Origin of the sequence: Vibrio sinaloensis (genome assembly GCF_000808535.1) — a bacterium.
GTDB lineage: Bacteria > Pseudomonadota > Gammaproteobacteria > Enterobacterales > Vibrionaceae > Vibrio > Vibrio sinaloensis_D.
This window is the reverse complement of the sequence record NZ_JWLV01000045.1, coordinates 230,687-288,357: the sequence shown is the minus strand read 5'-3', so window position 1 is coordinate 288,357 and position 57,671 is coordinate 230,687. Positions and strand designations below refer to the sequence as shown.

Below are 57,671 nucleotides of genomic sequence, written 5' to 3'. Positions count from 1 at the left end.
TCGTCTCGTTCATCCAGTTCATTTGGGTTGTATTTGATGCGCAAATCGATGTTCCCTTTCGTATCGGTATCCTTAACTAAGAAGACCCGAGATTTCCGCACTTCGTCACCGATAGTGATTTGGCGCTCGACGTGTTCGACGAGATGCTCTCCTGCGGTAAGCGAGCTCAATCCTAAGCGTGGTAAATCATCGTCGATGCCATAGCGAGCAAAAATATCCTGACCACGAGCCATGATTTCTGAGTAGGTTTGAATGCCATTAGCCTCTTGCGGTTGTTCTGTGCCAAGGCTGTCAAAACTCACGAGTGAGCTGATAAGTGCAGTGAGTAAAATCGGTGTATTTGCTAGTGCACGCATAGATGTTTCGTTCCCAAGCCATCGACTCTCACCCCTATGAAAATGCGATGGTTTACTAATCACAGATCCGCCTTGTTCTGTGTCGCTGTATTCATGCCCCACGCCAAATACGTGGGCTTGGCAAAGATTTTATCGTCGAACACCGCGCGCTAATAATCAGGTTTGGAGGACGTGATCCTACCGAATTGGTGTTGGCGTGATGGATCTCGCTGATTGGGCAAAAACCAAAAAAGCCTGCGTTTTCACGCAGGCCATGGAGGACAGTAGGACAGGTTAGACGAGAGTGTTATAGATACACTTTGTAGTTAAACCATACGCGATTCTCGTTGATGTCGACGTGTTTACTGCTCGATTCCATGCTGCCAGAGGTGTTTTCAAACTTAACTTGACCCCAACGGGTTTTATCCGAGCTCAGTGGGGTTGCTGCCATTAAAGTCGTTTTCACCGTGGTCGAGTCGATGTCACCGCTCAAGTATGTCACCTCTGGGTATAACGCTAAGAAAGTACCATCTTGGCCGGTTTTCCATACCGCGTATGCTGCGCCCATTCCACCAACTAGGCTATCGTCAGTGACGTTAAACGCACTCATTGATTGGTCAGAATAAGTCCCGGTTAGAGCGCCAACACGTGCAAAAAACGTTAGTGAGTCAATTGGGGTGCGGAAAATTGAAATGGCACCGAGTGCGGCCGTGGTTGCCGTGTCATTATCGACAACATCAAGCGAGACAGCGACACGTGGCGAGACCGAGTTACCAGTATTGAATACATGGAAGTACTGGAAGCGACTATCACTGTACTCGCCTTCTTTGTTCATTGTTCCTTCTAGCGAGAACATCGACTCCATACCATTTTCGTATTGGTAAGAGATAGACCCAGAGGCTTTAACGTCGCCATTATTGCTTGCACCGACATAAAAAGTTGAGTAGGCGCGAGTCATATCTGATGCGTCAAGTGCTTCGCTGTTTGCATTGTCTGCAGCGTGAGCGCCTGCAACTAGCGTAGTGCCGATAAGAGTGGTTAAAAGTGCTTTTTTAAAATGGTTCATAGTGTAGATTCCACAAGTTGTTTTGATTGGGTATGTGGAGATTTTATGAGGGTATTTGAAAGCGAGTTAATCGCATATGATGGATGAAATCCTACAAAGTGAGCGTAATAGCGTAGTTATGATGATTAATCAGAGACGTTTCCTCGAAAGGTGAATAAATCAGAGTACGGTATGAAATAGAAACAGCCTTGGCGAGAACCAAGGCCGTGGCATTAAGGACGCTCAGGGCATCGACGCAGCGGCAAGTGATTATTTATCGAACGCGACCTTCGTTTTACAGGGTGTAAGTAGATCGGAAACAAGTTTGGCTATCGCCAGAATAATCAATACATAGACCAGCATCATCAGCGGCATTTCGATAGTATAGTAAGGCGTGAGGTTCAACGCGCTGGAGGATAGTACCAACAGCAAGTTAACCCCGAGCACGCGAAAAATCCCCAATCGCACAGTATCGAACACCTTCCAAATAGCCACAATGTTAATGAAGTAAAACGCGAGCAGCTGCCACAACTCAGTGAAGGATGGCATGATGAGTGAATACTGCAGTAAGTAGAATCCGCCCAAGCCAACAGCACCAAAGAACGCATCTCTAATCGCACTGGTGGGTAGCGGGGGAAGATTGGTGGCAAAGATGCCGGCAATCATTGGGAATATAAAGCCGCCAGGTACAGGAAGGTAGACCCACGCCAATATGCAGGCCAGAAAGGTACTGGTCCCTTGCAGCACTTTTCTCCAATCGTCTTTAAGATGCTGCTTTAGGCTGCGTTGTCTTAACGAAGGTTTATGACTTGAATAACGCTGGGCCATATTAAGTAAGGCTGCAGGTAGCAGAGGCTCAGTCGGCGGCGTTTTCCACGTCGATACAAGATTATGCTCAATGTCTGCGAGGTAATTGGCCAACTCACTAGGTCTATGGTTGAGGCTATCAATAATGTGCACAATCACATCGACTTCTCTCACTCTTTCTAACCACTGGTGCTGATAATACTGCAAGTCGTAGCTGCCATGATTCGGCAGCTCGAGCAAGTGATGAAGTTGACTGACACTGTGCTGAATATGCGCAATGGTCTCGCTACTTAGCCTGCCATTATGATAGTGATTGAGCGCTTGCTGTAATTTGGCATGTAACTGCCAATAACGACGTGAAAATACCGTCTCAGTGCTAACCGGCCAAATTAGCCGATATATGAAGGTAAATACACCAATTCCCAGTAAGGTTTCTTGTAACCTTAGGATGATGTAGTCAAAGGTATTTAAGCTGTCGAAGCCTCCCATACAGCAGATGATGGTACAGACGGTGTAGCCTTGAACAAAGATATAGCCGCGCTTTTCATCGCTCGCCATAAACAAGCTGGCGGCAAGCAGCAAAGCATAGAACACGACAAATAAAACTGGGTCTTGAGAAAAATAGCTAATCAAAAACAGTGCGTAACCCGCGCCCATCAAAGCGCCGAGCACTCGATTCTGTCCTTTTTGCAAAGAGTGTGCGAACGTTTCGTTCAGTGCCAGAACAGCGGCGGTGATGCCGGCCCAGTAGGGTTTATCCCACTCAAACCAGATGGCAAGACAAAGGGCAATGACGATCGCCAACGCCGCTTTAAGCGCTTCTTTTGTCGACTGATTGAGCATTATGACCCCTTATTGCTTAATGATTTTTATCGATGCCGTCATGCCAACACGTAACTGCAAGTTTTTGGGTTTTTCTTTTAATGTCACCTTAACGGGAATGCGCTGAGCCAGTCGAATCCACTGAAAATTCGGGTTCACATTTGGTAGCAGTTCACTGCCTGTTATGCCGTCTTGCTTGGCGATGCCGTAGCCAATGCTGCTCACTTCTGCTGCTAAAGGTTTGTCTGGGTCGATAAGCAAGGTCACGAATGCTTTGTCATTGGGATCCACGCCTTCTAGGTCGGTTTCTTTGAAATAGCCCTCTACCCAGAAACTATTGGCATCAATCAGCGCAACAACCGGACTGTTGGCGACAACCTGAGAGCCCACCCGCAAATGAAAATTACTAATGAACCCATCGGTTGATGCGTAGACTTTGGTGTAATCAAGGTTGAGTTTGGCCTCTTCAACCATGGCTTTTGTTAGGTTTAAGTTAGCTCTAGCCGAGTCGACCGCGTTGTTCAAGTTGTTGAGCGTGAGCGTCGCAACAGAGCCTGGAGTCCGGCTTTGTAGCGCGAGCGCACGCTTTTCTTCATTGAGCGCTTTATCGAGGGCGGCTTGGGCTTGTTGTTGAGATGCAATGGCTTTGTGATATGCCGCTTGGTACAAGCTGTCATCGATTTCAAACAGCAGATCGCCTTTTGTGACCCGACTGTTGTCTGAGATATGAATGGCGGTCACTTGGCCAGTGACACGAGGTGTAATCGAAACGATATAGGCACTGACGCGACCATCGCGTGTCCACGGATTTTGCGTGAATATCGAATAAAAGTTGGCGATCACGGCTCCAGCCCCCAGTACTAGGATCAGAGTCACCAAATAGCGCTTAACCATTTTCTTCCCCTTATTAAACAATCGAAATAACTTGGCTGATCACGCCAGTAAAAATCACAAACAGACATATCTCCGCCAGAGTCGGGTGAGAAATGTATTGATAGAGCCCAGTTTTGACGGACATATTGGTGGTTAGCAGGGTAAGCCCGTACGCAAGGGCTGCAACTAATAGCAGTGGCGTGAAATAGACTTCACCCCAAGCGATTTCGTGAGGGATAGCGTGCATAAATGATCTCTGTATAGCGTCTTTTCCGAGAGATTAACTGCGCTTGGTGTAATTCAACACTCGCATATGTAGGGTCGTATCCATCAACCCATAAGAGATTGGTGACTTCGGTGTAATCAATAAATAAAGAGATGCTCAGAGCGGCTCAATAAACATTAATGTCGCACTTATTATCTGAAATCGGGATTGATGATTCGAATATGTAGGGTTTGGTCCTTCATATGCGATTGGTTCGCGGCAAAAAAAACATCAATACTAAGCCCATCAACACGACACAGACTCAAATTATTTCTCGCGAATGAAGGTAATTAGTAATGACTAAGCAAACCAAACTTTTTAAAGGTATCGCCTCTGCGCTTGCGCTTACAGCAAGTGTGTCTGCTTGGGCGGTGGAAGACCAAGACTTTAGCTCAATGCAAATGCAAGGTGTTGAGCAAGTTGAAGTGAAAGTGGATCTAGAAGGGGCGGCACAACGCCTATCTCAAGCGGTTCAGTTTCCAACCATTTCAAATCAAGACCGCAGTGATTTTGATGAAGAGGCGTTTAACAACTATCACGACTTCTTAGTTGAATCTTACCCTCTAGTACATAAAACACTGAAGCGTGAACTAGTTGGCGACCCGCGCCCATTTAGCTTAATTTACACCTGGGAAGGCAAAGACCCATCACTGCCACCGGCGGTATTTATGGCTCACCAAGATGTGGTGCCAATTGCAGAGGAATCTCGCGATCAATGGGAAGTCGAGCCGTTTTCCGGTGAGATCAAAGATGGCTACATTTGGGGACGTGGTTCTCTGGATGACAAAAACCAAATTCACGCCATCTTAGAAGCCACTGAAATGAAGATTAAAGAAGGCTTCCAACCAGAGCGCACCATTTTGTTTGTGTTTGGTCATGATGAAGAAGTTGGCGGACCGGAAGGGGCAAAACAGGCAGCGGATATTATTGAGCAGCGTTATGACAAAATTGCCTTTGTGATTGATGAATCAGCGCCGCTAATCCCAGGCGTGTTCCCGGGCATTCGTGACAATACGGCCCTAATTGGTATTGCTCAGAAAGGCTACGTGAGCTTGGAGATCGCAATCAATGGTATTGGCGGCCACTCTTCGCAGCCTGCTGGTGAGTCGAATATTGTTGCGCTAGCCAAAGCGGTAGAAAAAGTGGAAGCGGCGCAGTTCCCATACAAGATTCATGATGCGGTTCGCTACCAGTACCGCTTTATGGGGCCAGAGTTACCTGAAGACCAGCAACCAATGTACAAAGCGGTGGCCTATGGAGAGAACGATTCGATCAGCGATTTAGAGCAGAAGTTTATTGATGTGATGTCGCAAAACCAAGTGACGCGTGCCATGTTGCACACGACAACCGCAGTGACCATGTTCAATGCCGGTATCAAAGATAACGTACTGCCACCAGCCGCGACAGCGGTAGTGAACTTCCGCCCTATGCCTGGTGATACACCTGAAGTGATTATTGAACACGTGAAAAAAGCCATCGGCGATGAGCGCATCACAGTACGAGATATCTCAGCATCAACGCCAGCAACCAATGTGGCCGATCCAAACGGTGAAGGATACAAAATGCTAGAGAAAACCATTCGCCAAACCTGGGGTAATGACCTGATTGTATCGCCATTCTTTGTTATCGGTGGGTCAGACTCTAAGCACTTCCAAGCGCGTGATTTTGCACCGGATGTGTACACCATTACCGCTTTGCAACTAGAAAGTGTGAAAGAGTTTGAAGGTTTCCACGGTGTGAACGAACGAATTCTGGTTGATGAGTATGGTCGCTCGATTGGATTCTTCTACAAACTGATGGATAACCTAGAAAACCTTTAATCATAGCCTTACTGACCGTGGCGCAACGTGCTGCGGTCATCGTTTCCAGCATGACTGACATGCTCTATCGACTTTGGGGAACAAACGAATGAAAAACATATTGTTAATGCTAGCGCTGATCACGCCTTTGACTCATGCAGCAGACACTTTGTCATGGGACTCTCTTCGTCCGCAAAACACACAGCAGCAGAGTTTATCTCCAAGTGATAAAGCGTTGGTTACAGAGATTTATGTTTATGAAGTGGCTCAGCAAAGTCGCAAGCTAAGCCCAATGGAACACGATGGCTACATAAAGCGTATTGAGCTTGCAGAGAAACGCGGGTTGAACGTGAGAGAGGCACTTGATGAACTTGTGAGTGGTAAGCGTTATGCCAATGCCATTATTCCTGATTTGCAAGTGAATGACATGAAACTAGGCGGCTTCTTGGTGCCACTAGAGATGGAAGGCTTAGTCGGGACGCAATTTATTTTGGTACCAACGGCGGGCGCTTGTATCCATACACCACCGCCACCGGCGAACCAAACTATCTTGGTCGACTTCCCGGAAGGGTATCAGATGCAAAGTCTTTACACGCCAGTGTGGGTTGAAGGGGATATCAAAGCAGGAGGGGTATCCGCATCCGTTGCACTCTCAGATGGTAATCAGGATATTGAGATTGGTTATGTTATCGATGCCTCGGACATCGTGACCTTTCAGTAAGACGGTGTGGTGATGGGCGTCGTGATTAGTTTATAGCTCGAACGAGTGTAGGTGTTTGATTGTACTGGAGAGCGAAAGCCGAAAAGTGCTATCTTGTAGGCAATGGTCTACAGGAAGCAAGCACAATGAATTTCAGCCTCGAACAGTTGTTAGCCTTTGTCACCGTCTATGAGCACCTTTCTTTTAGCAAGGCCGCGGTAAAACTAAACAAGCATCGTACTACCATAGGTCAGGTTATCACTAACCTTGAAGACCAACTTGCGGTCACCTTGTTTGAACGAATTGGTCGCTCTGTTGAACCCACCGAAGACGGTCATCTTCTTTATCATTATGCTAAGCAAGCGATCGAGCAAGCGCGCGTGTTTGACAAGATCGCTCTCAGCCTATCCTACGGAGGGCTTGAACGCGTGGTGATTGCCTACCCAAGTTTTGTCCCTCACCAAGCGCTATTTTTGATTCGCCAACAGTTAGCGCAAGATTTTCCGACCATGCGCGTAGAGTTTCTTGTCCGCGATCGTGACGAAATAAAGCAAGGCATTGTTGATGGGACAATTCATTTTGGTCTGGTCAATATTCATGAAAGTACCGCAATTCATAGTTTTGACTCGACGTTCTTAGGCCATGTGGAGTTTCTACCCTATGTACAAACAGGTGGGCGATTGGCGCAAATGGACAAAACGTCGGTGGTGAGTGAGTTGCAAACTGAGCGGCAGTTTATGCTCAAATCACTGGTGGATGAAGGCTTGGCCGACAAATTTGTATTTTCAGCCAACAATGAGCAAGTCGATCAACTGGCATTGGTGATTAAAATGATCAAAGAAGGGCTTGGCTGGGCATGGTTGCCAAAAGCGCTTTCTGAGTCTCAGTTTGCGGTCGAAGGGGTTTCGCCACTTGAGCTTGAGTTGATGTTAGAGGGAATGAAGCTGCCGATCTCCTTATGGTGTCCGCACGCAAAAAACATCAAAGAGGTGAAAAGTTCGATTGTTAAGGCGGTCAACGACCATGTGCAGAAATACAAACCGCGTTAGCCTTTACCTGTTTATGTAAGATTGGCCTTACCGCAAGCGATTCGTCAAACCAAGGATGATTTATGAACTCTGAATCCACATCGTGGAAAACGCCGCAGAACTTCCTGTTGGTGGTTTCCATCGTTGTCCCTATCGCTTTCTCAAGCTGGATGGCGTTGCTAAACAACTTTGTGATCGAAAAAGCGAGCTTTGATGGCGCCGATATTGGCTTGTTGCAAAGTGTACGTGAAATCCCCGGTTTCCTTGCGTTTACCGCCGTGTTCGTCCTTCTTTTTATTCGTGAGCAGCGTTTTATTTTACTCTCGCTTGCGGCGCTCACTCTGGGCACCGCGATTACCGGATTCTTTCCTACGTTATTTGGTTTGCTGATGACGACCTTGCTCATGTCGATAGGATTCCATTACTTCGAAACCCTCAAGCAATCGCTGTCACTTCAGTGGTTATCGAAAGATGAAGCGCCGGAAATGTTGGGTAAATTTATATCGATAGGCGCGCTTGCCTCACTGTGTACTTATGGGGCTCTGTGGTTTTGCCTTGAAGTCTTTCATATGGACTTCAAATGGGTTTATTTAACGTTCGGCGGGGTCGGATTCTTGCTGGTGGTTTGGATGGCGTTTGCCTTTCCCGAGTTTCAGTCGAAAGTCCCTCAGAACAAAAAGCTGGTGTTGCGCAAGCGATATTGGCTTTACTACGCATTAACCTTTATGAGTGGTGCTCGTCGACAAATTTTCACCGTTTTCGCAGGGTTCTTGATGGTCGAAAAATTTGGCTATTCGGCTGCAGATATTACCTTGCTGTTTCTTATCAACTACCTGTTTAACTTCTTGTTTGCAAAAAGAATCGGTAAGTTCATTGGTCAAGTGGGCGAGCGAAAAGCGCTGATTTTTGAGTATGTTGGCTTAATTGGTGTGTTTGTTGGATACGCAATGGTTCAAACTGCAGAATGGGCGGCCGCGCTGTATGTTATCGACCATCTATTCTTTGCCTTAGCCCTTGCGATTAAAACCTATTTCCAAAAAATCGCCGACCCTGCTGACATGGCCTCTACGGCGGGGGTATCGTTTACCATTAACCATATTGCTGCGGTATTCATTCCAGTGTCGTTTGGATTTATTTGGTTAATCTCTCCCTCTGCCGTGTTTTATATCGGTGCTGGGATGGCGATGGTAAGTTTGTTGTTATCGCTCAATATCCCAAGAAAGCCTGAAGAGGGCAATGAAGTACGTATGCTTAAGTGGAGTTAAAACAATGATGAAAATTGGCGTTGTTGGGTTAGGTGATATCGCTCAGAAGGCATACCTTCCCATTATCACTCAACTGGCTGATGTTGAGCCTATATTTTGTACCCGAAGCTCAGACGCTTTGCAGGCATTGTCTCAACAATATCGAGTGGCGCAAACCTGTCATGACTATCGCGATTTACCTCGGCTCGGGGTCGATGCCGTAATGATTCATGCTGCCACGAGTGTGCATAAACAGATCGCGAGTTATTTTTTGCAGCTAGGTATCCCAACGTTTGTCGATAAGCCATTAGCGGACAATGCCGCAGATGTCATGGAACTGTATGACATCGCGAGCAAGCACAACGCGCCGCTTTATGTCGGTTTTAATCGTCGTTATATTCCTCTCTATAATCACTACTTGCCGGAAGTCGCTAATGGCCGATGTGGGGCATTAACCTCTCTTCGTTGGGAGAAGCATCGTCATAATCTATCTGGTGAGGTGAGGACGTTCGTATTTGATGATTTTATCCATCCACTTGATAGCGTTAACTTAGATGGTCGATCGGACATAAACGACGCCTATGTCACCCAACAATGGGTGGGTGAGCAGTTAGGTCGGCTAGATATTCAGTGGCAGGCCGGCGAAACGCTGCTCCATGCTTCAATGAATCGTCAGTTTGGTGTGACCACAGAAAGGGTCTCGGCAACCTACCAAAATAAGGCGCTACAATTTGATTCCTTTGTGGCTGGTCGCCAATGGGAAGAGGGGCAAGAGGTGGCGTTAGCATTGAAAGATTGGGCACCAATGCTAACGACAAAGGGGTTTTCGGCAATGATACAAGACTGGTTGTCGGTGATCAGGGCGGGGCAACTGGCGAGCCATATCGTCGAGCGCAACATTGCTACCCATCAACTTGCAGAGGCGCTTGTTGCTCGTTTGAACGCGTCGAAGCGATAAGGACACCCAAGCGTTCGCACCTAAAAAGTGAAGTCTCAGGCTTCACTTTTTTTAGTTGGATTACACTAATCTTTGCTGCAAGTACTCAATAAAAGTCTTTATCTGGCTTGGGATGTACTTCGATTGCGCGTATTGGGCGATGATTTTGCCTTGATAGTTGCCGCCTACGTGCCAGTCTCGCAAAACTTCTACCACTTGCCCAGAGTCGATATACGATTGAATGGCGAACTCTGGAAAGACCGAAATACCTACCCCACGCAACACAGCTTCACGGCGAATTTCGCTGTGGTTCACAACAAATGAGCCGTTAACGTTAATCGATACACGCTTGTTATTGTTAGTAAATTCCCAAACTCGGTCACGAGGATTCTCACCTAAGCACAAACAGTTATGGCTTGAAATGTCTTCTGGGTGAATCGGCATCCCATATTCTTCGATATAGGCTGGACTTGCGCACAAAACCAATCGACATTGACCTAAAGGTTTGGCGATCAACCCTTCGGTTGGTTTGTTGGTGATCATGATGATGATGTCCACTTCATCGCCAATCGGATCAATGTAGTGGTCGGCGACTTTCAGCTGCAACGACACGTTGGGGTAGTCGTCGATAAAGTCGAGGATCATCGGCATAAGAACTTGACGAGACAATGCTTTTGGCGCTGCAACACGTAGGCTACCTGAAACATCGGTTTTATCGACCTGCGCCGCAGAAACCGCCATTTTGGCTGAGTTCATCATGTCACTACACAGGCTATAAACCTCTTGCCCGGTTGAGCTAAGACGCATCTGGCGAGTGGTGCGCTCTAGCAGTTTTTCTTCCAACGCGCTCTCTAGCCTAGTGACCGAACGGCTCACGGATGACGGGGATACACCAAGTTTTTTGGCGGTCTTTGAGAAGCTGCCCGACTCCACAACATTAACGAAGATTGCCATCTCTGAAAGCAGCGGAATAAGCTTATTTGTGTCCATGGCGCAATTATCCTTTGCATTATGGCTATATTGTTTCGCTCAAGTTACTTATAGATACTAATTAAGTCAATTGACAACAACTAAAAATAATAAAGGACGTGAAACATGAAGAAGATCAGAAGTATCGAGGATGTTCAGGCAGTTGCTGACGTTTCGAAGCATATTTTGACCTTATTCAGTGGGGGGCTAGATAGCTCATATGTATTAGAACTACTTAAAAATAGTCACGCAAAAGTCACGGCTGTCGCGGTCGACTTGGGTGATGGTATCGAAGAATCGAACCTAAAGCTCATCACCGATCACTACGGCTTCGATCTAAAGATCATCGATGCAAAGCAGGAGTTCGTTGAACACAGCTTAGTGTCCGCTATTCAGGCTCAATCCATGTACCTAGGGGATTACCCTGTTAGCTCGTCACTCTCACGCCCAATTATCGTCAAAAAAGCGGTGGAGTTGGCGGAAATTCTTGGCTGTGATGCGATTATTCATACCGCCAACCAGTCACAAAATAGTTTACGCCGCCTTAATGGCGCGATTGAGCGCTCGGGCTTTGATGGGTTTTATGGCTCTCCTTATGAGTATTCCGCGCTTACAAGAGAAGAGAAAGCCAAAGCGCTTTTCCATTCAGGTTTAGTTGGCTTTAAAAGCCGCAATGTGAGCGGTGACTCCAACCTTTGGTGTCGTGAGTTTGAATCCGGCGTTCTTGACAACCCAGAACAATTCACCGTTTCAGAATCTTTGTTTACCTGGTCGCGTTGGCAGCCAGAAAAACATTTAGAAAACGATCAAATTAAGATTGGTTTTCGTCAAGGCTACCCTGTCACCTTGAACGATCAGCCAATTAATTTACTTGAGTTAATTACCTTCATTAACAACCACGTTGGCGCGTACGAGATTGGCCGATATGTAGGGTTCGACCATCTCGATCAGGACGAAAAGGTACTAGAGGTGCGCGAAGCACCCGCCGCAACACTCCTGATGAAGGCTTACAAGCTGCTGGAAACAGCAGCTTTACCTACCGATGTTCTCAAAGCAAAAGCGATGCATAACGACATGTGGACACAAGAAGCGGTTGAAGGTCGCTTTGGCAGCATGATGCAAAATGCCAGCTATGCGTTCATCGCCCACACTGCGGAATTCATTTCTGGCAGTGTTCTATTCAATCTCACCAGAGGAAGTGCTCTGGCGACGAGTATCGTGGCGGAAAACCCAAGGTATCTGTGTGATCGTGACCGTTGGGAAGTGGAAGTGGCTCATGAACGAAGCCAGCGCTCCTTGCCGTTGGATACTCAACCGCAAAAAGCCCATCAAGCCGTGTAGTAGAGAGGTGCAATTTATGGAGAGCGTTAAACAGGTCGCGAGTCGTAACGTTTCAGTGATTACGCAAATATTGGCGCAAAATCAGTATGTCTTTGTCAGCGGTAAGCACATGACATCCTTGCTGCAAACCAACGTCGATGAGGTGGTTCGTTTTAAAAACTGTTGGAATCACTTGGAAAGGGATCAATACATGGCAGACGGCGGTACGTATCGCTATCGCCGGTATGGTCAGTTTATGAAGTTGCCGGGCAGCCATGAGATTACCATGTTGCCTCATGAACCTTATGTTCAGCCTTCTTACATTAACCAGCTCAATGGTGATATTGAACGCCACTTTGAACCGTTGACGGACCGCTTTGTGACGTCGCCGATATTGGAGCGACTGCTGCAATTGATGAGTGACATTTACGATGGCGTAGAAGGCAAGCCAACCAAGTGGAATATTCGGCTCCACCCTTACCGAATCATTGCTGACGATTCCGAGTTGGGGCAGCCCACACCGGAAGGTTTGCATCGTGATGGTGTCACCTACATTGCGTCGTTGATGATCAACAAAATCAATGTGATGGGAGGGCTGACTACCATCACCGATGCAAATAAACAAGAGTTGGAGACCTTAGTGTTAGATAAAACGTTTGATGTCGTGATGGCGGATGATGAGCAAACCATGCACGAAGTCTCACCAATTCGCCCTGAGAGTTCAGACAAATGCGCGTACCGGGATGTACTCGTGATCGCTTTTACAAAAATGGAGGAATAGTATGACTACGGCTACGAGTTCGTTAAAAAAAGGAAGTTTTAAGTTTCCAGTAACAGAATCATTGCTGCTTTTGGTGGCGGTATTTTGGGGAACCAGTTACGGGCTCACAAAAAGTGCCTTAGTGTATACCAGTGTTTTACTCTTCATTACGATACGTTTCTCAATCACTTTTTTATGTATGCTACCTGTAGTGATTCGAGACTTTCGCCGAGGGCTCAATAAAGATTGGAAGATAGCAATACCGACCGGCTTTATTCTATCGGCGATTTTTTTCTGCGAAGTGTTTGGGGTCTCTCAGACCTCGGCATCCAATGCGGCCTTTTTGATCAGCTTGACCGTGATCTTAACGGCCTTCGCGGAACTGATAATTAACAAAAAGCGCGTAAGCAATACCCTACTTGGTCTCACCGTCTGTAGTGTGGTGGGGGTTTTACTGCTGACCAGTGAACAAGGGATCGAGTTTTCGTTAAATACGGGTGATTACTTTATTCTGACGGCGGCGCTGCTACGTGCGCTGATGGTGACGTTAACCAAACGGTTTACTGAGGGCAAAGAGATTACCACCTCAACGTTAACCTCACTTCAGTCGCTGGTTGTGGCGTCATGTGCGATTGTTGGCGCAGTGGCGTTTCTACCTGCGTCGGAGTTTGTGTTGCCGACCTCGACGGAGTTTTGGATTACGGTTGCGTACTTAGTGCTGTTTTGTACGCTGTTTGCCTTTTATGTCCAAAACTACGCGGTGCGCAGAACCTCGCCTACTCGTGTTTCCTTGCTAATGGGCAGTGAGCCGTTATTCGGTGCGATCTTCGCTATGGTCTGGCTGCAAGAAACGTTGAGTGTAACCCAACTTGCTGGTGGGGCACTTATCTTGTTCAGTGTGATAGTCACCTCAACCAGAGAAAGCTAACCAAGCCGGGCGAATGCCCGGTTTTCTTTTTCCTGCATCACGTTCTAAAGTGTTGAATCCTCATCGTAAAATAAAGCCCAATACCCAGAGGATGGATCTTCTTTACACATCGGTTACTATGGAGGCGAACTAAGAGGCAATGGCCTGCCCAGAGAACAATCGGAGTAAAGAATGAGCAAACCTTTGAACGAGTGTATCGTCCCTATGTACCCAACCATTCAAGCGCTAGACGTTAACGCGTTAGAGGCGGGGGAGCACAAGTTTTGGTTTGCCGTGGCAACGGATGCTATAGGCCATCCGCAAACACTGCCAGTGAGAGTGTTTAAAGGTCAAAATCCGGGTAAGCGATTTATGATCACAGCAGGTGTTCACGGTGACGAGCAAAACGGTATTTTAACGGCGCAGCAAATCGCTCGGGAGCTCGTCGGCAAAGCCATTGCGGGCGTCGTGACGATTGTTCCTACGGTTAACCTGTCAGGCATTGCCCGCCATAGCCGAGACTTTCACTCCGCCGCGCCGGATAGCTCATCTGCGAATCTTAATCGCGTCTTCCCAGGAAGTCCCACTGGTGATGACGCAAGCCGCTACGCAAACAGTTTGTGGGAGAATCTGCTCAAACCTAATGCGGATCTGGCTATCGATCTCCATTCCCAAACCAGCGGTAGTGCTTACCCCTTGTATGCGTTTGCTGATTACCGCCTAGAAGATGCGATTCGTATGGCTAGGCTCATTAACCCCGACGTTATTCTTAATGATCCCGGTGACCCTGGCATTTTGGAAACGGTTTACAACCGTGCCGGCATTCCTTCGATCACGATAGAGGTTGGCATTGGCCGCTACACCGATTTAGTGATGGTAGAGCGAGCAACCAAAGGGGTGATGAACATTCTTAAGTCTTATGAAGCGTTGTCAGGCAATGTGGACGAATCTGAGGTGCCTTGCGTGGAAGGCGAGCAAATTGTCAGTGTCAGAGCAAGCCAAGGTGGTTTCGTCATCTGCCATGTCGACTTAATGCAAACGGTTTGTGAAGGGGAGAAATTGGCAACGCAATACAATAGTTTCGGTGATGAAATCGAGGTTTACTACTCGCCGATTAACGGTACCGTCATAAGCCACAATGTTGAGTCAGTTCGAGCGCCGGGATCGTTGGTCGTTAGACTAATTCAATAACGGATTCGCTGCATATTATGGGATAACTATTCACCCACATCACTGGTGTTCCTGATAAAGCACAGGAACACTTCTTCACCAGATAAAGCAATTACTCTATAAAATTCGTTCACCAATGAGATCTAAATCACATTTATCTGTAAACGATAATTGATCTCATTACCATTCTCATGCAAACTTCGGCGCCTGTTAATAATTTGTATGTTGCGTTGTTTATAATGAGATTAGTGAATATTATTTTGCTTTCTTTTTCAGTATTAGCATCAAATGCTATTGCGAGTGAAGAGAGTGAGCAAAACCATCAATGGCTTCGAGACGATTCTCGCTCAAATGCCAAGGTAATTCGCTATCTTGAGCAGCGCAATCGTCAAGTCGAACAATTCCAACAAGCCCTCCAACCTCTGAGCGATGCGCTTCAAGACGAGTGGGCAAATCATCGCGTACAGCGTGGCAGTCAGCCATGGCTGATCCGTGATGGAAAAGAGTATCTGGTCACCCGCGTAGAAGGTCAACGATGGCTGAGAGTCAGAGACGCCAATTCATCTCAAATCGTTGATCTACTCAACATCGAACAGCGAGCAAATCAGCATGACTACTATCAGCTTGGTGGCTGGTCAGTCAGCCCAGATGGACGAAAAATTGCCCTTACTGAAGACCTAGTTGGTAACGAGCAGTACCAAATGGCGGTGGTTGAAGTGGCCACTGGTAAAGAGCAGCGCTTTAATGCCAACGGCGACACTACTGTGATTTGGTCTGCCGATAGCAAGAGTGTGCACGGCATCGTGAAAACGGTTCAGGATGCCAGACCAAGTCGATTGGTGCGTTATTCGCTGGAGGATGGACAAGTCACGGACGTTTACATCGAGACGAATCAAACTTGGCTTGTCTCTGCCTACCTTGCCAGTGATCGCCAATTTGCCATTGTGCAAAGTAACTCTGAATCTGCCAGCGAACAGCGCATTCTTGATTTGTCGAATGGTGAGTTGTCAGCCCCGTTAGCCAAAAGACGTGAGGGCTTCGAGTACTACGCAGACGTCGCCAAGGGCAAGCTGTATGTACAAAGCAACCGTGATGGTCAGTTCGCTCTATATTCAAGCTCGATGAAGGATTCGGACTGGCAGCTCATCTACGCGCCTAGTCACGACGCAGAATTGCAAACTTACTACGTTTTCCAATCTGGCCTTGCGGCGATTGAACAGAAACAAGGACAAAAAAGTCTCGTCATTTTAAACCACCGAGGGCGAGAGCAACATAGTGAGTTACTTTCTCCTTCTGGCAGTGTTGCTTGGCTGAGTCGAGTTGGGGATTACGCCAGTGACAAACTGCGTATTCGTTCAATGTCGATGACCCAACCTGCGCTCTGGGAAGAGTTCGATGTTTCTACGTTAACCCGTCGCCGATTGAGCGAAGATACGTACCCGTCATACCAATCCGATGAGTACCATACAGAAACGATATTCATCCCATCGGGTGGTGTTCAGGTTCCTGTGACTTTGGCGTACAAGACGTCAATGCTGACTGAGCGATCCCCTGTGGTGGTTTACGGATATGGTGCCTATGGGTTTACGATGAAACCCTACTTTATGCCACAGACAATCTCATTGATGGATCGCGGGATCATCTATGCGATTGCTCATGTTCGTGGTGGTGGCTACTTTGGTGATGCTTGGCATCAGTCGGGGCGCGGGGTCAATAAAATCAACGGCATCAAAGACTTTGTTGCTGTGTCGAAAGCGATGTCGACTTACAAAAAGGGTCAGCGAAAAGTGGCGGCAATCGGCTCGAGCGCAGGGGGAACTTTGGTCGCTGGTGCGCTCAACCAAGCTCCACAGCTATTCAGCGCGGCGAGCCTGACGGTCCCATTTGTCGATGTTGTCGCGAGTATGTCAGATTCGACACTACCTTTGACAGCGCAGCAGTTTCAGGAGTGGGGAAACCCATCGATTCCTGAAGAGCGGGCGAAAATGGCGCAGTACGATCCCATCTTAAATCTTACCTCTGCTAACTATCCTGCGACGCTTGTTCGCGTTGGTTGGCATGATCGCCGAGTGCCTTATTGGGAGGGCGCTAAATACCTCTCACAACTAGAAGCGATCAGCTCAGGCACTGGTCCCTATCTTCTAGAGACAGATTTTGAAAGTGGACACGCTACGGATCAGCGCAAGTCTTCACAACGCCAAGCGATGGAATACGCATTTCTTATTAAACAATTACAAAAATCGGAATAACGAACCGGAGCCATCATGAAACTTTCACGAGTCAATGTCGCTGTGCTGACTGCACTGGCGGCAGGCCTTGTACACGCGGAATCTAACGTCAGCACCTTTGAAGAGGTGGTCGTCACTGCCAATAAATACGAAGAATCATTGTCAAAAACCGCAGGCTCTGTCTCGGTGATTGACGGTGAAGAGATGCGTAAAAAGGGCGCGACCGAACTGTACGAAGTGCTGAAAAACGAGCCGGGTGTGAGTGTGACTGGCTCGGCGGGTACCGCACAGAACATCACGATTCGTGGTATGTCGGGGAACCGCGTTTCTGTAGTGAAAGATGGCATTTCAGCATCAGATGGCTACGGTGCCAATGACTTGAACGATGTGATGGGCCATAACTCCTTTGATGTTTCATCTGCAAAAGAGATTCAAGTCGTGAAGGGCGCAAGTTCAACAAGCTTTGGTTCTGGCGCGCTTGGCGGTGTGATCATTGTTAAATCGCTCTCGCCGGAAGATCTACTCGACGGTGAGGATTTCTATGTGGACGGTGCCGCGAACTATTCCGACAACAGTAGTCGCTATAGACTCTCATCCAACTTAGCATTCGCACTTGGCGACACTAGCTCCTTGGTTCAAGCCGCGTATTGGAGTGGTGAAGAGAGCAAATCGTACGACGAAAACTTGTGGAACCGTGAAATCGAAGGCCTTAGCGCCGCTTATACCATTCAGCACTACCTAAACGATGAATGGATGCTGAAAGCCAAAGCGGATTTCTATCGTGAACAAATGATCCGTGAAGAGGGGATCGCACCTCCTCAACGTGACGCAAAAATGGATATCGAGACGTTTTACGAAGACGAAACGCTATCTAATTACCTATTTTGGTTGGGTGCTGAATATGAGTCAGAGACCTTGCTCCTCGATACGCTAGAGACGAAAGTGTACTACCGACACACCTTGTTCAACGAGGACTCCAATAAGCTCATGTATCGTGATTCTAATGGTGTGCGCCTGTTGCGTCGTGAGATAGAAAATCGTCAGTTCCAAGATCAGCTCGTTGGTTGGTCTGCAGATATGATGAAAGAACTGTATCAAGGCGAGCTGAAGCATACGCTGGTTTATGGCGGTAAGTTTGAAACGACCTATCATGAGCGCCCAGTCGATGAAAGACTTACGGACTGGCATGGCGTGAAAGTGACCCAAACTAACCCATTTGCTCCGGCAACCAGCTATTCAGTGGGCGCCTTTATTCAAGACTCTATTGAAGTAGGCAACTGGCGTGCAATGTTGGGGCTTCGCTATGACTCCTACCGCCTGAGCTCTGACAGCGGCCGTTCAATTGGGATGGAAGACCTGCCTGATAACAACAGCAGTGAGGTGTCGCCAAGTGCGTCGATTGCCTATCAATTTACCCCAGCATTCAACAGCTACTTTAGCTACAAGCATGGCTATCGCGCGCCAGAGTACTCAAAAACCTATGGCTTAGTGAATCATGATTTCGTGCAAGGTAGCGCATTCATCATTATGCCTAACTTTGAGCTAGAGGAAGAAACCAGTGACAGTTTTGAAATTGGTGCCAAGTACGATGATGGCGCTATGCGCGTGTATGGGGCGGTTTTCTACAACGTATTCAGAAACTTCATTGAGCAAAAGACGGTTGGTAAACGCGCAGGAACCAATATCACCGAGGTGACCTTTGACAACCTAGATGGTGTTCGAACCTACGGTGCTGAAGCGTCGGTGGAATACTCCCTCACCAACACGATTATCGCCAGCACCAACATCGGTATCGTTGATGGAAAAGACAAAGAAGGCGATTACGTCCGTGCCATCACGCCACTGGAAGGTAATGTGGCGCTTAACTACGACAACGGAGCGCTTAACGGTTACGTGCAGCTTAACTGGGCTGACCAAATGAATCGCACCAGCGTATGTGTGAACGAGCAAAAAATCGCGGTTGACTGTGCGACCACCGCGGGCTGGGGTGCCGTTGACATCGGTCTAGGCTATGACTTTGGCGACAATACCAATATTAGTGTCAATGTCATCAACCTATTCGATCGTGAGTACATTCGCTATCAAGATATCGCGGGTCTCGAAAGCCTACACGAGGCATTCCAAACAGAGTCCGGTCGTTACTTCACCGTTAACGCACGTTACGCGTTCTAAGGATTGAACATGAAGAGACGTTATTCATTGATCGCTGCGGCGCTGATTTCTACAGGCGTTAGCGCAGGAGAGTGGGACTATCCTGCAGGCAACCAAGTGGTGAGCGACGCAGTTGCGGCGCAAGACTATTTGCAACGCCACTACCCTGAGGCAGGGACGGTGTCATTACGCTATCAAACGGAGAGCAAACTCGGCCACCAGTACAATTTCAATATTGCGGAGAATGGCGAATACCAACCGCAGCGCGCCTTAGTGGTCCATACCGACAAAGATGGCATCGTGCAACGTGTCTTCAAGAGTTTGCACGACACCATTATTCGCAACGGCGAGGCGACAAAAGCGTCTGAGTTAGAATCACCACGCCGCTTAAAAGCCCAGTATCCACCCTCTTTGGCTTCTGGGGAGGTGGTCACTGCGGCAGTGAATGTGGTGGACCCAGACCTGAGAACCATGGACAGACACGTCGCGCCAGAACTGCCTTGGCTTGATGTGGCGGACTACCCAAATACCCCAAGGTTTGTTGAACGCAACGTTGAAGTCTTAAAAAGTGGTGAGCATTACTACTTGTCGAATTCGCGTGTGACGCAAGTGGATGCGGAGTATTTGGAAGAGTATCAACCAGATAGCAAAACCTGGGTAAAGAGTGGAAGTGCGTCATTTTTGGCACCGGAAGGTATTGTGCAGTTTAGCCAACTCAGCGAGTTAAACACGCTCACCTTTGCCAGCAATGACTTTGCTCAAGTGATGGCGTTTTACCATATCGATGAATCGTTGCGATATGTTGAATCTCTGGGCTATTCGCTGTTTACAGAGCCCGTGGTGTTTGATGGTCGAGGGCTATCCAACAACAACTCAAGCTACTTCCTTGGCCCAAAGGCGGCGATGTTTGGCATTGGCGGTTCTCCTGATGCGATTGATGCGGATATCGTCATTCACGAACTTGCCCATGGCATCCATTATCAAATTGTCCCTGACTGGGCATATGGTCACACCGGTGCCATGGCAGAAGGGTTTGCTGATTACTGGGCAGGTTCGGCAAGTTACAGAAAGCTTCACCAGCAAGGCTCAAAATTTGAAATTGACACCGTATTTAACTGGGATGGCTATTTCGGCAATCGTATTTCTACACGCAGTCTTTGGAACCAACGCGCGAAGTATTTTGAGACCAGCGAATATCGCGCTCACGAAAGTGTCGGTGGTGAGCTCGGGGACGAGCTATGGTCGACACCTTTATTCCAAACCTTAAAACAGGGCGTCGAAAAATACGGAGAAGAGGCGTTCACCGAAATAGATACCCTAGTCTTGGAATCGATGTTTGGCCTTGGTCGTGGGATGAAGATGCACGATCTAGTTGAGAGCATGTTGTACACCGCCAAGACGCTTTATCCGGAGAAAGAGTATTACGACATTCTAAAGCGCAACTTCGCCACTCATGGTCTAGAGAAAGCGCCGTTTGTGCTTGAAGTCGACAGCCGTTACGTTGATCCCGCTCAGCCGATGGCGGTTCGTTTGATTGCCAATGCTCGCCAAGCCTCGGTTGATGGAACGGTGACAACCTCGAGCGGTCATCAAGCTGTTATTAAGCAAGACAAGTTTTCTGTCGCAAACCAAAGGATTCAACTCGATGGTAAGGCGTTGTGCGCCAAGCCGTTTGAACTGGATGCGAATATTGGTTACCAGTACGGCCCTGATTTACGCATGCTCAATTGGACCGACAATCGCACACTGATTATGGGCATTCCACAGCTTAGCCAGCCATTAAAGGTTCAAAATTCCGCGTTGCCAGACGCTTCGTTGGCAAGCAACGGTACCTTCAACGCTGGGTTCAAGAGCTTTAACTTCATCATCAATGACAAACAAACGGTCACTGAAGATTTCGGTGTCTATCTCAAGTTCCAGCACCAACAAATGAGCGATTTGCAGGTGGAGCTCGTCTCGCCATCGGGCGTTAGGCAAACATTGATCGCCAATCCCCGTTATTCACTGAGTGAAAAGCGTTTCTATTGGGTGGCGAAACATGATCCTCAGCTTCAAGCCTTTGTTGGGGAGCCGCTTAATGGCACTTGGCGACTGGAAGTGTCCGATGTCGGTTTAGGCGATACAGGGACATTGGTCGAATGGGCTATCGGTTCAGTCGAGCGTTATAGCTGTGAGCAAACGACCGACAGTACAGAAAACAACAAAACCAACAATAAATCCGGCACAGGGGGAGGCGCGTTCTCATGGGGGCTTTGGCTTCTTGGAGGACTATTACTCTGGCGTCGTGAGCAAAAACACACTCATTAATTTAGAAAGCAGCAATATGAAAACTCAACTTACTTTGCTTGCCGCAGCTGTGATGTTAGCAGGTTGTGGTGGCTCAGGAGGCTCTGATGAGAGTGCTCCAACCTATACTCTTTCCGGAACAGTGAAAGCACAGTCTATTCAAGGCAATGAAAAAGTATGTGCTGACCTGAACCAAGACTTTGTGTGCGGTTCAGGTGAGCCAAGCACGACAGCCAACAATGGCCAGTACTCCATTACCAGTACGAGCAAGGCCATTTTGGAAAACCCAATCGTGGTTGAAATTGACACAGGTTCCACGGCGCTGAACACGCGCGCGGATGCCGCTGACCAAACCGCGATCTTGGTTGCGCCGGCGCAGAACAAATTAGCGGGCAACGATATCAGTGCGGTCTCGACTCTAGTGGCTGGGTACGTAGCTTCTGGTGAGAGCTTAGCAACGTCAGTGGCTCGCGTAGAATCACACTTTAAAGCGCTGGGTTTACCTTCAGACGACATCATGCAGCAAGTTGACGACGCAGCGTTTCAGACTCTGGAAAAAAACATTCTTACGCTGACCAGTGCGATGGAAGAGTCTAATCGAAACGATCAAGTGTTTGCGTTGGCGGTTCAACTTGATGACCAGACCACCACGTTAGGCAAAGAGTTGTTAATGGATCAAAGCGCGAAAGCGATGATGGTAAAACTCGCTTCTCAGATTACGTTATCTCAAATTGCATACCGTGATCACAATGATACTGGGATTACATCTTATGTAACTGATGGTGGTTATGTGGATCAATCACCAGCCGATTACCCGGGTCAAGACGCCAACTTTGGTCATGATAAAAACGACGGCGGCTTTAAATTTGTGAAGCTAGATGCGTCAGGCAAAGCACTCTCTGAAGACGCTGCCGAGTGGTCGTGTGTACAGGATCAACGCAGTGGTTTGATTTGGGAATCGAAGCTAGATAACGCAGGATCTCCCCGCCATTTTGATCGTCTGTTTGCCTACCAAGAAAGTGGAGTGATTGAACCTTACATCGAAGACATCAACATCTTAGGTTGTCGCAGTACGGACAACATCTGTACCACAGAAGAGTACGTGAACTACCTAAACAAAGAGGCGGTGTGTGGCATTACCAACTGGCGTTTACCGACCTCCCATGAAGTGTATAACTTGATTGATTTCGGTGAGACAGAAACGGACGCAGACAACCAAGCCTACGGTTTTACCAAGCAGTTTTTCCCGCTGCAAAGCAAAGCGAGTTACTACGAAACGGGCGTGATTTGGACCAAGTTCGCATCGTTCTCTGAGTACTCGGATCAAGCTGCTGCGAATGGGCACTTCTTTAATGCGATTGAGACTCGAGGTGAATCTCGTGGTTCGATTTCACCGCAAGAAATATACACCAGCGAGACGCCAACTGATAACTACGACTCTTACCAATTTGCGGTTCGTTTAGTGGCATACCCGGAGAAGAAATAATGAAAAAACTGACAATCGGTATCGCGTTAAGTTTGGTATCCACTTTTTCTATGGCCGCTCAAGAGTGCCATGTTGATTTCAGTAAAAGTGCGCCGAATATTCGTTACGAATTTAATGACAATGGCACCATAAAAGACAAAGTCACTGGGTTAACCTGGATGCGCTGTGCAGTGGGACAAGAATGGAATGCAGAGCAAGCGACTTGTACGGGCAACGCAACAGGTATGTTTTGGCAGGCAGCACTAAATGAAGTGGTGTCGATCAACCAAAGTGAGAGTCACAAATTGCACCAATTTGGTGGTAAGCAAAAATGGCGCATGCCGAATATCAAAGAGTTGGTGAGCTTGGCTGAATTTTCCTGTCGTACTCCGGCGCTAAACACAAAAGCTTTCCGTGGCGCCTTCGACGCACGTACAGATGATGCCGACCTGACGTCTTACTTGTGGAGTAACCACCACCTTCCAGACACGCAAAGAATCATGACATTTGACACGCGTAACGCGCAGGTCTTTAGCTACGGCATGTCTCAAGCAAAACTCGGTGTCTTGCTGGTGGCGGACGAAGAGTAATAAACACAAGCGAGCCTTAGGGTTCGCTTTTTTGATCTCATTGCTGACCTTATCGGTAACAGATTAAAACAATCTTAACGCGACCATGAGATGAGAAAATCAACCACTGCCAAAGGATTCAAAGCGCACCTCGACACCAAGGTGTGCCCTGTTTGCCTGCGTCCATTCAGTTGGCGCAAAAAGTGGCGAAATAACTGGGCCAATGTGATCTATTGCTCAGATGGGTGCAGAAAACGCAAAACCGTCAGCATGGGGTTAGGCGATGCGAAGTGATGTTGTGTGGTGCGTCACTAATCTGCGATTGGATTAACACGACAAAACCAGAGTTTAAGGTACTCTAAAGTGGACTAGTGATAGAGAGAGGACACCATCGATGTCGAAAAGCACAAAACTACAACATGAAGACAAATTGGTAAAAAAAGCACTCGAAATTGGTGGCAAGATGGCCAAGATGCAAGGGTTTGATTTACCGCAGTCCCCTCAGCCTGTACGAGTCAAAGCCATCTACTTGTTCTTAGTTGATGCCAAACAAATTACGCCATTGCCAGAAAGTAAATTGGATGGCGCAAACATCAAACACAGACTGGCACTTTGGATACACAGTGCGCTGCCAGACAATGATCCATTGAAGTAGGCCGCCTCTCAGCGTGCGCGATTTGTTTGCTCGGACGTTTGCCTTATCTTGGCGTTTACGTCGGACTTTAACGTAACAAATACTTGTTCATATGATTTGCAATGCTCTCATCGCGAACACTACCAATGGTTGACCACATCTGACTCACTAGCTCTGGGTTTTCTGCCGCGAAGCGCTGGCTGAAAATCAGATAGTAGTACTTTCTGAGTATTGGTGGGTTGACCTTCACGATATTGGGTAATTGATTCTTTTCGATGTAACTGTCGGCGATGTTGCTTTGGATCGCCACTGCCGATACACGCCGCTTCTTCAACAATTCGAACAGTTGAGCGGTACTCGGCATCTCCAATGTCTCTATACCTTTATCAGATAACACCTTCTGAATTGAAAATCCGTTGTGAACTCCGATTGGACTTCCAATACTTGGCGATAGGTTTATCCCGTCCCACTCCAGTGATTGATCACGAAGACGATAAAAAAAGTAATCGAGTGTCGCGATACGCAATGCGCTGTCAGCTTGGCTATCTTTGGTGGGGTAAGCAGCGTAACGGGCTCGTTCTGGACTATAAGAGAAAATAAAACCGCCATCGACTTGATTCGTTTTGATTTGCTGAAGGACTCTTTTGCCCGGGATTCGAACGTATTCGATTTCTACATCCAAGGTATCAGCGGCCTGTTCGATGATATCGATGGATAGCCCAGGCGGCTTGGCGACTGCATTACCGTTGCCCATTTGGAACGGAAATGATTCAACGTCTGAGTAGGCAAGTCTGATGGTTTTAGGCGATGAGGCATAAGCACTAAAAGCGGACATCCACATCACAAGTACAACGAATAGAGAGCGCATTCAATTCTTTCCGTAGAGTTATAATTATCACTTTTCCCACATCAATTTGTTGGTGCAAAGTGTCGGTTATTTGATTTTATCGATAATCTTAGTTTGTTACTGTCTACTGATTCTCGCTTTGAAACGATGACAATCAGGGTTGCCCCTCCTATTGTTAGGATAGACAGATAGTTCCTTAGATTGGCTTGTTAAACAACCCACTCAGCCTTGAGTTTAGAAGAACCAAATTCACAGTGCCACTTCGGAAAGATTGACGCGGCATCGATTACAAAAAGGCGAACCTTGTGGTTCGCCTTTGGCTATTTAAGTGAGTTTCCAACTTGGTTGTCTGTGTTCAACCAGAAAAATTACTCTTCGTAGTTGTCGATGCTTGGACACGAACAGATCAAGTTGCGGTCACCATAAACGTTGTCTACGCGGTTTACGGTTGGCCAGTATTTCCAAGACTTAGTCGCTGATGATGGGAAACAGCCTACTTCGCGAGAGTATGGGCGATCCCAATCGTCTTTCGCGAGATCGACTTGTGTGTGCGGTGCGTTAACTAGAGGGTTGTTCTCTAGTGGCCAATCACCGTTTTTCACCTTGGTCATCTCTTCACGAATCGCGATCATTGCGTCACAGAAACGGTCGATCTCTTCTAGATCTTCAGACTCTGTTGGTTCAACCATTAGTGTACCTGCTACAGGGAAAGACATGGTTGGCGCATGGAAACCGTAGTCCATTAGACGTTTGGCGATATCTTCTTCACTGATGCCTGTTTCTTCTTTAAGCGGGCGAATGTCGATGATGCACTCGTGCGCTACGCGGCCGTTTGCACCACGGTAAAGAACTGGGTAGTGAGGGCGCAGACGCTCCATCATGTAGTTTGCGTTTAGAATCGCTACCTTAGTCGCCTCTGTTAGACCTTCTTCACCCATCATTGCGATGTAAGCCCAAGAAATAGGTAGAATAGACGCACTGCCTAGATCTGCTGCTGATACCGCAAAGTCTTCACCTTCAACACCATTTTCGATGTGACCCGGTAGGAAAGGTGCTAGGTGCGATTTTACACCGATAGGACCCATACCCGGACCACCACCACCGTGTGGAATACAGAAGGTTTTGTGCAGGTTAAGGTGAGAAACGTCAGAGCCGATAAGACCAGGAGACGTTAGACCAACCTGAGCGTTCATGTTCGCGCCATCTAGGTAAACTTGACCGCCAGCGGCATGAACCATTTCACACACTTCTTTCACTTGCTCTTCGTAAACGCCGTGCGTAGAAGGGTAAGTGATCATGATGCTTGATAGGTTATCCGCGTGCTTTTCGATTTTCGCTGCTAGGTCTGTCATGTCGATGTTGCCATCGTCATCACACTTAACCACAACCACTTTCATTGACACCATTGAAGCGGTAGCAGGGTTTGTACCGTGCGCTGAGCTTGGGATCAAACATACGTTACGGTGTCCTTCGCCGCGGCTCTCGTGGTAGCGTTGAATCGCGATTAGACCTGCGTACTCACCTGATGCGCCTGAATTAGGCTGCAGTGAGAAGTCATCGTAGCCTGTGATTTCACACAGCTTCTCTTTTAGATCTTTCGCTAGCGCAGAGTAGCCCGCCGCTTGCTCGATTGGTGCGAATGGGTGAATCGAACCAAACTCTGGCCATGTTACTGGGATCATCTCCGCGGCGGCGTTCAGCTTCATTGTACAGCTGCCTAGCGGAATCATACCGTGAGTCAGTGAGAAGTCTTTGTTCTCAAGCTGTTTTAGGTAACGCATCATCTGCGTTTCGCTGTGGTGCGTGTTAAACACTGGGTGAGTAAGGTATTTTGAAGTACGACGAAGCGCTTCAGGAATCGCTGCAAATTCGTTGCTCGCAATTTCTGATGATAGTGCGTTTACGTCTTGTTCTACGCCAAATACGGCAAATAGCGCTTCAACGTCGGCAACGGTTGTTGTTTCATCTAAGCTAACACCGAGTTGAGTTGGCAGTTTGCGCAGGTTGATGTCAGCTGCTTGAGCTTTTGCGTACAGCGCTTCAGTCTGTTCACTAGAATTGATAGTGATGGTATCGAAGAAGCTGTTGTGCGCGAGTTCGAAGCCAGCTTTAGTTAGACCAGCAGCAAGGATAGCTGTCATGTGGTGAGTACGGCGAGCAATCGTACGCAAGCCTTCTGCACCGTGGTAAACCGCGTAGAACGATGCCATGTTTGCTAGTAGTGCCTGAGCAGTACAGATGTTTGATGTCGCTTTCTCACGGCGGATGTGCTGCTCACGAGTCTGCATCGCCATACGTAGTGCTTGGTTACCGTTAGAGTCGATAGAAACACCGATAACGCGACCTGGCATAGTACGTTTGTGCTTGTCACGTGTTGCCATAAATGCAGCGTGAGGACCACCGTACCCCATAGGTACGCCAAAACGTTGTGCTGAGCCGATAACTACATCTGCGCCCATTTCACCTGCTGGCTTAAGTAGAGCTGAAGCGAGTAGGTCTGTAGCAACTGTTACTAGTGTTTTGTTTGCCTGCGCTTTAGCGATGATGTCCGTTAGGTCGCGAACTTCACCCGTTGTTCCAGGGTATTGAACAAGCGCACCAAACACGTCTTGCTCTGGTAGTGACTCTAATGAACCGACTTGTACGTCAAAGCCGATGTACTTAGCGCGAGTTTTAACAACTTCTAGCGTTTGAGGGTGTACATCATCTGCCACAAAGAAAACTTTGCTCTTGCTCTTACCAGCGCGTTTACATAGCGTCATCGCTTCGCCTGCCGCTGTTGCTTCGTCAAGCAGTGAGGCGTTAGCAATGTCCATTGCTGTTAAGTCCATCACCATTTGCTGGAAGTTAAGCAGAGCTTCTAGGCGGCCTTGCGAAATCTCTGGCTGGTAAGGGGTATATGCTGTGTACCAACCTGGATTTTCAAGCACGTTACGTAGGATTACGTTTGGCGTGAAAGTGTTGTAGTAACCTTGGCCGATGAACGTACGCTTGATTTGGTTTTGGTCGGCAAATTCGCGCATGGCAACCAACATGTCAGCTTCGCTTTTTGCTTCGGCCAGTGTCATCGGATTTTCTAGGCGAATTTGCGCTGGAACTGTTTCATCAATCAACGCGTCTAGGTTTGCAACGTTGATCGCTTCCAACATTTTTTGTTGGTCAGATTTGTTTGGACCGTTGTGGCGAGCAACGAACTCATTTTGTGTGCTGAGGCTTTGAAGTAATTCAGTCATTGTCCTTTACCTACTCCATCGTTCGGTTATCGGTTGTCACTACTGACAATATTGCTTATACGTCCGAACTTTGAAAAAAAGCTGCCTCTGAGAACAGGGGCAGCCTTGCTAATTTTCCTAATTACTCGTCTTCGATTGAGTTTAGGTACTCTTCTGCGTCTTTTAGGTTGTCGAGTTCAGATGCATCAGACATCTTCACTTTCACGATCCAACCGCCTTCATACGGTTCTTCGTTGATTAGCTCAGGGCTGTCTTCTAGTTCTTCGTTGATTTCTACGATTTCACCGGTGATTGGTGCATAGATGTCAGACGCTGCTTTTACAGATTCAACCAGTGAGAAGCTTTCACCTGCTTCAACTTCGTCTTCAACCTCTGGTAGGTCAACGAATACAACGTCACCTAGCATTTCTTGTGCATGCTCAGAAATACCGATAGTTACTGTGCCGTCACCGTTATCGCGTACCCACTCGTGGCTATCTGCAAACTTCAGTGTTTTGTCCATTGCTTAATCTCCAAAAATAACTTTGATTAAATTGTTTATTGGTAAAGTGGGAAGCGATTGCACAGTGCTTTCACTTCTTTGCGAACGCGTTGTTCAACTTCTGGGTTGCCTTCTGGGTTTTCTACCAACCCGTCAAGAACGTCGCCAATCCAATTACCGATGAGTTTGAATTCTTCAGCGCCAAAGCCGCGGCTTGTGCCCGCAGGCGTCCCTAATCGAATGCCCGATGTAATCATAGGCTTCTCTGAATCGAATGGGATGCCATTTTTATTACATGTGATCCCCGCACGTTCTAGTGCTTCTTCTGTCACGTTCCCCTTCAAGCCCTTAGGGCGAAGGTCGACCAACATTAGATGAGTATCTGTACCGCCAGTCACAATGTCGCACCCGCGAGTTTGCAATACTTCAGCAAGAACTTTTGCGTTGTTGATCACTGAATCAATATAAGTTGAAAATTCTGGACCGAGCGCCTCGCCAAACGCGACGGCTTTAGCCGCGATAACGTGCATTAATGGGCCGCCTTGTAGGCCAGGGAACACGGCAGAGTTGATTTTCTTGATGATGTCTTCGTGGTTAGTCAGAATCATACCGCCACGTGGGCCGCGCAATGTCTTATGTGTTGTGGTTGTAACAACGTGTGCATGTGGAAGCGGACTAGGGTGCGCGCCTGTCGCAATCAGACCGGCAATGTGCGCCATATCGACCATTAGGATTGCATCAACTTCGTCTGCGATTTCGCGGAACTTAGCAAAGTCGATGGTGCGTGGAATAGCACTACCGCCTGCGATGATCATTTTTGGCTTGTGCTCAAGAGCTAGCTCGCGAACGGCATCGTAATCAATTTCTAGTGTGTCGCGATCCACGCCATACTGAACGGCGTTGAACCATTTACCAGAAAGCGCTGGGCGAGCGCCGTGGGTAAGGTGACCACCTGCATCTAGAGACATGCCTAGAATAGTGTCGCCTGGTTGAAGAAGTGCCAGCTTCACTGCGCCATTTGCTTGCGCACCAGAGTGAGGTTGAACGTTTGCGTAGCCACACTTGAAAAGTTGCTTCGCGCGTTCGATAGCGATTGCCTCTACTGTATCAACGTGTTCACAGCCACCGTAGTAACGACGGCCAGGGTAACCTTCTGCATATTTATTGGTTAGGCAGGTGCCTTGGGCTTGCATGACTGCTTTAGATACAATGTTCTCAGAAGCAATCAGCTCAATTTGTTCGTTTTGACGTGTGTTTTCCGCTTGAATCCCAGCGAACACAGCGTCGTCAGTAGCAGCAAGATTAGTCGAGAAAAAATTCTCTAGGCTGTGATTTTGGTACGTTTTGTTCATGGTAGATGACCTTCCATTGATGCCGATGAGATAGTTATTTAGGTTTGTAGTTCTCATCAGTCTTTTTCTAGTACTGCTCTTCTCTATGTAAGAGCAAAGCGACATTTAACGCCCCAAAACTCAGTATTCAATCCGTGGGGCAAAACCGAAAACAATTGTTAAATCTATCAAGCAACCGATTCGGAAATAGCATCTCTACAACTAACAAGTTGGTAACATAGCGGTTGTCGTAACAACAATCAACCAAAAATTTCCTATTGGAAACAAGGTTTCTAATTTTGTTATCGAGAGCACGGTTTATTTCTTGTTCTAATCTTTTTTCTCTGATCGCCTTCGGGCACAATGAAAATGAAACAGGAAGTAGCAGAATATAAGAAGAGGGAAGCATGCCCGAAGATATCTATGATGAATACCCATCATTGACGTTAGCTAAGGAATCGAGCGATCAAAACATCGAACCATTGAAGCTTGGCGAGAAAATCAAAGACATACGTGGCAAGTTAGGGATTACCCTTGAAGAGGCAAGCCAACGCACAGGATTAGCGCGTTCAACATTAAGTAAGATTGAAAACGAACAGATTTCGCCTACCTTTCAAGCGATGCAGAAGTTGGCTATGGGGTTGCAGATTGATATGCCGCAACTCTTTGAACCACCAAGGAAAAAAGTTGCAACAGGGCGTAGAGATATCACTAAATCCGGTCAAGGAAAGCCGCACCCAACGCCTACTTATGAGCACGAACTGCTCGCCACTCAACTGTCTAACAAAAAGATGATGCCGTTCAAAAGCCAAGTGCATGCACGGAGTTTTGATGAGTACGGTGATTGGGTGCGTCATGATGGCGAAGAGTTTCTGCTTATTCTTTCAGGAACGGTTCGTTTTTATTCTGAGTTCTATGAGCCAGTGGAAATGAGTGAAGGGGACAGTGTCTATTATGATGCCAATATGGGTCATATGCTGATTTCTACCAGTGAAGAAGATGCACATATTTTGTGGGTGACCGCTAAATAACGTAATGTGCTCTTAGTTTTCCTATAATAAAAGCAAACGATTGCTTTTGTGTTTTTTCTGAGTACAATAGCGCCATCTTGAGCGACATAGGTTCAAGATGGCGCTTCTCTTTCCTTTCTGTTGATGTGAATTTAATGTTAAATGTCACATTTTGAACTGTTCTCGACTTGTTAATGGTGCAAAAATTCTCCACTCGTGTTTATTATTGGAAACAAGGTTTCCTAGAGTGGAAAACGAACCTGATTAAACGGAGACAACAATGACTCAAGATCTACTAAAAACACCACTTCACTCTTTACATGTTGAAGCTGGTGCGAAAATGGTTCCTTTCGCAGGCTACGATATGCCAGTGCAATACAAACTCGGCGTGAAAAAAGAGCACCTGCACACCCGTGATGCGGCGGGTCTGTTCGACGTATCTCACATGGGGCAATTACGTCTGCACGGTGAAGGGGCAGCGGCGTTTCTTGAGTCTTTGGTCCCAGTGGACATTATCGATCTACCAGCTGGCAACCAGCGCTATGCGTTCTTCACCAATGAACAAGGCGGCATTATGGATGACCTTATGGTGGCAAACCTTGGGGATCATCTGTTTGTTGTCGTCAATGCGGCGTGTAAAGAGCAAGATATTAACCATCTTGAAGCCCACCTTCCGTCCGGCGTAGAGCTAGAAGTGATTGATGACCGAGCACTACTGGCATTGCAAGGCCCTAAAGCCGTGGATGTCCTCAAGCGATTCAATGCTGAGGTCGCAGACATGCTATTTATGGACGTGAAGAAGCTTGAGATTTTAGGTGTTGAGTGCATCGTGAGCCGCAGTGGCTACACGGGTGAAGATGGCTACGAAATCTCTGTACCCAACACGCATGCACAAGAGCTCGCACAAAAGCTAACAGCTGAAGAAGAAGTCGAGTGGATCGGCCTTGGCGCTCGTGACTCTCTGCGCCTTGAGTGTGGATTGTGTTTGTATGGTCATGATCTCGACACAACGACAACACCTGTTGAAGCAAGCCTTCTGTGGGGCATCCAAAAAGTGCGTCGCACTGGCGGTGAACGCGAAGGTGGGTTCCCAGGTGCGGACATCATCCTCAAACAAATTGAGACTAAAGATGTGACGCGTAAGCGTGTTGGTTTAGTTGGCCAAACGAAGGCTCCGGTTCGTGAAGGCACCGAACTGTTCGACGCTGATGATAACAAAGTAGGGATTGTTACCAGTGGCACGGCTGGGCCTAATGCTGGCAAGCCGGTTTCCATGGCTTACGTTCGAGCGGATTTAATGGCCGTTGGCACTGAGTTATTCGCCGAAGTTCGTGGTAAAAAATTGCCAATGACTGTTGAGAAAATGCCATTTGTGCCGCAGCGTTACTATCGCGGTTAAGCATTTGTAAGCATCATTTGAATTGTGTATCAAACCTCTCGACTGAGAGGTTTTTTTATATGTATGATGTCGGCAGTAGTTTTACAAAGGATATTTTTATGAAAAGGCTTGCATTAGTTCTTTCAATGTTGGCATCTGCATCTTCTCATGGTTTTGAATCGAATCCGTATATAGTTAATGGTTCCCCAGCTAGTGTCAGTGAGTTTCCAACTTTCTCAAGCCTGTATTTCGATAACGGCAAATATTATGGCAATTACTGTGGCTCAACCGTCATCAATGAAAACTATATTCTGACAGCTGCTCACTGTATCTACGGTGCTTTTGACCAAATGCTACATACCAATGTTGTGTTAGGAGTAGAGAATAAAAACGATTATCTAAGCGGAAAGTTTGAGAGTGTCAGAGCCGCAGAATTTTACTATCCAGACAATTACGAGCATTCCGAGGTATCGGCTTGGCCCAATGATATTGCGATAATAAAACTTGCTCGACCTCTTGCTGGAAATCCTGACTATTATAATCATTTGAACTTGAATGTGTCTAAAGGCTCCCTCGAAAAGACAACTGGATACATGGCCTTAGGGCATGGGTTAGTCAATGGTAATGTTGCTTCAGACGGTCAGTTGCTCAAAACCGATCTTACATTTACCGACGACTCTAATTGTGACAACACAAAACCAGGTCAGTTGTGCTTTGATGGACAGTTGGCTGGTGGTTACAAAAACTCTACGTGCAACGGAGATTCGGGTGGACCCGTGTATAAAGACTTTGGAACTGGGACTTATATTCAAGTCGGTATCACTAGCTACGGCCCTGCAACGTGCGGTGACCCCTCCTTTGCTGCTACCTCTGTTTTCACTAACGTGAACCAGTACCAGAATTGGATTTATAGAGTGATTAATGGTGGTGAGACGCCTAAGTACCACATTGTGGCAAAAGGTTCTGATCGTCAGTTAATCGAAAACTCGACTTCAAAAGTAAAAGCTTCAAGTGAGCATGTTGATGCGAGTAGCTCTAGCGGCGGCTCACTGGGCTTATTTTCTGTGTTGCTGCTAGGCGCATTGTCTCTTAGAGACAAAATCCGCCGCTAACACGATTAAACCTTTGCTCTCCCCGTTCGTAAACTAAACTTAAGAGTGATGCTTACGAACGGAGGAAGTGATCATGGTTCGATTTCTACTAGCGAGCGTGATAACAGCTTGGAGTTCGTTTGCCTATAGCTTTGAAGCTTCTCCGTATATCGTCAATGGCACGACTGCCAACATTTCTAATTATCCTACATTTGCCAGTCTGTTTTACCGCAGTAACACGCTTTATAGCACCAGCAGCTTCTGTGGTGCGACGCTTATTAATAGTGAGTATGTACTTACCGCTGCGCATTGTATTTACGGTCAAAACGAAACCATGCTCTATACCGTGGTTGCGCCGCAACTCGAAGATGAGAGCCAGTTTCTATCGAGCCCTCAAGCCCGAGTTGTCGAGTTTTACTACCCAGATACCTATTCCGACTCGTCGGTTGATTTATGGCGCGACGATATTGCCATATTAAAGCTCGAAACGGCTTTGGGTGTTGGTGACTTTAAATACTTGCTCAACACCATGATCAATAACAGTTTTTCCTCGAACGGCGAGTTTATTGCGGTTGGCCATGGCTATATAGAAGGTAACCAACCCGGAGGGGGGCAGTTGCTCGAAACTGAGTTGGAATATATTTCGACATCCGCTTGCCAAGCGGAATTTGGCAGTGCGATCACCGATAAACATTTGTGTTTTGGTGGGCCTGAAAAGAGCGGTTATCAAAACTCGACTTGTTCGGGAGATTCTGGAGGACCAGTCTATTATTACAACGGTCTCGACTACATCCAAGTCGGGTTGACGAGCTTTGGCCCTGCATTGTGTGGAGATAACCGCTACAGTGTGACCTCCGTGTTTACCGACCTTTATGATTACCAAGGTTGGATAGATCAAGTGCTTGCAGGTGAAGTGGAACCAAAGGCATTTGTCTTGGTTGAAGATGGCGTAAGAAGACTAATCAATAACGAACATGGCAGCAGCCAAGCGGAAGTGACTCCAGATCAGTTAACCACAAGCAGCAGTGGAGGAGGAGGGGTGTTTTACGGTCTCTTGGTTCTACTTCTCATTGCTTTCAAACGAAGCTTAAAATGGTAGTTTTACGCTTTTTCGAAGTAAAAAGTACCATTCTCAAAAGTGAGATTTAATCATACCTCTATGATATATAAGGGTTTTACTCAGGTAGGTGTCGCGATTGTAAGACCTGCTATATTGACTAATCTTATCTAAACGATAGTTTTAACTTATCTATAGGGTGGAGCTGGAGAATTCCTCAATGACAGAAAGTAAAAACTATCAAATCACACTTTTGTCGGATGTGAGCATGCAATCGAATCTATTTAAAGATTCGCTAGAGAGAGGGCTTCAGCTTACCGTCAACATGGTTTCTGTCGATGATCTTCGTACACATGATGGCTCGTCTCGCCTACTGGGTGATTTTGTGTTGTTCGATTTTCAATACCTAGATGATGACCGTTTCAACGAGTACAGCCAAATAAAAGCGGCGAGTGAAACCGCGATCAAAGAAATCGTCATTAACTGCCCTAAAGATGTGACATCGACTCAGCTGTTCAAATGGCGTAATCTCGTAGGCGTGTTCTACATCGAAGATGATATTTCGTTGCTGATCAAGGGTATGGAAAAGATCATGAACGACGAAATGTGGCTGTCGCGCAAAGTGGCTCAAGACTATATTGAATATTTCCGCTGTGCAAATACCGTGACAACATCGCAAGCGTACGCAAATCTGACGAAACGCGAAAAAGAGATCATGCGTTTATTGGGGCATGGTGCTTCCAACTTACAAATCGCCGACGAACTGTTTGTGAGTGAAAATACGGTCAAAACGCACTTACATAACATCTTTAAGAAAATTAACGCTAAGAATCGCCTTCAAGCATTGCTCTGGGCCAACAATAACATTGCTTTGGAAGAGCGAGCGTAGAGACTTAGCAAAAATTGAAATCAAAAAAGAGCAGCTAGTGAGCTGCTCTTTTTATTGCTAAAGAATGCAGTGCTTAGCGAAATCTTTTGCTTCGTTAGCACTCCAGTCGCCTTTCGGTTTCTCTTTTAAGTCGTTACACCAGGCTTCGCTTCCAACCTCCGTGCAAGCGGTAAGTGACATTGCCAAAAATAGAAGGGCAGTCAGTTTTTTCATCATTACGTCCTTGTTGATGGTTGACAGTGTCACTAGGTTATCGGCTTGTTGCTGACTCAGTCAATAAGTGACTTTACAGAATACAGTGTGTTGCGAAGTTTTTAGCTTCGTTCGCGCTCCAGTCACCTTTGGGTTTGTCACTCATTGACTCACACCATGATTCACTGCCGACAGCATCTTGCAGCACGCAGTGTTTTGCATAATCGAGGGCGTCTTGAGCGCTCCATTCACTCTTGGGGCCTTGTGCTTTGTTATCACACCAATTTTGGGTACCTACCTCATCTTTACACGCAGACAGAGCAACTAGGGCAAACAAAACAAGGGGTAATTTCTTCATAATCGTGTCCTAAATTTATCTGGCGCAACTATACCTAAAAACCGTGAGAAAGTGTGTGCGATTTCGGTTAATTATGGCGAAATTTGGCATATCGAAACGTTTCGATGGGTGAGTTCGATCACTCTTTGTCGCGTTTAACGGGTTGAGGCAAAGATCCATCTCACACTCTGAAAGGTGGGCTATCGTAATTCTATGCTGAAGGGCTATGATGCAATCGAAACGTTTCGATGAGATTTGTATCAATAATAATTTGCATAGAAGCCGACAGACTTTATTTGGTTTGATCGTGTATTCGATAGGTCAATGAGATGAAAAAAAGTACCCTAATCAACGCTGAGCTTTCTTACCTAGTGGCCACACTAGGTCATACCGATGAAATCACGATTTGTGATGCTGGCTTACCAATTCCTGACGACGTTCAGCGCATTGATCTTGCTCTTACTCACGGTGTCCCGAGCTTTCTTGAAACGGTCAAAGTGATGCTCAGCGAATCTCAGGTTGAGGGCATCATTCTTGCCGAAGAGTTTAAAGAGGTTAGCCCAGCCCATCATGAAGCATTGATTGCTGAGATTTTAGCGGAGCGAGAGGCAAGCGGAAAAGCCATTTCGGTTACTTACCTTTCTCACGAAGCCTTTAAAGCGCGTACTTCGTCAAGCCGCGCGGTTGTACGTACTGGCGAGTGCACGCCGTATGCCAACGTGATTTTCCAAGCTGGTGTGGTTTTTTAAAGCCCGCTAATGATTGAGGACAGAGTATGACTCAAGCCATCTTACAACTGAGTGATATTGAGAAAGCTTTTCCGGGAGTAAAGGCGCTTGATAAAGCCAGCTTAAATGTTTACCCGGGACGCGTTATGGCGTTGATGGGGGAAAATGGCGCTGGCAAATCCACTCTGATGAAAGTGTTGACCGGCATCTACAGTAAAGACGCAGGTACGATTCACTATCAGGGACAAGCTGCCGCTTTTCATGGACCAAGAGATTCTCAAGAAGCGGGGATCAGTATCATTCACCAAGAGTTGAACCTGATTCCAGAGCTGACAATTGCGGAAAATATTTTCTTAGGTCGGGAGTTTACGGGCGCATTTGGTCGCATCCAGTGGGAGACCATGTACGCGGAAGCCGATAAGTTACTTGCGCGCTTGAATGTCAAGCACAGCTCGAAAACCTTGCTTGGCGATTTAAGTCTCGGTGAGCAGCAAATGGTAGAGATTGCCAAAGCACTTTCGTTTAAGTCGAAAGTCATCATTATGGATGAGCCAACAGATGCGTTGACCGATACCGAGACCGAGTCGCTTTTCAAAGTGATTAACGAGTTGCGCGAACAAGATTGCGGCATTGTTTACATTTCCCATCGCCTAAAAGAAATCTTCGAAATCTGTGATGACATTACGGTACTACGTGACGGTAAATTCATCGGTGAATGCCCAGTCGCAGAGACGGACGAAGACGGCTTGATTGAAATGATGGTTGGGCGAAAGCTAGACGAGCAATACCCACGCATTGATGTTCAACACGGCGAAACTTGTTTGGAAGTGATCGGTCTGACCGGCTCCGGCGTTCACGATGTCACTTTCAAGCTTAAACGAGGAGAAATTCTTGGTGTGTCGGGCTTAATGGGCGCGGGTCGTACTGAGCTGATGAAAGTGATTTACGGTGCCTTGCCCAGTGAGCGCGGCGTGATCAACTTGAACAACAAAACCATTAACCCTGTTAGCCCCCAAGATGGTCTTGCGAATGGCATTGCCTACATCTCTGAAGACCGTAAAGGCGATGGTTTGGTGCTGGGTTTATCTGTGAAAGAGAACATGTCTTTGTGTTCATTGGACAAGTTAACGCAGGGAGGTCGAATCCAACACAGCGAAGAAGTGATCGTGGTGGAAGACTTCATCAAGCTGTTCAATATCAAAACCCCAACTCGTGACCAAATCATTGGCAACCTATCTGGTGGTAATCAACAGAAAGTGGCGATTGCGAAAGGGTTAATGACCAAACCTAAGGTACTGATTCTTGATGAACCAACTCGCGGTGTCGACGTCGGTGCCAAAAAAGAGATCTACCAGCTGATCAACAAATTCAAAGCAGATGGCATGAGCATCATTCTTGTCTCTTCAGAAATGCCAGAGGTTCTGGGAATGAGTGACCGCATCATGGTGATGCATGAAGGTCGTATCAGCGGTGAGTTTGACGCCAAAGAGGCTGACCAAGAAAAACTATTAGCGTGTGCCGTTGGCAAAAAGATTAACGAGGAAGCAGCATGAGTACCAATACCATGAGCAAACCAAATGAAACAGGCGGCAAAAAGCTATTGAGCAAAGAGTGGCTGATTGAACAGAAATCTCTGATCGCTCTACTCTTTTTAATTGTTGTCGTCTCGTTCCTTAACCCTAACTTTTTTACCGTAGACAACATTCTTAACATACTGCGTCAAACGTCAGTCAACGCGATTATCGCCGTGGGGATGACGTTGGTTATCTTAACGGCGGGTATCGATTTGAGCGTCGGCTCGGTGCTTGCCCTCTGCGGTGCGTTTGCTGCAAGCTTAATCGCTATGGAAGTGCCAGTGCTCATCGCGGTTCCTACTGCGCTTGTCGCGGGTGCGGCGCTTGGGGCGATCAGTGGCATCATCATCGCTAAAGGCAAGGTGCAAGCGTTTATCGCAACGCTGGTGACCATGACATTGCTTCGTGGTGTGACCATGGTGTACACAGACGGTCGACCAATTTCTACAGGTTTTACCGATACAGCGGATGCATTCGCTTGGTTTGGTACGGGCTACGCGTTAGGCATTCCCGTTCCAGTCTGGCTAATGGTGATCGTATTTGCCGCAGCTTGGTTCCTGCTTAACCACACTCGCTTTGGTCGTTACGTTTACGCTTTAGGTGGCAATGAGTCAGCAACACGCCTATCAGGCATCAATGTTGACCGAGTAAAAATCGGCGTGTACGCCATCTGCGGTCTGCTTGCGGCGCTGGCTGGCATCATCATTACCTCTCGTCTTTCTTCTGCTCAGCCAACCGCTGGTATGGGTTATGAGTTAGATGCTATCGCCGCGGTAGTACTTGGTGGCACAAGCTTGATGGGCGGTAAAGGTCGCATTATGGGGACGCTCATTGGTGCGCTCATCATCGGTTTCCTCAACAACGCGTTAAACCTACTGGACGTTTCCTCTTATTACCAAATGATCGCAAAAGCAGTAGTCATCCTTCTTGCGGTATTGGTAGATAACAAGAACAAGTAATCCCTAGTTAAGAAGTAGCTAGGGAGAACCTGGCTACTGATAATTAAAAGGGATTGTTATGAAACTCACTTATTTAAAGTTACTACTAGCGTTAGGCACATTAAGTATTGCTTTAACAATAACGGTAACGATTGAAATTCACGTTAATTAGTGGATGTAACTAAAAGAATGCTCTAAGCATCACACCCTACACAAGGACTAACACAATGAAAAAATTAGCAACGCTTATCTCTGCTGCACTTCTTTCTTCCACCGTTTCTGTTTCAGCGCAGGCGCAAGATACCATGGCGATCGTCCTGTCTACGCTAAACAACCCTTTCTTCGTTACGATGAAAGATGGCGCAGAAGCAAAGGCGAAAGAGTTGGGATATGACCTGATCGTGCTTGATTCGCAAAATGACCCGAGCAAAGAGCTTTCTAACGTGGAAGATCTTACTATTCGTGGCGTAAAAGCGATTCTTATCAACCCGACAGATTCAGATGCAGTATCGAATGCGATTCGTATGGCAAACCGCTCAAACATTCCAGTGTTGACGCTAGACCGTGGCGCAAGTCGTGGTGAGGTTGTGAGCCACATTGCCTCTGACAACGTGGTAGGTGGTGAAATGGCGGGTCACTACATTATGGAAAAAGTAGGTGAAAAGGCGAAAGTGATTCAGCTTGAAGGTATTGCAGGGACGTCTGCCGCACGTGAGCGTGGAGAAGGCTTCATGAACGCCGTAAAAGGCAGTGAGATGGAACTGCTTGCTAGCCAGCCTGCGGATTTTGACCGTACTAAAGGTCTCAACGTGATGGAAAACTTGCTTGCAGCCAACCCAGACGTGCAAGCGGTATTTGCGCAAAACGATGAGATGGCGTTAGGTGCACTTCGTGCGGTACAGGCGTCAGGAAAAGATGTAATGATCGTAGGCTTTGACGGCACCGATGACGGCATCGCAGCGGTTAACCGCGGCAAATTGGCAGCAACCGTTGCTCAGCAGCCAGATCTGATTGGTTCACTGGGTATCGAAACGGCAGACAAAGTGCTTAAAGGTGGCTCTGTAGACGCTTACATTCCAGTACCACTTAAAGTGATCGCTAAGTAATCTGTTCGCCTTCCTCTTCTCTTTTATCTGTCGTAGGGGAGAGGAGGGCACTTAAGTTTGTGTTCTTGCGAGAGTACAAACTTATTATTCCTGTTCAAATAGATAAGGGCTCATTCGAGTCGAGGAAAACCGTATGAATAAGTTAGTGGTTTTAGGTAGTGTTAACGCTGACCATGTTCTTCAAGTGCCTTCTTTTCCACGTCCTGGCGAGACGCTCCACGGCCGCAACTATCAAGTGATTCCTGGCGGTAAAGGGGCGAATCAAGCGGTCGCGGCAGCACGACTGAATGCTGACATTGGGTTTATCGCTTGTGTGGGTGATGATGCGTTCGGCATTAACATTCGCGAAAATTTCAAAATGGACAACATCAATATCAATGGCGTTAAAATGCAGCCCAATTGCCCAACGGGGATCGCAATGATTCAAGTGGCAGACAGTGGTGAAAACAGTATTTGTATTTCCGCAGAGGCGAATGCCAAGCTAACAGCAGAAGCGATTGAACCTGATTTGGAGCGAATTCGCCAAGCTAAGTACTTACTGATGCAACTTGAAACGCCAATGTGCGGCATTGAAAAGGCGGCGCGAGTAGCCAAAGAAGCGAAGACCAACGTGATCTTGAATCCTGCTCCGGCTCGTGAGTTGTCTGATGAACTGCTGGCTTGCGTCGATGTGATCACCCCAAATGAAACCGAAGCGGAGGTGCTAACAGGTATCACGGTTAACGATAACGAAACCGCGCAAGAAGCGGCGAATGCACTTCATGGTAAGGGCATCGAGATCGTGATGATTACTCTTGGTGCGAAAGGCGTGTGGTTGAGCCAAAATGGTCGTGGTGAGTTGATTCCGGGCTTTAAAGTAGAGGCTACCGATACTACGGCTGCTGGTGATACGTTTAATGGGGCATTGGTCACTGGTCTATTGGAAGATTTACCTCTAGAATCAGCCATCAAGCTTGCTCATGCGGCTGCCGCTATCTCTGTAACAAGATTTGGTGCCCAGACTTCAATTCCAACGCGTAAAGAGGTCGATGCATTTCTTGCAAGCCAGCCCTAATTGGTCGCGATCGAGCTAAATTCAATGCAGCACTTGCCCTTGTTTTTAGCTCGATACATGGCTTGATCAGCGAGTTTTACCAGCTCTTTCAGCTTGTGATTTGTACCTGAGAAAATCAGTGCGCCAATACTGGCACTAACTTGAAAAGCAATATTGTCTTGCTGGATAGGCTCGCAAATGAGTGTGAGCAGTTGGCGTGACAGCTCCTCTATCTCGCTTTTTGAATCGCTCTTTAAATACACCAGAAATTCATCGCCCCCTAAACGACAGACTTGCACATCTTGGCGCAATATTGTGCTCATTCGTTTGGCTACGGTCTGCAAACAATAGTCTCCCGATTCATGTCCAAACTTGTCATTGACGGCTTTGAATCCATCAAGGTCAATAAACAGCAGTGCGCCTGCTGTGTGGTGTTCAAACTGCGCCTTGAAGGCTTTCAGATTCATAAGGCCGGTCAGTTCATCGTGCAGTGCGTGCCATTCGATCTCCTCTTTTTGCTGATTTAAGTCACTCAATAAGCCGTTTATTTTTTCTCTGTAGTTGAGTAGTGCGATACTGGACACCGCCATACTCAGCATCAGGCAAAAGAGGTAAACTAGCCAATAATAGGGGTTGAGAAACAATTGGTTGAGTTCGGTGCGTGGTGTGAGTGTTTCGGAGTAAAACGCAAAGGCGATGCCCACGATATACATGGCAGACAAACCAAGTGAAAGATAAAGCGCTCGACGACTGAAGATGACTGAGATGACAAAAATTGCTAGAGGTAAGAAAAATACTGCCCCCGCCATCGGGCCGAGCCCAAGAAAACCGGAGTTGAATATCAAGAAGTTGATGACAATCAGTCCAATGGCGGTCTGATTTAACTGTAACCTAGGGCTGAATGCGGCGAGAAGCACCAAGGATACGACAAGCGCAATTTGAACAAAATCTCGAGTTGAATAGCCAATATACTCCGCGCGAATAATTGAGAGTACGAGAGTGGCGACGCAGAGGGCCGCTTCGTTGATCAAAAACAGTTGTATGGTCTCTTTTTGAATGTTCTTGTCGCTATTCATACAGATCCAAATAGTAGTATTAACATACGATGTGACGACAAACTGACGGGGTTGCACTTCATTCTTACGGAAGTGTCTGCGGTTCTTAGTCATATTTTAGACGAATATAAGTGATACAGGTCAGGATCCGTCCCCTTAGTGGTGACAAAGTGCTGGCTAAGATTTAAGGAAGGAGCCAAGTAAATGGCTACAATGAAAGATATTGCCAAACTTGCTGGTGTTTCTACGTCTACGGTGAGTCATGTAATCAACAAATCGCGATTCGTCAGTGAAGAAATCTCAGAACGCGTCAACAAGGCGGCGACTGAGCTCAACTATACCCCCTCGGCACTGGCTCGAAGCCTGAAAGTGAACCGGACTAAAACCATTGGCATGTTGGTGACCACCTCGACCAATCCGTTTTTTGGTGAAGTCGTAAAAGGGGTAGAGCGAAGCTGCTATCAACAAGGCTATAACTTAATACTGTGTAATACCGAAGGTGACAATGCGCGTATGCGTGAATCGATCAACACGCTACTACAAAAGCGGGTCGATGGGCTGATTTTGATGTGTTCCTCATTAGAAGGGGAGCGCATTGATGTGTTCGAGAAGTACTCAGATATCCCAGTGGTGGTCATGGACTGGGGTCCAATGTTGTTTACCAGCGATAAAATTCAAGATAACTCGCTCCGCGGCGGCTACATTGCGGCGAAACACTTGATTGATGTCGGACACAAATCGATTGGTTGTATTACGGGGCCTCTAATCAAACATCAGGCTCAAATGCGTTATGAAGGATACAAACGCGCGCTAAATGAAGCTGAGTTGGATTTTAACCCCAACTGGATTGTGGAATCTGACTTTGAATGTGAAGGTGGCTATGAGGCATTCAACCAAATGTTTGCCAAAGGGGAACTGCCTAGCGCGATATTCGTGTCGAATGACATGATGGCGATGGGCGTGATCAATGCCGCGCACGAGAAAGGCATTCGAATCCCAGAGGACTTGTCGATCATTGGCTATGATGATATTCAAATCTCGAAATTTATGACCCCGGCGCTCACCACCATTCATCAACCCAAATACCGTCTCGGTAAAGCGGCGGTTGAGGCGTTATTGCAGCGTTTAAACAACAGCTATTTGGATCCTCAGGTCGTACAACTCGAGCCGAGTTTGGTGGAGCGGAAATCGGTCTCTGCACCAAAACAATCCTCGTGATTGTGGTTGGATTCTTGCCATAGGTCACGTTGCAATGTGAGTTAACATATTGGTTATAAAGAGTGAGCAACTTCTATGAGCATGTGCTAAACCTAACTTAGTAGGAAGGATAAGTGGGTAACGCAATGGATCTGTTTGCCGATCACCGAGAAAAAGCCGCGCCGAGTGAGCAAAAATCAGCTCAGTCACAATCGGAGCGAGAAAAATGGAAAGTGCTGCTGGTGGATGATGATGAACAAATGCATCAGGTCACGCGTTTAGCCCTTTCCGGTTTTGAGTTTGATGGTAAGCGGTTGGAGTTGATTTCAGCGCACTCTGGTCATCAAGCGCAACAGATTTGTCGGGAAGAGACTGATCTTGCTCTCGCTCTGGTGGATGTTGTTATGGAGACGGAGCACGCTGGGCTAGATTTAGTTCGCTACATTCGAGATGACTTACAAAATCGAGTCATTCGATTAGTGCTTCGCACTGGGCAAGCAGGGCAAGCTCCGGAAGATACCGTCATTCGTGAATATGAAATTGACGACTACAAAGAAAAAACTGAGCTGACAACCCAAAAATTAAAAACCGTCCTGTATTCTATGTTGCGCGCCTATCGCGACCTCAAACTCATTGAGGCGCAGAAAAATGGCTTGCGCAAAGTGATTGAATCTTCCGCTAAAGTGCAAAATACCACTACGCTGCAAGCGTATGCCAGTTCTGTTTTAGAGCAGTTAACGTCCTTACTGCAGCTCGAAGAATCTGCATTTTATTGCGTGGTGAAGCCTCGAGCTCACGGCGAGGAATCACGTTCCATGACGCTAGCAGCTTCAGGCGACTACGTTGACTGTTACAGCGAATGTATGTTCGAAAAGTTGCCTCAGGAGGTAGCTGACCGATGCAAAGAAGCGCTAGAGGATCGACGTTCTAAAAATTTTGGTGATGCCTTTGTTTTGTATGCCAATGATCATCAAGGCGTCGACAGCATTCTCTATGTGAACTACAACCGAAACCTCGACGAGCTAGATGTCCAATTATTGGAGATCTACATGCACAACATTGGCCTAACCTTTGAAAATCTCAGCCTACTTCTCGACATTAAAGAAACATCAAAAGAGCTAGTGTACAACTTGGCCAACGCAGTAGAAGCGCGCAGTAAAGAAACGGGCGCGCATGTTCAACGGGTTGCTCTTATCTGTGAGCGACTCGGCCAGTTGTATGGCCTCGATGACGATCAGGTGACGATGCTTAAACTCGCCGCACCTTTACATGATGTGGGTAAAGTCGCCGTCCCGGATTCGATTTTACACAAACCCGGTAAACTCACGCCTCAAGAGTGGGAAGTGATGAAAAAGCACGTCGATTATGGTGTCGATATATTGAGTAAATCGAAGCGTCGATTGATTGCCGTTGCTAAAGAAATCGCGGGTCACCATCACGAAAAATGGGACGGCAGCGGCTACCCAAATGGTCTTGCGGGGGAGGCGATTCCTGTAAGTGGTCGAATTGCTGCCTTAGCGGATGTGGTTGACGCTTTGGGCTCAAAACGCAGTTATAAAGAGCCTTGGAGCGAGGAAAAAATCCGAGAGGAAATTATTTCCCAGAGTGGTCTCCATTTCGAACCTAAGCTCGTTGAGTTGATGCTGGACAATTGGCAAGACTTCATCGATATACGCAATTCTCTGCCTGATTAAGATCGCAGGCTCTGTGTCCTGGGTAGGCGAGGTTCATTCACTTTCGTCGGGTTCGTAAGGTAAATCTTTGGGTAGAGTAATGATCATTTGAACCCCTTTGCCCAATTCAGAATCGAAACTAAGTTCACCTTTAAGTTTTTGCGACACAAGGTTGAAGACTAAGTTCAAGCCTAGCCCTGAACCACCGGTTCCCCGCTTACTGGTGTAGAAGGGCTCAAATATTTTTTGATGCAGAGACTTGTCTACACCGCAACCATTATCCTTGTACTCAAAGATGATGTCATCGCCCTGTTGGTAATAGTGGATGTCAATTTGAGCGGCCTCTTGCTGCTCAAACGCATGGTTGACGCTGTTGAGGATGAGGTTTGAAATCACCTGCGTCAACACGCCGGGAAGGCTGTTCATTTGTAGTTGCTGGTCACCACTTAGAGTCGGCTCAACAGGAACTTTACGCGTTTCTGGGTGCAAGCTAGCGATCAGAGCGTCTAGCACATGGTGAATACGGAACTGGCTACGGCTTTCGGAGACTTGATCCACTGCGGTTTGTTTGAAATCACGAATCAGTTTCGCCGCTCGGTCTAAATTGGTTTCAAGCATTGAGCCGCCATCGGTTAGGCGCGTCATGACTTGCTCAAATTGGGTGCTGGTGAGAGTTTGGTTGCTGAATGCGGTATTGAGTTCGTTGGCGGCATCTCGAATGACCGATGTCGCGGTCACGGCAATCCCGAGTGGTGTGTTGACTTCGTGTGCGACGCCCGCGACTAAACCACCGAGCGCGGCAAGTTTCTCTCTTTCAACGAGTTGGTCTTGTGCTCGGTGTAATTGCTCCATGCTTTGCTTCAAATCGACCGTACGTTCGGCAACGGTATATTCAAGGTTTCGATTTAACTCTTGCAAATTGAGTTGGGCTAACTTGAGGTCCGTAATGTTGATGGTTGACACCCGAAAGCCCAGAAACTTATCGCCATCAAAGTTTGCTCGTCCTTGAAACATGAAGTAGTGGGTGATGCAATTGAGGGTAATTTGTTGTTCGCATTTAGAAAAATCAGAATGCCTGAGCAGGTGGCGATGCAGTTCATGACACGTTTTTAATGCTTCTATGTTTGTGATGGTGGGCTTTTGTTCGATGTTGATTTGGAGTGCCACTTGCATTTGCTCAGAGCAATAAATCAATCGCCCTGTCTCGTCGGTTTCCCACAACCAATCAGAAGAGACCATCGCAAAATCATTGAGCCTAATTTGCTCTTGGCGAATGTTTTGGTAGAGGAGTGATACATTGGTGGTGATTTTATTGGTTTCTTCGCCAAGCCAACTCAGCTCATCACCACGACTTGATACCCAAAATGAAGCGGGCAGTTCAAGTGGCTCTGCTGGATGACGGGGATTGTAGGTGCGAAGGTACTGCGCTATGGCAAAGATTCTTTGGTTGATGCTGCGATGAAAGACGATCAGCAAGATGGCGCAGACGACGAGCGTCCGGAACATATTGAGTAAAAGTGTGTAGATAAACTCGCGAATTAGGTAGTCGTAGACCTCGTTGGCATCGGACTCGACGTAGACTTGCCCAACTCGCTCAAGAACTGAAGAGTCAGGGTTTTTATGGAATAAAGGGTACTGCGACTGTATTGAATTCTCTTGTATGCTTGTGCCCGCCTCAAACACGTATCCATCCGCGACGACTTTCAAGTAAGCGATTCGCGGCAAGTTCACTAAGCCATCAAGGCGCTGTTGTAACCCAACAAGGTCAAATGACCAAAGTGACGAAGCAAGAAGGGGGGCATGAATATCACGCACTTCAAGCTGACGTTGATCGATAGAATCAAACTGCTCTGAATACTCCCATGAGAGTTGCACTAGCGTCGTTAGCAGCGTGATGGCGCCACTGAGCAGAATCATAATGAGAATAATACGTCGTCCAATTCGACTGTAAAATGGGTTATCTATACTCTCTTCAAACTGTTTGGTTCGGCTCATAATGATCTGCTGCAAAAGGACTATAAGTACCAGTATAGCTAGCTCTTTTTAATCAACGCGTGTTTTGGTTAGGTAAATACGCGTATGCTGACTAAACTGAAATGAAGTATTCAGTGGAGATCGCTTATGCGACCATGGTTATGTCTACTCTTTTTGATGTCCTTTCCCGTTCTTGCGAATAAGGTGCTGCTGATTGAAAGTTACCATTCTGGGTTCGCTTGGGATAAAAGCTATGTCGAGGGCATTAAGCAAACGTTGCAAGCGGGTATTGAGTTTGACTCGTTTCAAATGGATACCAAAAGAGTACCGCCAACTGAATATGAAAAAATGGCGGAGCTCGCTTTTGTCAAATACATTGAGTACAAACCGGATATCGTGATTTTGGGTGATGACAATGCGTTGAAGTATTTGTGGCCAAAACTCTATGATGAACCCATCTCGGTAGTATTTTTAGGCATCAACTCTAACCCTAGAGAGGTATTAAAGAATTATCGAGGGCAAGCACAAATTACAGGTGTATTGGAGCGACCATTGTTTGTTAAAACGATTGGTGAACTAAAGCGGCTCATACCCGTTGAGCAAATGAATGTACGAATCATGTTTGACTCAGGGGTGACTTCACACATTGCTCGGCAGTACATCGAGCGCCAGTATTCCTTGATTCACTCTAACCTCGGCGTGGATGTCGAGATTGTCAGCGCAAGGACACAAAATGAGTGGCAGGAGGCCATTTTAAGTGCGCCCGATGATGGGTTCTCTGTGGTGATTGTCGGCCTCTATCAAACTCTGGTCGATAACACGGGTGAAAACGTACCTGCAGACGAGATCATCGCCTGGACGAACCAAAACTCTACGATCCCAGTATTTGGCTTTTGGGATTTTGCTGTCGCGAGCGACAAAGCGGCGGGTGGCGTAGTGCTGTTTGGTAAAAGTCAGGGCGTGACGGCAGGGCAATTGGTGAATAAAATAGTAAATGGCGAATCGGCTCGCAGTATACCGATTCAAATCGGAAATCAGGGAAACGCAATCTATTCGAAGGCGGCGATGGCAAAGTGGGGGTTGACGCCTCCAAGTCATTGGCAAGCGATTGATTAGAGTAATTCGGTGTTGAGTCAATCACAACAATGGGCAACCGTTGCAAATGAAATTTACAAATGACTTAATAGCAGTTACAAAGGTGTATACCCCGAAAGTTTAGCGTAGGCAAAAAGAAAATATGAGTGTATCAAGTAGTACGATACTCACGGAAAGTGGTACTAACGAGTTAGAAATTATCGAGTTTCATCTGGTCAAGCAGATGCCTGATGGCAGCAAGAAGACCTGTTATTACGGTATTAACGTTGCGAAAGTCCGTGAGGTAATTCAAGTACCGGAAACCACCGATTACCCCAATGCTCAGCCACATATGGTCGGGGTGTTTTCGTCGCGTGATATTCTTACTCCGCTAGTCGATTTGGCGGGTTGGTTGGGGGTTCCTACCGATAAGGATCTGAGCCGTAAGTTTGTAATCGTCACAGACTTTAACAACATGACCAATGGCTTTTTGATTGATTCAATCAGTCGCATCCACCGTATCTCTTGGAATGATGTAGAGTCTCCAAGTCAATTCTTAGAAGCGGGCGAGCAAGATTGCGTAGTGGCAGTGGTTCGTAAAGATGGCAATCTGATCATGATCTTAGACTTTGAGAAGATCATTGCCGACATCAACCCTGAACTGAGCATGGAAAAATACGATGTGAAGTTGGACAAGAGTGTCGACTTAAACCAGCGTATGGTGACCAAGCGAAACGCAAAAACCGTTATGGTGGTAGACGATTCGGCGTTTATTCGCTCGATGATTCAAGACACACTCACGTCAGCAGGCTACAACATTATCGCTTGTAAAGATGGTGGGGAAGCGCACGATAAGTTGATGAATCTTATTGAAGTGGCGAAAGAAGAAAATCTGCCTGTTAGCGAGCTGATCGATGGTGTCGTGACGGACGTTGAAATGCCAAGAATGGATGGTATGCACCTTGTGAAGCGTTTACGTGACAGCGAAGCGTACGCAAGCATGCCGATTGTGATGTTCTCGTCTTTAATGAGTGAAGATAACAGAGCGAAAGCACTGGCTTTGGGAGCGAATGACACCATCACGAAACCAGAGATTGGCCGTATGGTCGCGATGATGGACAAGTATATTTTCGGAAAGAGTAACTAAGACTACTGCTACTTGCCGCTTTATGACTAAGCGGCGAGTCAACATAAACAAAAAGGGTACGCAATGCGTACCCTTTTTTCATGTTCAGAGGTTGATTAACCTTCGCTGCGACGGTCACGACCATGGCCACGTTCGCCACGGTAGTTACCACGATGGTCGCCACCACGGTTACGGTCAAAACGACGCTCGCCATCACGACGACCACCTTCACGGTTGCCGCGGTAGCCGCCACCATCACGACCGCCTTCGCGGTTACCACGGTAGCCACCTTCACGGTTGCCGTCACGGTTACCACGGTAGCCGCCACCATCGCGACGACCACGACCGCCATCACGGCCACCGCCACGACGAGGCTCACGGAAATCGTTGAAGTCACACACAACCGCGTCAACTTGCTTCTGACGGATACGTAGCTTACGCAGTTTACCCGCTGTATCTGAAGACATTGCTTTTGGTAGCTGAACGTAAGTTTCGCCTTGTGCTAGTTTGATCGCACCGATAGAGCCTTTTGTTAGGCCAAGTTCGTTTGCTAGTGCACCAACGATGTCTTTAACTTGTACGCCTTGCTCACGACCAACTTGGAATTGGTAAGTATCCCAATCTTGGTTGTCGAAGCTGCGGCCACCTTCACGACGACCATCACGACCGCCTTCACGACGCTCTTTACGACGTTGCTTATCACGCTCAATCGCTTCAATCATTGGATCTTCACCAATGTAGAATAGTGGGCGCTTACCTTGCTGACGCTTAAGCAGGATGGCTGCTAGTGTCGCTGCATCTAGCTCTAGAGATTCTTGCAGTTTTTCAACCAGTTCAGAGAACTTCTCTAGCGCTTTGTGTTCTTTTTCAGTTTCTAGTTCTGCGCCCAGTTTCGCTAGACGAGATTCTGCAACTTTGTCACGGTGAGGAAGTTGAATCTCTTCCATTGATGACTTAGTAACACGCTCGATAGTGCGAAGCATACGAAGCTGGTTAGTACGAACTAGAAGGATCGCTTTACCTTTACGTCCAGCACGGCCAGTACGACCAATACGGTGGATGTAAGACTCAACATCGAATGGGATGTCGTAGTTAAATACGTGCGTGATACGTGGAACATCAAGACCACGAGCGACAACGTCAGTTGCAACTAGGATGTCGATAACACCTTGTTTGATGTGATCAACAGTACGCTCACGTAGAGACTGAGGAATGTCCCCGTGTAGTGCAGACGCTTTGAAGCCACGTGCACATAGCCAGTCAGCCAGACGCTCAGTATCTTGACGAGTACGTACGAATACGATTGACGCGTCAGTCTCTTCTGTTTCTAGAAGACGAGACATTGCTTCGTCTTTTTCTACGCCTTTAACAACCCAGAATTGCTGCTCTACTTTGTCTACCGTGTGGTTTTTACCCGCAACGTCGATGGTTTCTGGGTCACGTAGGAAGCGCTCAACAATGCTCTTAAGCATTGGAGGCATAGTCGCAGAGAATAGAACGCGTTGCGCTGATTCAGGAGCGTGCTCCATGATTTCAGTTACGTCATCAACAAAGCCCATGTTTAGCATCTCATCAGCTTCGTCGAGAACGAACGTGTGTACTTCGTCTAGGTGTAGACGGTCACGGTTGATAAGGTCTTGAACACGACCTGGCGTACCTACAACGATGTGAGCACCGTTTTTAAGAGCACGCATTTGATCAACGATAGATGCACCACCGTAGATCTCTAGCACTTTAAGGCCAGCAATGTTCTTACCTAGGTTCTTAACTTCCGCAGCAACCTGAATTGCAAGCTCGCGAGTTGGTGCAAGAACGATAGCTTGAGGCTTACGTTGAGCAAGGTCTAGTTTGTTAAGAAGAGGTAGAGAGAAAGCAGCCGTTTTACCAGTACCAGTTTGAGCTTTACCTAGCGCGTCTTTACCAGCCAACAGGTGCGGGATAGCAGCAGCCTGAATTGGAGTTGGTGAAACAAAACCCATACCATCAAGAGCTGAAAGGATAGAGTCGTTAAGCGCTAGATCGCTAAACTGAATTACAGAATCTGTCATTGGGATCCTACTATTTTTATGTCAACAAAAGGTCCCACGAGCTCTACCAATTCCAATACCAATCCAGATAAGAGCTGATTCCATTCAGATGCGGACAAGTCGTAAATCGCATCAAGCCACTAGGGACATAAAACACATCGATGCCGCTAATAAATGGATGCACAAAGTTGTCGCACATCAAGAGGGGCATTGATATAAGGGGGCGGATTATTCCCTAAAAGCATAAAAAAAGCCAGAAAAAATTGAATTACATCACAAATTTTTCTCAGCGGAGAGAATCTTGGCTAAGATGTGCGCTGCGGCGCTGAAACCTTAGCCAAAAATGGTTTTCGATACTGACAATTGAATGATTAGTTATCAGCTCAAGGTGGCTTGGCTATAGTGCCAGTGATATAGTGTGGGCAATTTTTTCAGTAAGAAATGTAGAGATGTTCCAAGATAACCCGTTACTGGCTCAATTGAAGCAGCAGATTCAAGAAAACCTTCCAAAAAAAGAAGGCACCATCAAAGCAACGGAAAAAGGCTTCGGCTTTTTAGAAGTGGATAGCAAGACAAGCTACTTCATCCCACCTCCGTACATGAAAAAGTGTATGCATGGCGATAAGGTTAAGGCAATCATTCGCACCGAAAAAGAGCGTGAACAAGCTGAGCCAGAAGAGTTATTGGAACAAGGACTCAACCGCTTCATTGGTCGTGTAAAGCTGTTTAAGGGTAAGCTAAATGTTGCTCCTGATCATCCTCAACTAAAGAAGTTGTCACTGAAAGCGAAGACTCGCAAAGGCATTAAGAGTGACGATCTAAAAGAAGGTGACTGGGTTGTTGCGCAGCTTATTCGCCATCCTCTGAAAGGTGACAACGGCTTTTTCGTCGAGATTACCGAGAAGATCACTGATGCTGATGACAAGATCGCGCCTTGGTGGGTGACATTGGCGCAAAACGATTTGCCAAACAGCGAGCCAGCAGGTATCGATAATTGGGAAATCATAGATGACGAGGATCTTGAACGTCTCGACATGACCCATATCCCGTTTGTCACCATCGATGGTGAATCAACCAAAGATATGGATGATGCGCTCTACGCCAAAAAGACCGAAGCAGGTGACTTTGAGCTGACGATTGCGATTGCCGATCCAACGGCATACATCACGCCAGACAGCGAAATGGACAAAGTGGCTCGTGAACGTGGCTTTACCATCTATCTTCCTGGCCGCAACATTCCAATGCTGCCTCGTGATCTTGCTGACGAGTTATGTTCTTTGATCGAAAACCAGCAGCGTCCTGCATTGTGTTGCCGCGTGACGGTGAGCAAAGAGGGTGTGATTGGCGATGACATTGCCTTCTTCGCGGCAAACATTAAATCTCATGCTCGTCTCGCGTATGACCACGTTTCTGATTGGATCGAGAATGGCGCGTCTGAAGCTTGGCAACCAAGTGATGAGATTGCTCAAGTGGTTCGCGACTTGTATGAGTTTTCACTTGCGCGCGCGGATTGGCGTGAAAAGAACGCGGTTGTGTTCCCAGACCGCCCAGACTACCGCTTCGAGTTGAGTGAAGATAACGATGTTGTGGCGATTCACGCAGATATGCGTCGTAGTGCCAATCGACTTGTAGAAGAAGCAATGATCACCGCGAACATCTGTGCAGGTAAAACGCTTCAAGCGACGTTTGATTCTGGCGTATTTAACACTCACGCCGGCTTCAAACCAGAAAAGATAGAAGACGTAGTTAAACTGGTTAACCCTGATGGTGAATTGCCATTTACCGCTGAGTCTGTCGCGACTCTTGAAGGTTTTGCTGCGCTACGTCGCTGGTTAGCTGAGCAAGAAACCTCTTACCTTGATAATCGTATCCGTAAGTCACAAGCGTACAGTGAAATTGGCAACAAGCCGTTGCCGCATTACGCAATGGGACTTGAGCTATATGCTACGTGGACGTCACCTATCCGTAAATACGGCGATATGATCAACCACCGTATGCTTAAAGCCCATATCTTGGGTAAAGAGCCAGTGCAAACAGCCGATGAAACGGTCGGTGAGGAGCTAGCGCTTCACCGCAAGCATCACAAGATTGCTGAACGCAATGTAGGTGATTGGCTGTACGCGCGTACGCTTGCCGATGAGCCAGCAAAAGAGACGAAGTTCCATGGTGAGATTTTTGACATCAACCGAGCAGGAATGCGCGTTCGTTTGGTGGAAAATGGCGCTGCCGCCTTTATTCCTGGTTCTCTGATTCTGGCGAATAAAGAACGTTTAGAATGCAATGCTGACGAGGGTACGATCGCCATCGATAAAGAAGTGGTTTACCGTTTGGGTGATGTTCTGGAAGTGGTTCTTTCTGACGTAAACCAAGAAAGCCGCAGCATTGTTGCTAAACCGACTCAGATATTTGAAGAGGTTAAAACGGTTGAGGAAGTCACTTCAGACGCTGAATAACCGATTCGAAAGGCTAAAAGGGTGCGCAGGTCGCACCCTTTTTTAATCTTCCCAAAACATCGATTTTGGATCTTTATCGATTTCTCGCATGATTGCTGTCAGATCACTACTTTGAGCAAGAAACGGATAGGGTAACCAGCTTTCTAAGGTTGATTGGTCCGGTAAGTAAAGCTCCCAGCTGCTTTTTCCTTCCGACCATGCGACCTTTGCGACAGGCAACATGTAATCACAGTGGCTTGAGTCGAGTAGAAAATGTTGTTTGATGAACACGACGCCGTTTTCGATCGTTTCATAGCTCGCCTTACCAAGTTCTGCTGGCAAGCTTTGGTTGCGTTGTTGGCAAATGAGCTGCGCTCGACTCTCCACTTGCCTTTGTAGCAAACTCACTACGCTCATTGTGGCTCCCTTAGTTGGTTTAGCACCTGATTGACGTTTACCGTTAAAGTACCACCAAGTTCGTTAGTGTTCAGATGCACTCCCTATACTATGTAACCGGAATTTTGCTGTCTGCATAGCTTTTCACAAAAATGTCATGTAACCGCAATAAGATGACAGCCTGTTTGGAAGCTTACCAAGTTTTAATGGGAGAAAATTATGGTTCGTGTTGTGCTTGCTGCACTGGTGTCTTTCTCGCTTGTAGTCCCCTCTGTGACGGCTAAAGAAGTCAACGTATCTGGGTCTACGTCTGTTGCTCGTGTAATGGACGTTCTAGCCGAAAAGTTTAATCAGGTTCATTCTGACAGCTACATTGCCGTTCAAGGTGTTGGCTCAACGGCTGGTATCACGTTAATTAAGAAAGGCGTCGCAGACATCGGGATGAGCTCTCGTTACTTAACAGAGAGCGAGCAAGATGAATCACTGACGGTGACACCAATAGCTTTTGATGGGTTGGCCGTTGTGGTCAACCAATCAAACCCAATTCAAAATGTGACTCGCGAGCAGTTGTACGATATCTACAAGGGAAAAATTACCAACTGGAAGCAAGTCGGTGGTCACGATCAAAAAATCGCCGTTGTCACCCGCGAGGCATCGTCAGGCTCACGTTACAGTTTTGAAAGTCTTTTAGGTCTAACGAAAGTCATCAACGGGCGTTTAGTGTCGGATATTAATCCAGACAACTTGGTGGTCAACAGCAACAGCATGGTGAAAACCATAGTTAATCATAACAAGCAAGCGATAGGTTTTATCTCGACTGGCTCGGTTGATCGCTCAATCAAGGCGATTCAATTTGAGGGGGTTGAAGCTAACCAGAAAAACATCGCAACGGGCCGCTATGAACTGTCTCGTCCTTTCCTTGTGCTGTATAAAACCGAAAAAGTGGATAAGGATTCATTGGCCTTTATTCGCTACCTCACTGGCAGCGAAGCAAAAGCACTGATCGGAGAATATGGCTATACGCCAATCAAATAACAGTATTGAAAGAGAGCATCGCTGCTCTCTTTTCTTTTGGCCTTCGCGAAAGTTATGTTAAGCATTATTTACGCTCGGCTATATCGAGTTTTTTGCGCATTGCGAACGGGCAGTTTGTCGCTATGCGCACAGCGATTTTTGCCCGCATTTTTGGCGTGGTACAGCGCAACATCAGCCCTTTTAAAGAGCGTTTGTTGATTGAATGCCTCTGACGACATGGTCGCGATACCAATACTCAGGGAGATATTGTGAGGGGATATTTCTTTGAGTTTACGATATTGCCTTAATAGTCGATGTGCGTATGTTTCTGCGTCTTTCACACTTAGATTGGGGCATACCAAAATAAACTCATCACCTCCCCAGCGACCAATATGGTCGTATGAACGGGTGCGTTGTTGAAGGAAGTTCGCGGTTTCCCTCAAAATGGCGTCACCCATATCATGTCCTAGTTTGTCATTGATTGTCTTAAAGTTATCAATGTCGACCAAGAGCAATGAGAGCGACTGGTTGCTTCTGGTGCATCGGTCGATTTCTTTTTGTAACAACTCATCGAGCATCCACCGATTTAGCAATTGGGTTAGGCTATCTTTTTCCGCTTTAAGTTTAAGTTCATTGTGATAAGTCATATCGCGAATAATGCAAACGCTGCGATTTTCATCACCAACACGCTGAGAGGCTATAGCGATCTCCAGCTCAATTTCTCGCTGGGATTGAGTGAGTGCTTTAACTCGACGTGGTTTGTATTCGGCATAGGGCTTGTCACTGTTAAATACATGTTCTCGGTAATGGGAACAAAAGGCCTGATACTCCGAGGTAACGAGTTGTTCCAAGGGGAGGTTTTTTAGCTCGGTTTCACTGTACTCTAGCAACGCACATGCTTTTTTATTGGCTTGGAGAATAGAGCCCTGCTCAGAGATGTAGAGGATGCCATCGGGCGACATGTCGAGAATTGATGTGAGTTGGCAGCCCAATTTATGGACTTTTCGCATCACGCTGAGTACAAAGTAGCCAACAACAATGATGATAGGTGCAACGATCAAGTTAAACAGCAGAGTGAGGTGACTGAGGTTTTTCAGTTCAAGTGTTGTTTGATCATGGATGTACTCAAACTTAGGCAGTAGTGAGGATTGTAACGTCCGCAGAGCTTCGCTCGCTGGGTCGTCATCTACTTTGACGATTTGGTCTAAGGCTTCGACGCTCATTTCTGCGGGTTGTGATTTTGCGACCAATAGGTTTTGTCGATATTCATCTAGGGTACGTTTTAGTATTTCTAGTTCGACAATCAATTCGTTGTTGGTGGTGAGGGCTTCGAATTCGATGACCTTTTTAACAGCATCGGCGTAGCTTGCCAGAGCCAGTTGGTAATACCGTTCATCTCGTCGAATAACATAGTTTTTAAAATGGTGGATGAAGCCCACATAACCGATGGCTCGCTCTATATCGGTCAGCTTTTGTGTCATTTCAACACTAATCGGTGATTGTTCCAGAGCGACCGATTCTAGGCGATTAATCGCGTTGGTTTGAACCACAAGGTATACGATAAATAGCACGTTCAGAAAAACTGACGCGCAGATAACCCAAGGTAAGGGCCTGTTAACGTAGTTGCCTTGTTTGATCAAAGTAAGTTCTCATGCAGATAAAATCATTGTAAGTGTAGAATCTTCATAAGAGCCTTGTTGCTTATTTTTCTCGTGATGTGACTTGAATAGAGTTTTAGATGACAGCGTGTGTTAAATGAGTATAAAAAAACCCGAGCAGTCAGGCTCGGGTTGTTATTTCACACGTCTAGATTAAGCAGGTAAATCCACGCCAGCTTCTTGGTGTAGGCGTCGGCATGCTTTGCCATCACTATGGAATAAGTGGCAGCGGTGTGCAGGAATACCTACCGATAGTTTGTCGCCAGGCTCGACATCCAGTGTGTCTGGTTGACGATAGATCATATCTGCATCAGCGGCATCAATGTGAAGGTACGCCTGAGTTTCATTACCCAGTTTTTCAACGATATTTACTTCACCTTCAATGGTTGCGTCACCTTGATTGGCAGGCAGCAAGTGCTCTGGACGAACACCAAGAGACATACGCTCACCAGCGGTCACTGTTGTGCCATCAACTGGAATCCAGAAGGTCGTACCGTTGGCCAGTT

The 57,671-nt window shown here is 47.0% G+C and carries 50 protein-coding genes (2 of these 50 running past the window's edge); 32 read left to right on the top strand and 18 right to left on the bottom strand.

The genetic code is table 11. The features are described from left to right. From RJ47_RS17815 to RJ47_RS17795, 5 genes are all read right to left on the bottom strand, one after another. Positions 1–233: the beginning of a hypothetical protein gene (locus tag RJ47_RS17815; protein ID WP_231565974.1), read on the bottom strand. 1,306 nt of this gene lie to the left of the window's left edge; 233 of the gene's 1,539 nt are visible here — the first part of the coding sequence; the start codon lies at positions 231–233; its stop codon lies beyond the left edge, outside the window. A gap of 409 nt (positions 234–642) precedes the next feature. Then, positions 643–1,401, bottom strand: coding sequence for a hypothetical protein (locus tag RJ47_RS17810; protein WP_039485797.1), 759 nt, complete (start codon positions 1,399–1,401; stop codon positions 643–645). A gap of 249 nt (positions 1,402–1,650) precedes the next feature. Further along, positions 1,651–3,030, bottom strand: a complete 1,380-nt coding sequence (locus tag RJ47_RS17805) for an FUSC family protein (RefSeq protein WP_052237984.1) — start codon at positions 3,028–3,030, stop codon at positions 1,651–1,653. 9 nt (positions 3,031–3,039) lie between these two features. Then, a complete protein-coding gene (locus tag RJ47_RS17800; RefSeq protein ID WP_039485795.1) occupies positions 3,040–3,903 on the bottom strand; it encodes an HlyD family secretion protein in 864 nt (287 codons plus the stop codon). 13 nt (positions 3,904–3,916) lie between these two features. Continuing rightward, positions 3,917–4,129 (bottom strand): DUF1656 domain-containing protein, encoded by a 213-nt coding sequence (locus RJ47_RS17795; RefSeq protein ID WP_039485793.1) that lies wholly within the window; start codon positions 4,127–4,129, stop codon positions 3,917–3,919. A gap of 314 nt (positions 4,130–4,443) precedes the next feature. Between RJ47_RS17795 and RJ47_RS17790 the strand changes: the two genes are divergently transcribed. The 5 genes from RJ47_RS17790 (at position 4,444) to RJ47_RS17770 (ending at position 9,876) form a co-directional block, all read left to right on the top strand. Beyond that, positions 4,444–5,967 carry a M20 family peptidase gene (locus tag RJ47_RS17790; RefSeq protein ID WP_039485792.1) on the top strand — a complete coding sequence of 508 codons (1,524 nt, stop codon included), beginning with the start codon at positions 4,444–4,446 and terminating at the stop codon, positions 5,965–5,967. An 88-nt stretch (positions 5,968–6,055) separates the two neighbouring features. Next, positions 6,056–6,667: a DUF3299 domain-containing protein gene (locus RJ47_RS17785; RefSeq protein ID WP_039485791.1), complete on the top strand. Its 612-nt coding sequence runs from the start codon at positions 6,056–6,058 to the stop codon at positions 6,665–6,667. A 125-nt stretch (positions 6,668–6,792) separates the two neighbouring features. Next, entirely contained in the window at positions 6,793–7,695 is a 903-nt protein-coding gene (locus tag RJ47_RS17780) for a LysR family transcriptional regulator (RefSeq protein WP_039485788.1), read from the top strand. A 62-nt stretch (positions 7,696–7,757) separates the two neighbouring features. After that, positions 7,758–8,939 (top strand): MFS transporter, encoded by a 1,182-nt coding sequence (locus RJ47_RS17775; protein WP_005469671.1) that lies wholly within the window; start codon positions 7,758–7,760, stop codon positions 8,937–8,939. Between the two features lie 7 nt (positions 8,940–8,946). Next, complete coding sequence (locus RJ47_RS17770) at positions 8,947–9,876, top strand: Gfo/Idh/MocA family protein (RefSeq protein ID WP_039485921.1); 930 nt, start codon at positions 8,947–8,949, stop codon at positions 9,874–9,876. 60 nt (positions 9,877–9,936) lie between these two features. Here RJ47_RS17770 and RJ47_RS17765 read toward each other — a convergent pair whose 3' ends face one another. Then, positions 9,937–10,845 (bottom strand): LysR family transcriptional regulator, encoded by a 909-nt coding sequence (locus RJ47_RS17765; RefSeq protein ID WP_038187366.1) that lies wholly within the window; start codon positions 10,843–10,845, stop codon positions 9,937–9,939. A gap of 105 nt (positions 10,846–10,950) precedes the next feature. Here RJ47_RS17765 and RJ47_RS17760 point away from each other — a divergent pair, with 105 nt between their 5' ends. From RJ47_RS17760 to RJ47_RS17715, 11 genes are all read left to right on the top strand, one after another. Further along, a complete protein-coding gene (locus RJ47_RS17760) occupies positions 10,951–12,165 on the top strand; it encodes an argininosuccinate synthase-related protein (RefSeq protein ID WP_005469475.1) in 1,215 nt (404 codons plus the stop codon). Between the two features lie 16 nt (positions 12,166–12,181). Continuing rightward, positions 12,182–12,925: a 2OG-Fe dioxygenase family protein gene (locus RJ47_RS17755; RefSeq protein WP_039485785.1), complete on the top strand. Its 744-nt coding sequence runs from the start codon at positions 12,182–12,184 to the stop codon at positions 12,923–12,925. A gap of 1 nt (position 12,926) precedes the next feature. Beyond that, positions 12,927–13,832 (top strand): DMT family transporter, encoded by a 906-nt coding sequence (locus RJ47_RS17750; protein ID WP_039485783.1) that lies wholly within the window; start codon positions 12,927–12,929, stop codon positions 13,830–13,832. Between the two features lie 171 nt (positions 13,833–14,003). Further along, positions 14,004–15,002 (top strand): succinylglutamate desuccinylase/aspartoacylase family protein, encoded by a 999-nt coding sequence (locus RJ47_RS17745; protein WP_005469612.1) that lies wholly within the window; start codon positions 14,004–14,006, stop codon positions 15,000–15,002. A 218-nt stretch (positions 15,003–15,220) separates the two neighbouring features. Beyond that, positions 15,221–17,230 carry a prolyl oligopeptidase family serine peptidase gene (locus RJ47_RS17740; RefSeq protein WP_039485918.1) on the top strand — a complete coding sequence of 670 codons (2,010 nt, stop codon included), beginning with the start codon at positions 15,221–15,223 and terminating at the stop codon, positions 17,228–17,230. Positions 17,231–17,245: 15 nt separating this feature from the next. Beyond that, positions 17,246–19,381 carry a TonB-dependent hemoglobin/transferrin/lactoferrin family receptor gene (locus RJ47_RS17735; RefSeq protein ID WP_039485780.1) on the top strand — a complete coding sequence of 712 codons (2,136 nt, stop codon included), beginning with the start codon at positions 17,246–17,248 and terminating at the stop codon, positions 19,379–19,381. A gap of 9 nt (positions 19,382–19,390) precedes the next feature. Continuing rightward, positions 19,391–21,667 (top strand): proprotein convertase P-domain-containing protein, encoded by a 2,277-nt coding sequence (locus tag RJ47_RS17730; RefSeq protein ID WP_039485778.1) that lies wholly within the window; start codon positions 19,391–19,393, stop codon positions 21,665–21,667. Between the two features lie 16 nt (positions 21,668–21,683). Beyond that, positions 21,684–23,132, top strand: coding sequence for a DUF1566 domain-containing protein (locus RJ47_RS17725; protein ID WP_039485914.1), 1,449 nt, complete (start codon positions 21,684–21,686; stop codon positions 23,130–23,132). Beyond that, positions 23,132–23,701, top strand: a complete 570-nt coding sequence (locus tag RJ47_RS17720; RefSeq protein WP_039485774.1) for a DUF1566 domain-containing protein — start codon at positions 23,132–23,134, stop codon at positions 23,699–23,701. Before RJ47_RS17725 ends, RJ47_RS17720 begins: the two co-directional genes overlap by 1 nt. A 90-nt stretch (positions 23,702–23,791) precedes the next feature. Next, positions 23,792–23,974 carry a DUF2256 domain-containing protein gene (locus tag RJ47_RS21090; protein WP_072036356.1) on the top strand — a complete coding sequence of 61 codons (183 nt, stop codon included), beginning with the start codon at positions 23,792–23,794 and terminating at the stop codon, positions 23,972–23,974. 100 nt (positions 23,975–24,074) lie between these two features. Next, entirely contained in the window at positions 24,075–24,335 is a 261-nt protein-coding gene (locus tag RJ47_RS17715) for a DUF5062 family protein (RefSeq protein ID WP_005469730.1), read from the top strand. Between the two features lie 67 nt (positions 24,336–24,402). Here RJ47_RS17715 and RJ47_RS21085 read toward each other — a convergent pair whose 3' ends face one another. The 4 genes from RJ47_RS21085 to RJ47_RS17695 all read right to left on the bottom strand — a co-directional run bounded on the left by RJ47_RS21085 (position 24,403) and on the right by RJ47_RS17695 (position 30,227). Next, positions 24,403–25,182, bottom strand: a complete 780-nt coding sequence (locus RJ47_RS21085; protein ID WP_072036354.1) for a substrate-binding periplasmic protein — start codon at positions 25,180–25,182, stop codon at positions 24,403–24,405. Between the two features lie 347 nt (positions 25,183–25,529). Next, complete coding sequence (gcvP, locus tag RJ47_RS17705) at positions 25,530–28,394, bottom strand: aminomethyl-transferring glycine dehydrogenase (protein ID WP_039485771.1); 2,865 nt, start codon at positions 28,392–28,394, stop codon at positions 25,530–25,532. Between the two features lie 121 nt (positions 28,395–28,515). Continuing rightward, entirely contained in the window at positions 28,516–28,896 is a 381-nt protein-coding gene (gcvH, locus tag RJ47_RS17700) for a glycine cleavage system protein GcvH (RefSeq protein WP_005469554.1), read from the bottom strand. A 35-nt stretch (positions 28,897–28,931) separates the two neighbouring features. Continuing rightward, on the bottom strand, positions 28,932–30,227 hold the full coding sequence (locus RJ47_RS17695; protein ID WP_005469736.1) for a serine hydroxymethyltransferase: 1,296 nt from the start codon (positions 30,225–30,227) through the stop codon (positions 28,932–28,934). Between the two features lie 386 nt (positions 30,228–30,613). Here RJ47_RS17695 and RJ47_RS17690 point away from each other — a divergent pair, with 386 nt between their 5' ends. The 5 genes from RJ47_RS17690 to RJ47_RS17665 all read left to right on the top strand — a co-directional run bounded on the left by RJ47_RS17690 (position 30,614) and on the right by RJ47_RS17665 (position 35,631). Further along, a complete protein-coding gene (locus RJ47_RS17690; RefSeq protein ID WP_005469700.1) occupies positions 30,614–31,237 on the top strand; it encodes a helix-turn-helix domain-containing protein in 624 nt (207 codons plus the stop codon). 259 nt (positions 31,238–31,496) lie between these two features. Continuing rightward, positions 31,497–32,615: a glycine cleavage system aminomethyltransferase GcvT gene (gene gcvT / locus RJ47_RS17680; RefSeq protein ID WP_038212611.1), complete on the top strand. Its 1,119-nt coding sequence runs from the start codon at positions 31,497–31,499 to the stop codon at positions 32,613–32,615. Between the two features lie 59 nt (positions 32,616–32,674). Beyond that, the gene (locus RJ47_RS17675; protein ID WP_231565969.1) at positions 32,675–33,706 is read left to right on the top strand and encodes a S1 family peptidase; all 1,032 of its coding nucleotides are present in this window, start codon (positions 32,675–32,677) and stop codon (positions 33,704–33,706) included. Positions 33,707–33,779: 73 nt separating this feature from the next. Then, positions 33,780–34,784 (top strand): S1 family peptidase, encoded by a 1,005-nt coding sequence (locus tag RJ47_RS17670; RefSeq protein WP_039485762.1) that lies wholly within the window; start codon positions 33,780–33,782, stop codon positions 34,782–34,784. A 178-nt stretch (positions 34,785–34,962) separates the two neighbouring features. Beyond that, the gene (locus tag RJ47_RS17665; protein WP_005469623.1) at positions 34,963–35,631 is read left to right on the top strand and encodes a LuxR C-terminal-related transcriptional regulator; all 669 of its coding nucleotides are present in this window, start codon (positions 34,963–34,965) and stop codon (positions 35,629–35,631) included. A 57-nt stretch (positions 35,632–35,688) separates the two neighbouring features. Here the strand turns inward: RJ47_RS17665 and RJ47_RS21080 are convergent, their stop codons facing one another. Together RJ47_RS21080 and RJ47_RS17660 are read right to left on the bottom strand one after the other, a co-directional pair. Beyond that, on the bottom strand, positions 35,689–35,844 hold the full coding sequence (locus RJ47_RS21080) for a DUF3012 domain-containing protein (protein ID WP_072016674.1): 156 nt from the start codon (positions 35,842–35,844) through the stop codon (positions 35,689–35,691). Between the two features lie 73 nt (positions 35,845–35,917). Further along, positions 35,918–36,181 (bottom strand): DUF3012 domain-containing protein, encoded by a 264-nt coding sequence (locus RJ47_RS17660; RefSeq protein WP_005469599.1) that lies wholly within the window; start codon positions 36,179–36,181, stop codon positions 35,918–35,920. 308 nt (positions 36,182–36,489) lie between these two features. Here RJ47_RS17660 and rbsD point away from each other — a divergent pair, with 308 nt between their 5' ends. From rbsD to rbsK, 5 genes are all read left to right on the top strand, one after another. Then, the gene (gene rbsD, locus RJ47_RS17655; RefSeq protein WP_039485759.1) at positions 36,490–36,909 is read left to right on the top strand and encodes a D-ribose pyranase; all 420 of its coding nucleotides are present in this window, start codon (positions 36,490–36,492) and stop codon (positions 36,907–36,909) included. A 26-nt stretch (positions 36,910–36,935) separates the two neighbouring features. Then, entirely contained in the window at positions 36,936–38,441 is a 1,506-nt protein-coding gene (gene rbsA / locus RJ47_RS17650; protein ID WP_039485756.1) for a ribose ABC transporter ATP-binding protein RbsA, read from the top strand. Continuing rightward, positions 38,438–39,421: a ribose ABC transporter permease gene (gene rbsC, locus RJ47_RS17645; protein WP_005469899.1), complete on the top strand. Its 984-nt coding sequence runs from the start codon at positions 38,438–38,440 to the stop codon at positions 39,419–39,421. The genes rbsA and rbsC overlap by 4 nt, the downstream gene beginning before the upstream one ends. A gap of 206 nt (positions 39,422–39,627) precedes the next feature. Further along, positions 39,628–40,506, top strand: coding sequence for a ribose ABC transporter substrate-binding protein RbsB (gene rbsB / locus RJ47_RS17640; RefSeq protein ID WP_005469673.1), 879 nt, complete (start codon positions 39,628–39,630; stop codon positions 40,504–40,506). A gap of 133 nt (positions 40,507–40,639) precedes the next feature. After that, positions 40,640–41,560: a ribokinase gene (gene rbsK, locus RJ47_RS17635; RefSeq protein ID WP_039485754.1), complete on the top strand. Its 921-nt coding sequence runs from the start codon at positions 40,640–40,642 to the stop codon at positions 41,558–41,560. Here the strand turns inward: rbsK and RJ47_RS17630 are convergent. Further along, positions 41,557–42,615: a GGDEF domain-containing protein gene (locus tag RJ47_RS17630; RefSeq protein WP_038212629.1), complete on the bottom strand. Its 1,059-nt coding sequence runs from the start codon at positions 42,613–42,615 to the stop codon at positions 41,557–41,559. The two genes, rbsK and RJ47_RS17630, sit on opposite strands and share 4 nt — an antisense overlap. Positions 42,616–42,798: 183 nt before the next feature. Here RJ47_RS17630 and RJ47_RS17625 point away from each other — a divergent pair, with 183 nt between their 5' ends. Further along, positions 42,799–43,812: a substrate-binding domain-containing protein gene (locus RJ47_RS17625; protein WP_039485751.1), complete on the top strand. Its 1,014-nt coding sequence runs from the start codon at positions 42,799–42,801 to the stop codon at positions 43,810–43,812. A gap of 125 nt (positions 43,813–43,937) precedes the next feature. Further along, positions 43,938–45,485: a DUF3369 domain-containing protein gene (locus RJ47_RS17620; RefSeq protein WP_039485901.1), complete on the top strand. Its 1,548-nt coding sequence runs from the start codon at positions 43,938–43,940 to the stop codon at positions 45,483–45,485. Between the two features lie 33 nt (positions 45,486–45,518). Here the strand turns inward: RJ47_RS17620 and RJ47_RS17615 are convergent, their stop codons facing one another. Continuing rightward, positions 45,519–47,459, bottom strand: a complete 1,941-nt coding sequence (locus RJ47_RS17615; protein ID WP_052237989.1) for an ATP-binding protein — start codon at positions 47,457–47,459, stop codon at positions 45,519–45,521. 126 nt (positions 47,460–47,585) lie between these two features. Here RJ47_RS17615 and RJ47_RS17610 point away from each other — a divergent pair, with 126 nt between their 5' ends. Further along, positions 47,586–48,554: an ABC transporter substrate-binding protein gene (locus tag RJ47_RS17610; RefSeq protein ID WP_039485746.1), complete on the top strand. Its 969-nt coding sequence runs from the start codon at positions 47,586–47,588 to the stop codon at positions 48,552–48,554. Between the two features lie 121 nt (positions 48,555–48,675). Next, the gene (locus RJ47_RS17605) at positions 48,676–49,659 is read left to right on the top strand and encodes a chemotaxis protein (protein ID WP_005469807.1); all 984 of its coding nucleotides are present in this window, start codon (positions 48,676–48,678) and stop codon (positions 49,657–49,659) included. A gap of 95 nt (positions 49,660–49,754) precedes the next feature. On the opposite strand, the gene RJ47_RS17600 is transcribed toward RJ47_RS17605, so the two are convergent. Further along, entirely contained in the window at positions 49,755–51,686 is a 1,932-nt protein-coding gene (locus RJ47_RS17600; protein WP_039485744.1) for a DEAD/DEAH box helicase, read from the bottom strand. A gap of 428 nt (positions 51,687–52,114) precedes the next feature. On the opposite strand from RJ47_RS17600, the gene rnb reads away from it, so the two are divergent. Beyond that, positions 52,115–54,118, top strand: a complete 2,004-nt coding sequence (rnb, locus tag RJ47_RS17595; RefSeq protein ID WP_039485742.1) for an exoribonuclease II — start codon at positions 52,115–52,117, stop codon at positions 54,116–54,118. Positions 54,119–54,160: 42 nt separating this feature from the next. Here the strand turns inward: rnb and RJ47_RS17590 are convergent, their stop codons facing one another. Beyond that, a complete protein-coding gene (locus tag RJ47_RS17590; protein ID WP_005469533.1) occupies positions 54,161–54,514 on the bottom strand; it encodes a DUF3024 domain-containing protein in 354 nt (117 codons plus the stop codon). Positions 54,515–54,712: 198 nt separating this feature from the next. On the opposite strand from RJ47_RS17590, the gene RJ47_RS17585 reads away from it, so the two are divergent. Further along, positions 54,713–55,528, top strand: coding sequence for a phosphate ABC transporter substrate-binding protein (locus tag RJ47_RS17585; RefSeq protein ID WP_038134938.1), 816 nt, complete (start codon positions 54,713–54,715; stop codon positions 55,526–55,528). Positions 55,529–55,596: 68 nt separating this feature from the next. On the opposite strand, the gene RJ47_RS17580 is transcribed toward RJ47_RS17585, so the two are convergent. Then, positions 55,597–57,078, bottom strand: a complete 1,482-nt coding sequence (locus RJ47_RS17580; protein WP_156143342.1) for a sensor domain-containing diguanylate cyclase — start codon at positions 57,076–57,078, stop codon at positions 55,597–55,599. Positions 57,079–57,318: 240 nt separating this feature from the next. After that, positions 57,319–57,671, bottom strand: the end of a protein-coding gene (malK, locus tag RJ47_RS17575) for a maltose/maltodextrin ABC transporter ATP-binding protein MalK (protein ID WP_005469719.1). 769 nt of this gene lie beyond the right edge of the window; only the last 353 of its 1,122 coding nucleotides appear in the window; its start codon lies off the right edge, out of view; it ends in the stop codon at positions 57,319–57,321.

Coding starts and splice junctions, on each gene's coding strand:
- rbsB (WP_005469673.1), top strand. CDS start 39,628: ATGAAAAAATTAGCAACGCTTATCTCTGCTGCACTTCTTTCTTCCACC.
- rbsD (WP_039485759.1), top strand. CDS start 36,490: ATGAAAAAAAGTACCCTAATCAACGCTGAGCTTTCTTACCTAGTGGCC.
- RJ47_RS17810 (WP_039485797.1), bottom strand. CDS start 1,401: ATGAACCATTTTAAAAAAGCACTTTTAACCACTCTTATCGGCACTACG.
- RJ47_RS21080 (WP_072016674.1), bottom strand. CDS start 35,844: ATGAAAAAACTGACTGCCCTTCTATTTTTGGCAATGTCACTTACCGCT.
- RJ47_RS21085 (WP_072036354.1), bottom strand. CDS start 25,182: ATGCGCTCTCTATTCGTTGTACTTGTGATGTGGATGTCCGCTTTTAGT.
- gcvT (WP_038212611.1), top strand. CDS start 31,497: ATGACTCAAGATCTACTAAAAACACCACTTCACTCTTTACATGTTGAA.
- gcvP (WP_039485771.1), bottom strand. CDS start 28,394: ATGACTGAATTACTTCAAAGCCTCAGCACACAAAATGAGTTCGTTGCT.
- RJ47_RS17745 (WP_005469612.1), top strand. CDS start 14,004: ATGAGCAAACCTTTGAACGAGTGTATCGTCCCTATGTACCCAACCATT.
- RJ47_RS17690 (WP_005469700.1), top strand. CDS start 30,614: ATGCCCGAAGATATCTATGATGAATACCCATCATTGACGTTAGCTAAG.
- rbsK (WP_039485754.1), top strand. CDS start 40,640: ATGAATAAGTTAGTGGTTTTAGGTAGTGTTAACGCTGACCATGTTCTT.
- gcvH (WP_005469554.1), bottom strand. CDS start 28,896: ATGGACAAAACACTGAAGTTTGCAGATAGCCACGAGTGGGTACGCGAT.
- RJ47_RS21090 (WP_072036356.1), top strand. CDS start 23,792: ATGAGAAAATCAACCACTGCCAAAGGATTCAAAGCGCACCTCGACACC.
- RJ47_RS17590 (WP_005469533.1), bottom strand. CDS start 54,514: ATGAGCGTAGTGAGTTTGCTACAAAGGCAAGTGGAGAGTCGAGCGCAG.
- RJ47_RS17790 (WP_039485792.1), top strand. CDS start 4,444: ATGACTAAGCAAACCAAACTTTTTAAAGGTATCGCCTCTGCGCTTGCG.
- RJ47_RS17750 (WP_039485783.1), top strand. CDS start 12,927: ATGACTACGGCTACGAGTTCGTTAAAAAAAGGAAGTTTTAAGTTTCCA.
- RJ47_RS17775 (WP_005469671.1), top strand. CDS start 7,758: ATGAACTCTGAATCCACATCGTGGAAAACGCCGCAGAACTTCCTGTTG.
- RJ47_RS17675 (WP_231565969.1), top strand. CDS start 32,675: ATGTATGATGTCGGCAGTAGTTTTACAAAGGATATTTTTATGAAAAGG.
- RJ47_RS17730 (WP_039485778.1), top strand. CDS start 19,391: ATGAAGAGACGTTATTCATTGATCGCTGCGGCGCTGATTTCTACAGGC.
- RJ47_RS17585 (WP_038134938.1), top strand. CDS start 54,713: ATGGTTCGTGTTGTGCTTGCTGCACTGGTGTCTTTCTCGCTTGTAGTC.
- RJ47_RS17725 (WP_039485914.1), top strand. CDS start 21,684: ATGAAAACTCAACTTACTTTGCTTGCCGCAGCTGTGATGTTAGCAGGT.
- RJ47_RS17760 (WP_005469475.1), top strand. CDS start 10,951: ATGAAGAAGATCAGAAGTATCGAGGATGTTCAGGCAGTTGCTGACGTT.
- RJ47_RS17805 (WP_052237984.1), bottom strand. CDS start 3,030: ATGCTCAATCAGTCGACAAAAGAAGCGCTTAAAGCGGCGTTGGCGATC.
- rbsC (WP_005469899.1), top strand. CDS start 38,438: ATGAGTACCAATACCATGAGCAAACCAAATGAAACAGGCGGCAAAAAG.
- RJ47_RS17800 (WP_039485795.1), bottom strand. CDS start 3,903: ATGGTTAAGCGCTATTTGGTGACTCTGATCCTAGTACTGGGGGCTGGA.
- RJ47_RS17735 (WP_039485780.1), top strand. CDS start 17,246: ATGAAACTTTCACGAGTCAATGTCGCTGTGCTGACTGCACTGGCGGCA.
- RJ47_RS17600 (WP_039485744.1), bottom strand. CDS start 51,686: ATGACAGATTCTGTAATTCAGTTTAGCGATCTAGCGCTTAACGACTCT.
- RJ47_RS17615 (WP_052237989.1), bottom strand. CDS start 47,459: ATGAGCCGAACCAAACAGTTTGAAGAGAGTATAGATAACCCATTTTAC.
- RJ47_RS17765 (WP_038187366.1), bottom strand. CDS start 10,845: ATGGACACAAATAAGCTTATTCCGCTGCTTTCAGAGATGGCAATCTTC.
- RJ47_RS17625 (WP_039485751.1), top strand. CDS start 42,799: ATGGCTACAATGAAAGATATTGCCAAACTTGCTGGTGTTTCTACGTCT.
- RJ47_RS17620 (WP_039485901.1), top strand. CDS start 43,938: ATGGATCTGTTTGCCGATCACCGAGAAAAAGCCGCGCCGAGTGAGCAA.
- RJ47_RS17695 (WP_005469736.1), bottom strand. CDS start 30,227: ATGAACAAAACGTACCAAAATCACAGCCTAGAGAATTTTTTCTCGACT.
- RJ47_RS17770 (WP_039485921.1), top strand. CDS start 8,947: ATGAAAATTGGCGTTGTTGGGTTAGGTGATATCGCTCAGAAGGCATAC.
- RJ47_RS17660 (WP_005469599.1), bottom strand. CDS start 36,181: ATGAAGAAATTACCCCTTGTTTTGTTTGCCCTAGTTGCTCTGTCTGCG.
- RJ47_RS17715 (WP_005469730.1), top strand. CDS start 24,075: ATGTCGAAAAGCACAAAACTACAACATGAAGACAAATTGGTAAAAAAA.
- RJ47_RS17780 (WP_039485788.1), top strand. CDS start 6,793: ATGAATTTCAGCCTCGAACAGTTGTTAGCCTTTGTCACCGTCTATGAG.
- RJ47_RS17605 (WP_005469807.1), top strand. CDS start 48,676: ATGAGTGTATCAAGTAGTACGATACTCACGGAAAGTGGTACTAACGAG.
- RJ47_RS17665 (WP_005469623.1), top strand. CDS start 34,963: ATGACAGAAAGTAAAAACTATCAAATCACACTTTTGTCGGATGTGAGC.
- RJ47_RS17720 (WP_039485774.1), top strand. CDS start 23,132: ATGAAAAAACTGACAATCGGTATCGCGTTAAGTTTGGTATCCACTTTT.
- rnb (WP_039485742.1), top strand. CDS start 52,115: ATGTTCCAAGATAACCCGTTACTGGCTCAATTGAAGCAGCAGATTCAA.
- RJ47_RS17740 (WP_039485918.1), top strand. CDS start 15,221: ATGAGATTAGTGAATATTATTTTGCTTTCTTTTTCAGTATTAGCATCA.
- RJ47_RS17670 (WP_039485762.1), top strand. CDS start 33,780: ATGGTTCGATTTCTACTAGCGAGCGTGATAACAGCTTGGAGTTCGTTT.
- RJ47_RS17755 (WP_039485785.1), top strand. CDS start 12,182: ATGGAGAGCGTTAAACAGGTCGCGAGTCGTAACGTTTCAGTGATTACG.
- RJ47_RS17795 (WP_039485793.1), bottom strand. CDS start 4,129: ATGCACGCTATCCCTCACGAAATCGCTTGGGGTGAAGTCTATTTCACG.
- RJ47_RS17785 (WP_039485791.1), top strand. CDS start 6,056: ATGAAAAACATATTGTTAATGCTAGCGCTGATCACGCCTTTGACTCAT.
- RJ47_RS17610 (WP_039485746.1), top strand. CDS start 47,586: ATGCGACCATGGTTATGTCTACTCTTTTTGATGTCCTTTCCCGTTCTT.
- rbsA (WP_039485756.1), top strand. CDS start 36,936: ATGACTCAAGCCATCTTACAACTGAGTGATATTGAGAAAGCTTTTCCG.
- RJ47_RS17630 (WP_038212629.1), bottom strand. CDS start 42,615: ATGAATAGCGACAAGAACATTCAAAAAGAGACCATACAACTGTTTTTG.